This window comes from Nonomuraea deserti (assembly GCF_004348685.1).
Taxonomy (GTDB): Bacteria; Actinomycetota; Actinomycetes; order Streptosporangiales; family Streptosporangiaceae; genus Nonomuraea; species Nonomuraea deserti.
On record NZ_SMKO01000054.1, the window covers coordinates 1 to 50,753 of the forward strand.

General features: G+C 66.9%; 42 protein-coding genes, 1 tRNA gene and 7 pseudogenes. 22 read left to right on the forward strand and 28 right to left on the reverse strand.

The annotated features are described in order from the left end of the window. Window positions 1–127, forward strand: a pseudogene (locus E1292_RS53890) (inositol-3-phosphate synthase); the annotation flags it as partial. Between the two features lie 113 nt (window positions 128–240). On the opposite strand, the gene E1292_RS20890 reads toward E1292_RS53890, so the two are convergent. Further along, the gene (locus tag E1292_RS20890; RefSeq protein ID WP_132596920.1) at window positions 241–534 is read right to left on the reverse strand and encodes a helix-turn-helix domain-containing protein; all 294 of its coding nucleotides are present in this window, start codon (window positions 532–534) and stop codon (window positions 241–243) included. A 329-nt stretch (window positions 535–863) separates the two neighbouring features. Between E1292_RS20890 and E1292_RS20895 the strand changes: the two genes are divergently transcribed. The 4 genes from E1292_RS20895 (at window position 864) to E1292_RS20910 (ending at window position 3,692) form a co-directional block, all read left to right on the forward strand. Continuing rightward, window positions 864–1,415: an RNA polymerase sigma factor gene (locus E1292_RS20895; RefSeq protein ID WP_132596921.1), complete on the forward strand. Its 552-nt coding sequence runs from the start codon at window positions 864–866 to the stop codon at window positions 1,413–1,415. Between the two features lie 31 nt (window positions 1,416–1,446). Further along, window positions 1,447–2,667, forward strand: coding sequence for a hypothetical protein (locus E1292_RS20900; RefSeq protein WP_132596922.1), 1,221 nt, complete (start codon window positions 1,447–1,449; stop codon window positions 2,665–2,667). A gap of 185 nt (window positions 2,668–2,852) precedes the next feature. Continuing rightward, window positions 2,853–3,254, forward strand: coding sequence for a Rossmann-fold NAD(P)-binding domain-containing protein (locus E1292_RS52740; protein ID WP_220446968.1), 402 nt, complete (start codon window positions 2,853–2,855; stop codon window positions 3,252–3,254). Between the two features lie 9 nt (window positions 3,255–3,263). Continuing rightward, window positions 3,264–3,692, forward strand: coding sequence for a hypothetical protein (locus E1292_RS20910; protein ID WP_132596923.1), 429 nt, complete (start codon window positions 3,264–3,266; stop codon window positions 3,690–3,692). Window positions 3,693–4,107: 415 nt separating this feature from the next. Here E1292_RS20910 and E1292_RS20915 read toward each other — a convergent pair. The 3 genes and pseudogenes from E1292_RS20915 to E1292_RS51230 form a co-directional block, all read right to left on the reverse strand. After that, window positions 4,108–4,686 (reverse strand): annotated as a pseudogene (locus E1292_RS20915) (IS5 family transposase); the annotation flags it as partial. Between the two features lie 54 nt (window positions 4,687–4,740). Then, window positions 4,741–5,133 (reverse strand): spore-associated protein A, encoded by a 393-nt coding sequence (locus E1292_RS20920; protein ID WP_132596924.1) that lies wholly within the window; start codon window positions 5,131–5,133, stop codon window positions 4,741–4,743. A gap of 62 nt (window positions 5,134–5,195) precedes the next feature. Further along, window positions 5,196–5,369, reverse strand: a complete 174-nt coding sequence (locus tag E1292_RS51230; protein WP_165974650.1) for a hypothetical protein — start codon at window positions 5,367–5,369, stop codon at window positions 5,196–5,198. Between the two features lie 226 nt (window positions 5,370–5,595). Between E1292_RS51230 and E1292_RS20925 the strand changes: the two genes are divergently transcribed. After that, window positions 5,596–6,618, forward strand: a complete 1,023-nt coding sequence (locus tag E1292_RS20925; RefSeq protein ID WP_132596925.1) for a helix-turn-helix domain-containing protein — start codon at window positions 5,596–5,598, stop codon at window positions 6,616–6,618. A 193-nt stretch (window positions 6,619–6,811) separates the two neighbouring features. On the opposite strand, the gene E1292_RS20930 is transcribed toward E1292_RS20925, so the two are convergent. The 5 genes from E1292_RS20930 to E1292_RS20950 form a co-directional block, all read right to left on the reverse strand. Then, window positions 6,812–7,597: an HAD-IIA family hydrolase gene (locus E1292_RS20930; RefSeq protein ID WP_220446970.1), complete on the reverse strand. Its 786-nt coding sequence runs from the start codon at window positions 7,595–7,597 to the stop codon at window positions 6,812–6,814. Window positions 7,598–7,724: 127 nt separating this feature from the next. Next, the gene (locus E1292_RS20935; protein ID WP_132596926.1) at window positions 7,725–8,483 is read right to left on the reverse strand and encodes a creatininase family protein; all 759 of its coding nucleotides are present in this window, start codon (window positions 8,481–8,483) and stop codon (window positions 7,725–7,727) included. A 10-nt stretch (window positions 8,484–8,493) separates the two neighbouring features. Then, on the reverse strand, window positions 8,494–9,369 hold the full coding sequence (locus E1292_RS20940) for a RidA family protein (protein ID WP_132596927.1): 876 nt from the start codon (window positions 9,367–9,369) through the stop codon (window positions 8,494–8,496). Beyond that, complete coding sequence (locus tag E1292_RS20945) at window positions 9,366–10,502, reverse strand: mandelate racemase/muconate lactonizing enzyme family protein (RefSeq protein ID WP_220446971.1); 1,137 nt, start codon at window positions 10,500–10,502, stop codon at window positions 9,366–9,368. Before E1292_RS20945 ends, E1292_RS20940 begins: the two co-directional genes overlap by 4 nt. Window positions 10,503–10,507: 5 nt before the next feature. Beyond that, on the reverse strand, window positions 10,508–11,422 hold the full coding sequence (locus tag E1292_RS20950; RefSeq protein WP_132596929.1) for an SDR family NAD(P)-dependent oxidoreductase: 915 nt from the start codon (window positions 11,420–11,422) through the stop codon (window positions 10,508–10,510). 247 nt (window positions 11,423–11,669) lie between these two features. Here E1292_RS20950 and E1292_RS20955 point away from each other — a divergent pair, with 247 nt between their 5' ends. From E1292_RS20955 to E1292_RS20970, 4 genes are all read left to right on the forward strand, one after another. After that, complete coding sequence (locus E1292_RS20955) at window positions 11,670–12,983, forward strand: ABC transporter substrate-binding protein (RefSeq protein WP_132596930.1); 1,314 nt, start codon at window positions 11,670–11,672, stop codon at window positions 12,981–12,983. Beyond that, entirely contained in the window at window positions 12,980–13,933 is a 954-nt protein-coding gene (locus E1292_RS20960; RefSeq protein ID WP_132596931.1) for a carbohydrate ABC transporter permease, read from the forward strand. Before E1292_RS20955 ends, E1292_RS20960 begins: the two co-directional genes overlap by 4 nt. Then, entirely contained in the window at window positions 13,923–14,873 is a 951-nt protein-coding gene (locus E1292_RS20965) for a carbohydrate ABC transporter permease (RefSeq protein WP_165974652.1), read from the forward strand. The genes E1292_RS20960 and E1292_RS20965 overlap by 11 nt, the downstream gene beginning before the upstream one ends. A gap of 145 nt (window positions 14,874–15,018) precedes the next feature. After that, window positions 15,019–15,795: an IclR family transcriptional regulator gene (locus tag E1292_RS20970; RefSeq protein ID WP_132596933.1), complete on the forward strand. Its 777-nt coding sequence runs from the start codon at window positions 15,019–15,021 to the stop codon at window positions 15,793–15,795. 327 nt (window positions 15,796–16,122) lie between these two features. Here E1292_RS20970 and E1292_RS20975 read toward each other — a convergent pair whose 3' ends face one another. Then, window positions 16,123–16,521, reverse strand: a complete 399-nt coding sequence (locus E1292_RS20975; protein ID WP_132596934.1) for a spore-associated protein A — start codon at window positions 16,519–16,521, stop codon at window positions 16,123–16,125. 796 nt (window positions 16,522–17,317) lie between these two features. Between E1292_RS20975 and E1292_RS20985 the strand changes: the two genes are divergently transcribed. Beyond that, window positions 17,318–18,055 carry a hypothetical protein gene (locus E1292_RS20985; RefSeq protein WP_132596935.1) on the forward strand — a complete coding sequence of 246 codons (738 nt, stop codon included), beginning with the start codon at window positions 17,318–17,320 and terminating at the stop codon, window positions 18,053–18,055. 749 nt (window positions 18,056–18,804) lie between these two features. On the opposite strand, the gene istB is transcribed toward E1292_RS20985, so the two are convergent. The 3 genes and pseudogenes from istB to E1292_RS21005 all read right to left on the reverse strand — a co-directional run bounded on the left by istB (window position 18,805) and on the right by E1292_RS21005 (window position 22,063). Beyond that, the gene (gene istB / locus E1292_RS20995; RefSeq protein WP_181958267.1) at window positions 18,805–19,680 is read right to left on the reverse strand and encodes an IS21-like element helper ATPase IstB; all 876 of its coding nucleotides are present in this window, start codon (window positions 19,678–19,680) and stop codon (window positions 18,805–18,807) included. A 97-nt stretch (window positions 19,681–19,777) separates the two neighbouring features. Beyond that, window positions 19,778–21,359: pseudogene (gene istA, locus E1292_RS55440) on the reverse strand (IS21 family transposase). A gap of 119 nt (window positions 21,360–21,478) precedes the next feature. Beyond that, complete coding sequence (locus E1292_RS21005; protein ID WP_181958268.1) at window positions 21,479–22,063, reverse strand: DUF5753 domain-containing protein; 585 nt, start codon at window positions 22,061–22,063, stop codon at window positions 21,479–21,481. 526 nt (window positions 22,064–22,589) lie between these two features. Between E1292_RS21005 and E1292_RS21010 the strand changes: the two genes are divergently transcribed. Continuing rightward, the gene (locus E1292_RS21010; protein ID WP_132596936.1) at window positions 22,590–23,609 is read left to right on the forward strand and encodes a hypothetical protein; all 1,020 of its coding nucleotides are present in this window, start codon (window positions 22,590–22,592) and stop codon (window positions 23,607–23,609) included. 127 nt (window positions 23,610–23,736) lie between these two features. On the opposite strand, the pseudogene E1292_RS55805 reads toward E1292_RS21010, so the two are convergent. The 12 genes and pseudogenes from E1292_RS55805 to E1292_RS21065 form a co-directional block, all read right to left on the reverse strand. Then, a pseudogene (locus E1292_RS55805) lies at window positions 23,737–23,982 on the reverse strand (C40 family peptidase); the annotation flags it as partial. 363 nt (window positions 23,983–24,345) lie between these two features. Further along, window positions 24,346–25,253, reverse strand: a pseudogene (locus E1292_RS51235) (replication-relaxation family protein). Next, window positions 25,250–25,693 (reverse strand): hypothetical protein, encoded by a 444-nt coding sequence (locus tag E1292_RS55810; RefSeq protein WP_132596938.1) that lies wholly within the window; start codon window positions 25,691–25,693, stop codon window positions 25,250–25,252. The pseudogene E1292_RS51235 and the gene E1292_RS55810 overlap by 4 nt, the downstream one beginning before the upstream one ends. Window positions 25,694–26,628: 935 nt before the next feature. Continuing rightward, window positions 26,629–27,414: pseudogene (locus tag E1292_RS56315) on the reverse strand (DUF8128 domain-containing protein); the annotation flags it as partial. Window positions 27,415–27,603: 189 nt separating this feature from the next. Further along, entirely contained in the window at window positions 27,604–29,346 is a 1,743-nt protein-coding gene (locus tag E1292_RS21035; RefSeq protein WP_132596940.1) for a VirB4 family type IV secretion system protein, read from the reverse strand. Next, window positions 29,346–30,320, reverse strand: coding sequence for a PrgI family protein (locus E1292_RS21040; RefSeq protein ID WP_132596941.1), 975 nt, complete (start codon window positions 30,318–30,320; stop codon window positions 29,346–29,348). Before E1292_RS21040 ends, E1292_RS21035 begins: the two co-directional genes overlap by 1 nt. A 230-nt stretch (window positions 30,321–30,550) precedes the next feature. Continuing rightward, window positions 30,551–31,903 carry a TrbL/VirB6 family protein gene (locus E1292_RS51240; RefSeq protein ID WP_165974654.1) on the reverse strand — a complete coding sequence of 451 codons (1,353 nt, stop codon included), beginning with the start codon at window positions 31,901–31,903 and terminating at the stop codon, window positions 30,551–30,553. 1 nt (window position 31,904) lies between these two features. Then, window positions 31,905–32,234 (reverse strand): pilin, encoded by a 330-nt coding sequence (locus E1292_RS21045; protein WP_246090236.1) that lies wholly within the window; start codon window positions 32,232–32,234, stop codon window positions 31,905–31,907. A 244-nt stretch (window positions 32,235–32,478) separates the two neighbouring features. After that, window positions 32,479–33,258 carry a sigma-70 RNA polymerase sigma factor region 4 domain-containing protein gene (locus tag E1292_RS21050; protein WP_132596942.1) on the reverse strand — a complete coding sequence of 260 codons (780 nt, stop codon included), beginning with the start codon at window positions 33,256–33,258 and terminating at the stop codon, window positions 32,479–32,481. 465 nt (window positions 33,259–33,723) lie between these two features. Continuing rightward, on the reverse strand, window positions 33,724–34,380 hold the full coding sequence (locus tag E1292_RS52745; RefSeq protein ID WP_220446972.1) for a hypothetical protein: 657 nt from the start codon (window positions 34,378–34,380) through the stop codon (window positions 33,724–33,726). A 438-nt stretch (window positions 34,381–34,818) separates the two neighbouring features. After that, the gene (locus E1292_RS21060) at window positions 34,819–35,415 is read right to left on the reverse strand and encodes a hypothetical protein (RefSeq protein ID WP_132596943.1); all 597 of its coding nucleotides are present in this window, start codon (window positions 35,413–35,415) and stop codon (window positions 34,819–34,821) included. A gap of 89 nt (window positions 35,416–35,504) precedes the next feature. After that, the gene (locus tag E1292_RS21065) at window positions 35,505–36,884 is read right to left on the reverse strand and encodes a NucA/NucB deoxyribonuclease domain-containing protein (RefSeq protein WP_132596944.1); all 1,380 of its coding nucleotides are present in this window, start codon (window positions 36,882–36,884) and stop codon (window positions 35,505–35,507) included. Between the two features lie 189 nt (window positions 36,885–37,073). Between E1292_RS21065 and E1292_RS21070 the strand changes: the two genes are divergently transcribed. From E1292_RS21070 to E1292_RS55825, 3 genes and pseudogenes are all read left to right on the forward strand, one after another. Beyond that, on the forward strand, window positions 37,074–37,928 hold the full coding sequence (locus tag E1292_RS21070; protein ID WP_132596945.1) for a TRM11 family SAM-dependent methyltransferase: 855 nt from the start codon (window positions 37,074–37,076) through the stop codon (window positions 37,926–37,928). Window positions 37,929–38,157: 229 nt separating this feature from the next. Beyond that, a complete protein-coding gene (locus E1292_RS51245) occupies window positions 38,158–38,307 on the forward strand; it encodes a hypothetical protein (RefSeq protein ID WP_165974656.1) in 150 nt (49 codons plus the stop codon). Further along, a pseudogene (locus E1292_RS55825) lies at window positions 38,304–39,413 on the forward strand (recombinase family protein); the annotation flags it as partial. The gene E1292_RS51245 and the pseudogene E1292_RS55825, both read left to right, overlap by 4 nt. A 528-nt stretch (window positions 39,414–39,941) precedes the next feature. Here the strand turns inward: E1292_RS55825 and E1292_RS21085 are convergent. Next, window positions 39,942–40,027, reverse strand: a tRNA-Leu gene (locus tag E1292_RS21085). 398 nt (window positions 40,028–40,425) lie between these two features. Between E1292_RS21085 and E1292_RS21090 the strand changes: the two genes are divergently transcribed. Next, window positions 40,426–41,082 (forward strand): hypothetical protein, encoded by a 657-nt coding sequence (locus E1292_RS21090; protein WP_246090237.1) that lies wholly within the window; start codon window positions 40,426–40,428, stop codon window positions 41,080–41,082. 241 nt (window positions 41,083–41,323) lie between these two features. Continuing rightward, window positions 41,324–43,210, forward strand: coding sequence for a chaplin family protein (locus E1292_RS21095; RefSeq protein WP_132596946.1), 1,887 nt, complete (start codon window positions 41,324–41,326; stop codon window positions 43,208–43,210). On the opposite strand, the gene E1292_RS55830 is transcribed toward E1292_RS21095, so the two are convergent. Next, complete coding sequence (locus E1292_RS55830; protein WP_369334343.1) at window positions 43,131–43,475, reverse strand: pentapeptide repeat-containing protein; 345 nt, start codon at window positions 43,473–43,475, stop codon at window positions 43,131–43,133. The two genes, E1292_RS21095 and E1292_RS55830, sit on opposite strands and share 80 nt — an antisense overlap. On the opposite strand from E1292_RS55830, the gene E1292_RS53910 reads away from it, so the two are divergent. Next, window positions 43,414–43,554 carry a hypothetical protein gene (locus tag E1292_RS53910; RefSeq protein WP_246090238.1) on the forward strand — a complete coding sequence of 47 codons (141 nt, stop codon included), beginning with the start codon at window positions 43,414–43,416 and terminating at the stop codon, window positions 43,552–43,554. The two genes, E1292_RS55830 and E1292_RS53910, sit on opposite strands and share 62 nt — an antisense overlap. On the opposite strand, the gene E1292_RS21105 is transcribed toward E1292_RS53910, so the two are convergent. Next, entirely contained in the window at window positions 43,529–43,696 is a 168-nt protein-coding gene (locus E1292_RS21105) for a DUF5703 family protein (protein WP_439331898.1), read from the reverse strand. The two genes, E1292_RS53910 and E1292_RS21105, sit on opposite strands and share 26 nt — an antisense overlap. 209 nt (window positions 43,697–43,905) lie before the next feature. On the opposite strand from E1292_RS21105, the gene topA reads away from it, so the two are divergent. The 4 genes from topA (at window position 43,906) to tmk (ending at window position 50,644) form a co-directional block, all read left to right on the forward strand. Next, a complete protein-coding gene (gene topA, locus E1292_RS21110; RefSeq protein WP_132596949.1) occupies window positions 43,906–46,584 on the forward strand; it encodes a type I DNA topoisomerase in 2,679 nt (892 codons plus the stop codon). A 13-nt stretch (window positions 46,585–46,597) separates the two neighbouring features. Then, window positions 46,598–47,827: a metallophosphoesterase gene (locus E1292_RS21115; RefSeq protein WP_132596950.1), complete on the forward strand. Its 1,230-nt coding sequence runs from the start codon at window positions 46,598–46,600 to the stop codon at window positions 47,825–47,827. Window positions 47,828–47,902: 75 nt separating this feature from the next. Beyond that, a complete protein-coding gene (locus E1292_RS21120; RefSeq protein ID WP_132596951.1) occupies window positions 47,903–48,460 on the forward strand; it encodes a helix-turn-helix transcriptional regulator in 558 nt (185 codons plus the stop codon). Window positions 48,461–48,601: 141 nt separating this feature from the next. Continuing rightward, window positions 48,602–50,644, forward strand: a complete 2,043-nt coding sequence (tmk, locus tag E1292_RS21125) for a dTMP kinase (protein WP_132596952.1) — start codon at window positions 48,602–48,604, stop codon at window positions 50,642–50,644. Window positions 50,645–50,753: the final 109 nt, after the last annotated feature.

Consider the following 50,753-nt stretch of genomic DNA (forward strand, 5'->3'; position numbering starts at 1 on the left):
CCGCGGCATCGCCGGCCCCATCCTGTCGGCCTCCTCCTACTTCATGAAGTCACCCCCCGAGCAGTACTCCGACGACCAGGCCCGCGACTACGTCGAGAAATTCATCCGCGGAGAGGTCGAACGCTGACCACCGGCTGTCCGGCGTCGCGATGCGCGCGGACGTGCCCGTCGAGGTGGCGGAACGGCGCATCGCGGTCCGTTCGCCCGGCCCCCTCCATGCGTCTCGGCGTCGGCCTGCCCTCAGCCGGTCGCCGGTTCCAGGGCGAAACACTGCCGGTTCGACCGGGCCCTGCGCATCACCCATGACTGCGCGCGGCTGGACAGCAGAATGCCGAGCTCGAGGCGGCTTCGCGCGCCCACGAGAGTCATGGTGCGGGACACGTGCCGCTGGACGGTGCGCGAGGAGATGTCCAGCTTGTTGCCGACGGCCTCGTCGGTCCATCCGGCGGCGAGCAGCAGAATGACCTCCTGCTGCGTCCTGCTGATCAGACCACCACGCATGCAGGCGTTGAGCCATTCAATCAATACGTACATGTGTCTTCCCTCGAATGCGAGCCTTTGAATTCCGCATCGATTCCACTCCTTGAGCAAGGAACGGTATGGAGTAAATGCTTTCTAGCAGTGCTCGGTATAACGCCGGTATCTTTCTAGCAGCACCCGGTATAACGCGGGTATGCTGAAACGTCACTACTCGGGCGGTGCAGTTCCGGACACACGGTCGCCGAGGTCCCCGGACCAGGGCCACCGTGTATGACGGAGGTTGTTCTGCCCGGGCCGTGCCGTCGGCGGCACGACCCCTCCCGACGGGCGAGAAGAGTTCGGGTGTGGTGGTAATCGAGGGGCGGCCGGCGGGACTACTGGGTGTGGACGATCCCCAAGAGCGATTCACCATGCTGTACGACCGGTACTACCGGAACGTGCTGGGCTACGTGCTGCTGCGGGTCGAGCAGGGCGTGGCCGAGGACGTGTGCAGCGAGACGTTCCTCGTGGCCTGGCGCCGGCTCGACGAGTTGCCGGAGCAGGTGCTGCCGTGGCTGCTCGGTGTGGCCCGCAACAAGCTCGCCAAGCATCGTGAGGTGCGGTTCCGGCGCAAGGACCTGGTTGAGCGGATCGCCGTGCTGACCAGCGAGCAGGAGCACGTCGCCTGGGACGTCGCCGAGCACGTGGTGGACCGGGAACAGGCCGTCTCCGCCTTGCGCGCCCTTCCCGAGAAGGACGTGGAGGCGATGATCCTGGCCACCTGGTACGGCCTGACGCCCGAACAGGCCGCGACGGTCCTGGGCTGCTCGGTGCGAGCGTTCAACGTCCGGCTGCACCGGGCGCGCAAGCGGCTCAACGGCAGGCTGCGCCAGGAAGCGGGAACCGCGCGACGACCGGTGCGAGGGGCGCGCGGCCGGTTCGCCGAGGAGAGCTGACGTCCGCAGGATCCACCCGTAGGGGGAAGACATGACCGATCGTACGTTCGCTCAGCTCAGGCCCGATGAGCTGGACGAACTCGCCGAGGCGAGCTACCGGCGACGCCGCCGCGAGGATCTCGCCCGAACGTTTCGCAGCACCCGGCACCCGACACCCCCATGGAGGGCTTTCCTGGCTCGCCGTCCCATGGTCCTCCTGGCCACCGGCGCGGTCGCCGCCGGGGCGGTCGTCGTCTCCACAGGCGTGCTGTCCGGCGCGCCCGATGGTGACACCCCGCCGGTCGCGGCGGACCCTTCGAGCGCCCCGCGGAGTACGACCGGCGGCACAGGGGCGTCGCCGGCCACGCGGGTCGACGCCCGATCGTTCCTGCTCGCCGCCGCGGACACCGCGCTGCGCGGGACGGCCACGTCCGGCGACTACTGGTACGTCCGCCGGCGTACGACGCATCCCACCTTCCACTGGCCCGAGAGGTTCTGGACCGGGGTGCGCAAGCTCCAGCGCCAGGAGCAGGCGGAGGTCGACAGGACCGGCGCGGAGGACGACGAGCTGGTGGCGATCAACGAGAAGTACAACGAGAAGCTGGAGCAGCTGCGGAAGAGCATCTATCCCGACGGGCCGCCGTACAAGGCGTACATCGTCGAGTCCGAGGAGCGGTGGCGGCCGAAGCGGACGGGCGGCACCCACCGTGTGAAGAGTGCGGACCGCGAGGTCGGTTTCCCCTCGCCGCAGGACGAGGCCAAGTGGAAGGAGCAGGGCTCGCCGAAGTTGTTGGAGGACAGGCCCAGGAGCGTCGACGACAACCTTCCGCGGCCGCTGTCGATCTCCAACATGGACATCACCATGCAGAACGTCGGCGAACTGCCCAGGTCGAAGAAGGCGCTGGCCGGCCGCCTGCGCGCCCAGTTCGCGAAGCTGCCGGACCCCCACAAGGAGTTCGACCTCTACCTGTGGCAGACCACCGTCGATCTGATGACCGCGCCGACCACTCCCGGCACCCGGGCGGCACTCTTCCGGATCCTCGCCGACCAGCCCGACATCATCTCCAGCGGCGAGGTCGAGGACGCCGCCGGGCGTAAGGGGGTCAGCCTGGCGGTCAAGAGCGACGACGGGCACGAGTTCCAGCTGATCGTCGACAAGGACACGGCCGAGCTGCTGGAGTACGCGGTGGCCGAGAAGGGCGAGGACACGGCGCGGGTGACCTTCGAGGAGTTCGGCTGGACCGACAAGCTGGGCCGGCGCCCGCAACGCTAGCCGGCTTCGCGCGGGGGCTATGGAGACGACGTGACGACCGGAACGGCGGGCGTGGTCAGCGCGCGACATCGGCGACAAGTGGCCGCTATGGACATTCTCCCTGCTGAGGGCGAGTGGTTCGACGAGACCCTCGCCACGGCGTGGCCCGATGTGCTGCGGGAGATAGTCGTGCGGATGGCGCAGACGTGGCGATGCGAGACATGGAGAACCCGTCCGGCGCGACGGCCTACATCACCGGGGGCGCGCAAGGCATCGGGCTCGGCATCGCACGGGCTCCGGCTCGCCAGGGAGTGCGAGTGGCGCGCAAGGGCGCGGTGTGGCGGATGCTCGAGGCGGGCTGGGTCGCAGAGGATTTCCAGGCTCAGACGGCCGTCACCGTATCCCGGCGCCACACCTGTGACCGGGCCAATTCGCACACCAGTCCCTCGCAGGATGTTGCCGGAGCACCATCCTGCCAGTCGCAAGTGCTGACTGGCGCCGGTCGGGTGATCAAGACTGCAACCGGCAGTTTTCTACAACTCCGGCTCCGGAAGGATCTGCGCCTCGCCTACGGCTCGGGCGCGATGACGGCACCACAGCAAGAATAAGGAAAGCATATGCGTTTTCGTAATGGGCTCGCTGCCGTGGCGAGTGTGGCCATGGTCTCCGCCTGGCTGGTGGGGACCGCTGCTCCGGCGAGCGCGGCGAGCCCGTGCGGCGGCGGCTACAAACTCGTGGGCACGTACAACATCAAGTTGGGTGGTTCAAAGTACGGAATCCTTGAGATCCGCTGGAACTCCGGTAAGGGGCGGAACTGCGCGGTGGCCTACGGCCGGGGCAGCACCTATGGTTCCAAGGCCTACAAGTCGGTGCGGATCAAGACTTCCGGCGCCTCCTCATGGGCCGACTCCGACAGCGGCCAGTTCAAGTTCTACGCGGGTCCCGTCTACGTCTCGGCCCGGGACAAGTGCATCACCGTGCTGGCGACCGTCAAGGGCAGCGGTGGATACGGCGACGTGAGGAAGGACGGAGTCCACTGCGGCTGACCGCCGCCATGACTCGCCGCAGGGCCGGTGAGAGCGCCCGGGTTCCTTCCGGCCGTACCAAGCTGACGGCACGGATGGCCGGCCGGGCGCCAACCGGCCGCGCCGTCCTTCCAAATGAACCGCGTGCCCCGACTCGCCGATGCGGGCCGGCCGCCAGGGATGGTCGGTGCCGGAGCGGTCCGCGACCAGGTCGCGGACCGCGCGCACCAGGCAGATCGGTCGCCGCGAATGCGCCGATGAAGGTATCAATCTCGTCGCGGACGGCCGGGCTCCACCCAGCGCGATCGCGCCTCAGGTTTCGACGAGCTGAACTCTGGGGTGAACGGCATCCAATCGGCGTTTCAGGCTTGGACCGTGTTTCATAAGGCGTTGAGCCACTCGTTGATCGCTGCGATGGTGACAACGGCTTCGTAGCGGACGGGCGCCCTCCCTTCGACCCCTTCGCGCGCCGGTGGGCGTCCTGGTCGGCTTTGCTCGGAATGCACGCCTTGATCCATCGTCTGCGCAGGTAGCCTCGGTTGCCCTTGATGGTGTAGGCCTTGTCGGACAGCACCCGGTCCGGGCGGGTCCGTGGACGACCGCCGCCCAGGCGGGCCACCCCTGATCGGCCGGCTCGCTGTGCACCCCACCGGGCGGCTCCTTCTGCGCCTGACTTCCCGGCGCGCGCCGGCCGCATGCTGATGCGCCCGCACGGTGGTGGAGTCCACGGCGATGTCCCAGTCCAAGCGGCCCTCGGCGTCTTGCTCGGCCTGGATCGCGGTCAGCAACCGCTGCCAGGTGCCATCGGCTGACCAGCGGCGGTGCCGCTTGTGAACCGTGACCCAGGAACCGAACCGTTCGGGCAGGTCCCGCCACGACAGCCCCGTCCGAGCCCGGTACAACACGCCATTGATCGTCTGCCGGTGGTCATTCCAACGCCCACCTCGCAGTCCGCGCTCGGGCAGCAGCAGCCTCAGCCGCTCCACTCGGCGTTCGTTAAGTCACCACGACCCATACACTCATCGTGACAGGATCACCACAACTAGTCAGCCGATCCGAGAAGCAGCCCCTAGCCGCAGTAGACGTCGGTGACGCCCTCAGCCGGGTTGTTCCTGCCGACTTGGCCCTGGAAGCTGATGCACTTGCCCTTGGCGTACACGCTGACCGGACCGGCGTAGGTGGTGTAGGTGTCGGCGTCCCTGTCGGAGGCGCCCGAGGTGGAGATGAAAGCCATGATGTACTGTGCTTTGCCGGGTTTGTTCGTGTAGGTCATCGCGCAGTTCCTCCCGGTGGAGGAGTTGTAGTAGACGGCGATGTATCCGCCGGTGATAGACCAGTTGTCCAGGTGGGTGCCGGAACACACGGCCGCCGAGGCCGGAGCCGATGCAGCCGCTACGAGGCCGGAGCCGAGCGCCAGCGCGCCGGCGAAAGAGATCAGTCTCCGGAACAGTTCGACTCTCATGTGCAGCCTGTAGAACCTTTCGCATTCGAGGCGGTATGGCCCTCAACTCACGATGGGGCCCATCATGGCTCGGTCCGGTCCTGCCAGCCGAGGTTGCCGGGGCCGCAGTCGGTGTCCGGTATGCAGCCAACGGGCGGCTGCGCGACCGTGCCCTGGTCGCTCGCGCTCATGGAGACGGCCCCATGCGCCAGGCCGACGAGTGCGGCGGCCGCGAGCGACAGGATGGCTCCCTTCATGGGTCAGGACTCCTCGCAGTATCACGTGTACGGAAAACCGACAGGGAAGAGTTTCGGGCAGCTGTCCCTAGGTGTCATCGTTTCTGGCTGGCACCATGCTGCCCTGGCACCTTGATGCCCCGCGGGAGGTGTTACGGCGGCCCGCCGGCCGGCCTCCATTACGGACGTGTCCGCAACGGGTTTCGTGCGGCCCTCACTGTCGTCGTTCCTTGGCCATAGTGAACCTATGACACGAGGATTTTTCGCCACGCTGGGACTCAGCGTCGACGCCGAGTCCCTTTATCGCGTCATTATGCGCGAGCCAGGGCTGCAGGTGGAGGAGCTCGCCATGCGCATCCAACTGCCACCCGGGCACGTGCACGATGCCCTCGGCGAGCTGACTCGGCTCGGGCTGATCCAGCCGTCCTGGGAACGGCCGGGCCACCTGCACCTGGTGGACCCCGAGATCAGCCTCACCTCGCTGCTCGCCAGCCGCGAGGCCGAGCTGCTTCAGCGTCAGCAGGCGATCGCCGCCGGCCGCGCAGCGGTGAACGACCTGATCGCGGAGTACAACGGGCGTAACGGCGCCCCCGGACGGGCCGAGATCAAATACCTCTCAGGCCTGGACGACGTCAGGACGCACATCGAGGTCATGGGGCGTGAATGCGTGTCCGACGTGATGGCGTTCGTGGACGGCGGACCGCAGACCAGGGAGAACATGGAAGCCAGCAGGCCCCAGGACCAGGCGGTCCTGGCCCGCGGCGTGCGGATGCGCTCGATCTACCTGGAGAGCCTGTCCAACGACCCCGCCACCCTCGCCTACGTCAACTGGCTGACCGAAGAGGGAGCGTCGATCCGCACCACTCCCGTGGTCCCGCTCCGGATGATCATCTTCGATCGGCGGGTCGCGCTGCTTCCGGTGCAGATCAACGACACGTCCATGGGGGCCATGGCGTTGCGCCAGAGCAGTGTGATCACCGCCATGTGCGCGCTTTTCGAAAAACTCTGGGAGGGTGCCACCCCGATCGGCGTCGCCCCCCAACGCGAGCACGACGGCATCAGCCGCCAGGAGCTTTCCCTGCTCAGGCTTATGGCCGATGGCAACACCGACGAGGTGTGCGCCCGCAAGCTCGGTATATCGCTCCGCACCGAACGCCGCCTGGCCGCCGACCTGATGGCCCGCCTCAACGCCAAGAGCCGTTTCCAGGCCGGCGTCCTCGCCACACGGGCCGGCTGGCTCACTGACGACGACGCCGCGGGCCTCCCGTGACGGCGGCGACCAGGACCCGCTCTCCCCTCGCGCCGCTTGACGTCGGTGGCCGTGAGCCGGGCGCGTACCAGAAGGGACAGAGAGACGCTGGCGTTCTCGGTGATCTCGCGCATCTGCGGCGGGCCGACCTGGACGCACCGCAGGCGATCCTTCTGATCTCGCCGCCCGGTCGCGCGGCTCGCGTCGAGGATGCTCAGCCGGCTTCTGGTTCGGCGAGCCCCACTAGGGACGGCAGCGCCGTGAGGTCGTCTAGGACGAGGGTTGGCTGGTCGAGTGCCGTGTGAAGGTCGGTTGGATCGGTCACACCAGTCAGGACGAGCGCTGTGTCCAGGCCGTTGCGCGTGCCCAGACGAACGTCTGTTTCGAGCCGGTCCCCAACGACGAGTACCTCATGGGCGGCGGCTTGTAGCCGATTGAGTGCGGCGTGCGCCATCATGGCCGACGGCTTGCCCACGACGACCTCGACCCGGCGTCCGACGCTGACCTCGAGAGCGGCAATGATTCCCCCGCAATCTGGGACCTCCCCCTCGTCGACGGGACAGGTCGGGTCGGGGTTCGTGGCGACGAACCGGGCTCCGGCCCGCAGCGCGCAGAACGCCTCCATCCACTTGCGATAGTCGAAGGTACGGTCGAACGAAGCCACGACCACATCAGCGTCGCGGCCGCTGTCGACGAGACCGATGCCGTGTCCGGCGAATTCGGCGTGCAGGCTCGGTTCGCCGACCAACAGGACCTGTGCGCCCGCCGCCTCGGCCAAGAGCCAATCAATGACAACGCCACCAGAGGTCAGCACGTCTTCCGGCTCTGCAGCCACGCCCAGTGTCCGCAGTCGTTCGGCATAGGAGGCCGAGGAGCGGGTCGGGTTGTTGGAGACGAAGAGAACTGGCACGTTCGCTGCGCGCATCCGCCCCAAGGCCTCGACGGCCCCTGGTAGCGGCCGACCTGCTCGATACACGGTGCCGTCGAGGTCGCAGATCACGGCCCGGTACGCTCCCCGGCGCGCGCTGGGTTGCACGGTCCGGCCTGGACGCCTGCGCTCGTTGTCGCCTCGCACGAGGTTCCTCTCGTCAGCGGTGGCCGGAAGTCTTCAGGGATGACATCTGCTCTCACCGGGCCGTCATGGATCGGACGAGGTCTACGAGGCGCTGTGTGACGATTTCGCTGATCTGCTGCCCCTTTTCGGCGGAGGCGGCCTGGGGGTCGCCGAACACGCCCGTGGACGAGACGTCGGCAAATCGGCGGTAGATGCTGGCGCTCCCCGAGCGGAGCATGTCGGCGGTGTCCCAACTGAACCAGCTCTCGTTCTCGCGAGGCGGTATGGCGGACACGTCAACAAGTTGGGGGGCGATGGCCAACAGCAGCGAGGTTTCGAGTTCGCATGCATGACCGACACCGCCTGGGCCGCTCGTACTGATCGCCAGCAGGGCCTCGGAAGCGATTTGCCACCACGCCGTCCGGACGATCTTGCATTCGGGCCGACTGTACCCGAGCTGTTCCAGGGCTACCTGGGCGATGCCTTCGTTGCCACCGTGGGCGTTGAGTATCAGCAGGCTGGCCATGCCGTGCCGCAAAGCTGAGTCGGCGGTCTGCACGATCTGGTGCAGCAGTGTTTCGTGCGCCAGGGACAAGGTGCCGGGAAAGTCGTCGTGGTGCTTGGAGTAGCCGACCGAGATGGTGGGCAGGATCAGCACGTCGTCACCGAGGTGTCGGTCAATTTCCTGACAGAAGTGGTCGACAAGGATACGGTCCGTCGCCAGCGGTAGGTGTGGTCCGTGCTGCTCGACCGCACCGAGCGGGAGTATGACGGGCAGGGATCTGTCGACCGTGGCGAGTCGTGCCGAGGTCATCTGTTCCCAATACGTCATGAGGTGGCTCTCATCGCGCGACCGCCCACATTTCCACTTCGACGAGAAGTCCGTCGAGCAGGGCCGCTCCGACCACTGTGCGCACGGGGCAGGGTTCCGGCATGTACGACTGGTAGACCGAGTTGAAACGTTCCCAGGTCGCCATGTCGGTGAGATAGGCGTTCACCTTCACGACGTCAGAGAGCGTGCATCCAGCAGACGCCAGTTGACGTCGACAGTTCTGGAGAGTGAGATGAGTCTGCTCTTCTATGTCATCCCCAACAATCGAGCCGTCCGGCACAATCGCGGCCTGGCCGGACACTACTACCAAGCGGTCCGCGCGCACGGTCAGGACCGGGGAGTAAGGCCCGGCAGTGACATGTTGAGTGGCATTGGCGGGGAGTTCCTTCGCGTGGGACGCGACGGACCTGTCTCCCATCGGGTTCGGCAGATGGCCGATGAACCCCCTGATGCGCCAGCGACCGGCGTCCTGCCGGCAAAGGTAGAGGGTCTGCCAGTTGAGGTGCACCAGTCCACCGTCGCGACGGCAGATCGTCCCGTCGAACTTCTTGTGCGCGACAGCGTCTCCCTCGTGAATTTCGATGTCCCGGAGCGTCGTGGCCTCCCGCAACCCGGCCTCCAACTTGTCAGCCGAAACGGCCGCGCTCAGTTCCGCGCTGCCCGCCAACCATGAGTCACGGTAGGCCGCGAGATTCTGCCCGACTCTCCAAGAATCGGGATTCGACGTCCTCCTGGCATCGATGGACACGAATTCCGACGAGCTGACATAGTCGGCCTCGACCTCGGTCCACTCGTTGCGGACGTACGCGCTGATGTCGCGGTCGACGAGCATCGTCCAGATCGCGGCGCGATCCGGATCTGCTGGGAATGGATTCTCTGGGCTCACTGCGGCAGGTACTCCTTCTCGACTGTCCGGAACTCGACGCGGGCCTGCTCGTCCAACTGGACGCCGAGACCGACTCCGTCTGGAAGAAACGCGTAAGGGGGCTCGATCCGTAGTGGTTGGCGGAGAAGGTCGTGGGACCGGATCAGGCGTCCGAAGATGTCACTGGGCTGCACGCATGTTCGTGCGGCGGCGCAGGAGTGGAGATAGGCGGCTTCCGCGATACCGAGGTCGACCTGCGATCCATGCCATGTCGGCATGTTGAACAGATCCACGGCATGGTCGAGGCGACGGAAATCGCTCAACCCCGCGGTGATGTTGAACATGTCCGCGGTGCCGTGATGGAGTACCGCGACGGCTTCACTGCCGCGGTCGGAAAACTGCGGATAGGCGAGCGATATGTGGCGTGCCAGCGGTATCGGGACGACGGATCGCAACCGTGACCACTCGTCGAGCATCCAATGCGGGATCGGATCCTCAAGGCAGGCGACATTGCCTATCTCGGCGAGGGCCAGCCCGATGGCGCGCGCTTCGGCGAGGTGTTCGAAGCGGCCGTTGGGATCGAGGACGACTGACATGGCGGGTGCCCGTTCGGCGATGGCTCTGCACCACGCCACGACGTCGTCCTCGAGCGAGCATTTGAACTTGACGGTCGTGAAGCCCGCGGACGCAAAGGAGTGGACCAGATCGCCAACGTCCTCCACCGTGCGGTGGCTCGACCACGCGCTCACCGCGACCCGGTCGCGCAGCGGCCCGCCGAGCAGGTCGACAACCCTCAGGCCGAGCGATCGCGCGAAGGCATCCCAGACGGCCATCTCGAAGCCGTCGAACTCGTGGACGCGAGGAAGCGGCACGTCCTGCATGCTCACTGACCGCAGATCCAGACCCACCAGCGCGGTGGCCAGCGCGTCCACGGACTCCCAGTCGTGCGCGCGGTACAGCTCGCCGAGGCCCACAGTCCCGTCTCGCAGCTCGAGTTCGAGGATGACCTTGGGCATCTCGTCGAACTGGACGGACCAGCTCGCGGCACCCTTCCACGGCTTGTTGTGCAGCGGGCGGTGCAGGGATGGTGACTCGATGACTCCTGGATGCGCGGGCACGACGACCTCGGTCGCGCGGATCCGTGAAATCTCCATGGGGTTCATCGCGCGTCCGGGCCTTCCGCACGTAGCGCCGCCTGCCGTTTTCGATCGGCATAGATGCGAGCACTCATCTCGCCGTTGTAGAGCCGGGCGGTGAGCCCGGCATCAATGGTGATCACCTGGCCCGTGATGCACCGGCTCCGCTCCGACAGAAGAAACTGCACTGCCCAGCCACAGTCGATCGGCTCGATCAACCTCTGGAGCACCTGCTCGCTGTTCGTGTGCGCGGCAATCCATGAGGCGTCGTGCGCCGGATAGCCGGGCGGCACCAGCTCCTGGTTGATCGGGACATATCCCGGCGCTATGGCGTTGCAGCGCACGCCGATCGATCCGAACTCGACGGCGCAGGCGCGGGTCAGCCCCTCCACCGCGGCCTTGGCGCTGGCGTAAATGGCGTACTGGCCGATCGTCTTCTCGGCGTGGACCGACGAGATGTTGACGATGGCGCCCGGCCGACCGTGCGCCACCGCTGACCGGGCGAAGGCCTGGCTCATCAGCCAGACACCCCGGAAGTCGATGTCGACGATGCGGTCGAACTCGGCTTGGCTCGCGTCGAGCATCGGTGCGATGAGCCCGACGCCGGCATTGTTGACGAGTCCGGTCAGGGGTCCGGCGCTGTCGATCGCCTCGTCGAATATCCGCGCCACGTCATCCGGTCGCGAGACGTCCCCGACCACACCCACCGCGCCGGGGTAGCGGCGCACCGTTCTCCACACGTGCTCATCGACCAAGTCGTTGATGACGAGTCGCGCCCCTGCTGCATGGAGCGCGTCACACACCCCGGAACCGATTCCGGGGCCGGACGCCCCAGTGACAAGGACTGTGTGGCCGGCGAGGTCGTGAGCGGGCACGGCGCGTTCATGTGCTGTAGCAGGAACGATCCCGGCCGACGATCGTGGTCCAGACTCCACCACTAGACACCCTCGATCCTCATTTGGTTGTCCCGCTTTATGGGACGGTGGACCATTATAGGCGGCACCGAGGTCGAGTCAATCATGCGCCGTGGGCTGCCATCAATGACGGCATTGTGAACAGAAGGTGGCGTTCGACCGGCATCTTGGACGGGCCCGTTGACACGGGCCGCAAGCACCGCCTAGCTTCGACCCCCTCGGGAAACGGTTCGCTGTCCCGCTGAATGGGACGCGTTGAAGGGATGCGCCCATGCAGATGCGATACCGGCGCCGCCGCAAGAGAGCTGCCGCCCTCATACTCACCGTCACACTTGGACTGTTCGGTTCAGCCTGTTCCACCGACGACTCGGGGGACGACTCCGCTCAGGAGTTCACCTATTGGTCGATGTGGCAGGAGAAAGAGCCGCAGGCCAAAGTCCTGGCGAAGGCGCTCGCGGACTTCGAGAAGAAGTCCGGCATCAAGGTGAAGGTCGAGTGGCAGGGGCGCGACAATGTCACGAAGCTCCTGGCGGCGCTGCGCACCGACGACGTCCCCGACCTCATCGATCAGCAGTACTTCACGGTCAGCAACGCGATCGTCAAGAATGATCAGTTCAAGGACCTGAGTGACGTACACAACATGGAAATACCTGGCGAAAACAAGACCGTCCGCCAGGTGATCCCGAAAAAATACGACCAGTTCACGACCACGGCCGACGGCGCCCAGTTCTTGATCCCGTACGAGGTGATCGGATACTCGATCTGGTATAACGCCAAGGCCTTGCCCGACGTCGCGAGCAACCCGCCGAAGACGTGGCAGGAGTTCACAGACGTCCTCGCCAACTCAAAGGCGTCCGGCCGCAACCCGATCGCCCTTGACGGGGACATCGCCGGGTACGCGGAGTTCTGGACGGCGACGGCACTGGCCCGAACGCTCGGCACAGGCGGCTTCCACAAACTTGTGTCGGACAAGCAGGCAAGCGGCTGGGACGACGCCAACGTCCGCAACGCGCTCGCCGCCATCGCCAACCTCGCGAAGCAAGGTTATTTCATACCGGGATACGACAGCAGCAAGTTCCCCGCCATCCAGACGAAGTGGGCGCAGAATCAGGCGGACTTCCTCTACATGGGGAGTTGGGCTCCGACTGAGACCGACACGCTGGCGGCACCCGGGTTCGAGTACCGGTCGTTCAACTTCCCGACGCTCGGAAATGACGACTCATTGCCGGCGAGCGTCATCGGGTTCGCTGTCCCGAAGTCGGCGGGCCACGCCGAGGCGGCGCAGAAGTTCATCGCCCACTTTCTCCACAAGGAACGGCTGTCCAAGATATCCAGTGAGGCGAACAACCTGACCCCCCGACCGGATGTCGAGGTTCCCAAGCAGTTGGCGGACGTCAACGCCCTTCTGCAGGAGAAGAACCTGAGCAAGATCACTGACGGAGTTCTCGGAGACTTCTCGGACTTCGACAAGAAGGTCTTTCAGCCGCTGAATCTCAAGCTCATGACCGGCAAAATCACACCGGACGAGTTCATCGACCAGATCACTACCGGTCAGCGCGACTTCTGGGCGGGACAGGGCTCATGACGCTCGCGACACCTCCCGCAGGTGAGCCGCGCCGTTGGCGTGGCTCACCCCGGAGCACGGGGGCCTTCGATCGGTCGCGCCGACGGTTGTTCCTGCCCTTCGTCGTTCCCGCGCTCGTGTTGTACCTGGCCTTCGTCATCGGGCCGACCCTCGCCGCGCTGTGGATCAGCTTTCACAGGTGGGACGGCATAAGCGAGATGCGGTGGAACGGCCTCGGCAACTATTCCGCGCTTTTCGGCGACCCCACCTTCCTCACTGCGCTGGTCAACACCCTCATCATCCTGGTCGTGGCCGGCGCCGCCATCTTCGCCATCAGCTTCGTGCTGACCATGATCGTTCGCGAGATGCGTGGGCGGTCGTTCATCCGTTCAGTGCTCTTCTTTCCCCACATTGTGTCCGCCATCGTCCTGTCGATCGTGTGGGGGTTCATCTTCGAGCACAACGGTACGGTCAACACCATCCTGTCCAAGATGTTCGGGGCGGAGCCGATCCCCTGGTTGAACTCCGACAATCTCTTCTCGATGATCCTCATCGGCACGGTCTGGATCTCTACCGGCCTCTACGTCACGATCATCCTGGCGGCCGTTGACCGTATTCCGCGGTACTTTTACGAGGACGCGCTGCTGGCCGGGGCAAACGCATATCAGCGGCTACGGTTCGTCACGTTGCCGCTGTCGTGGGACGTGATATCGGTCGCCGCCATCTTCTGGACGATCAGTTCGCTGAAGATCTTCGAATTCATCTACGCCTTCGGCGGAACGACCAATGATCTGCCACCGCCGGCTGTGTGGAACTCGGCGCTCTTCGTCTACGGCGAGTCGTTCGGCGGGAGGAGCCCGTCGTACCTCTTCGGTTACGCATCAGCGTCAGCCATCCTCATGCTGGTGCTGTTCACCGTCCTGATCGTCGTTCTGAGGCGCCTGCTCCGGAGGGATTCCATTGAATTTTGAGAACCCAGGTGCGCAGGCCGGCGTATTGCAGCCGCGTAGCGATCCCGCCGTTGTACGCGAGGGCCATGACCGACCTCCTTCCGGTGGAAAATCCCCGCTCGTCAGCAAGGCGGGGGCCGACCCACTCCGCGCTCTCGGCCGCGTCCTGGTCTGGGCCTTCGTCACCTTCAACCTGCTGGTTTTCGCGTTCTTGATCTTGTCATCGTTCAAGACCACCACTGACATCTTCAGCGCGCCCTGGGGGATTCCAAGCTCGCTTCACCTGGCCAACTGGGAGAACGCGTGGAACGAGAGCGGCTTTGCCCGTGCCACACTCAACACGGCCGGGCTCGCGCTAGGGGCTTCTGTCTGTACTCTGGCGGTCTCCGCCCCCGCCGCATACGTGCTCAGCCGCATCCGTACCCGCTCCGCCGGGCCGCTCAGTGTGTTCTTCGCGCTCGGGCTCGGCATCCCGGCACAGGTGACCGTCATCCCGCTGTTCGAGATGATGTCGAGAGTCGATCTGGTCAACAGCCTCCTGGGTCTCTTCATCATCTACACCGCGACGCACGTGCCTTTCACCGTGTTCCTGCTGACTGGATTCATGCGCACTCTGCCGCGTGAGATCGAGGAGGCAGCCGCGATCGACGGGGCCTCTCCGTTCAGGTCCTTCTGGCAAGTCATGCTTCCCCTGGCTCGCTCGGGCCTGATAACCGTCTTGATTCTGAACATCATCTCGATGTGGAACGAGACACTGCTCGGCATTGTCTTTCTGCAGGCCGTGGACAAGTACACGGTTTCCTTGGCGCTGCTCAACTTCTTGTCGAGCATGCAGTTCTCGGGTGCCGACTACGGTGGGCTGTTCGCCGGCGTGTGCATTCTCGTCCTGCCCATGCTGGCTCTTTACCTGTGGTTGTGGCGCCGAATCATCGAGGGCATCACCCTCGGGGCGGGGAAGTGATCGGGGCGCCGCGAACGACGCCGAGTATACGGCAGTAAGCCTGCGCGAAGCCGACGGTTGCCCCGGTCTGTACCGGTACGACGCCGGTGGCCTCCCGCAAAGCTCGGGGTGCCATAATCACAGCAGCCTGCTGCGAGGGAGTAACATGAACGAATCCGTCCGCAAAGCCGCGGATATCCTATCCGCCCTCGCCGATGTCGGCCGTGACGCTAGCGCCCGCGAAATCGGCGTTCTCCTTGACCTACCGAAGAGCACCGTACAGCGACTGCTGCAGGCGCTGGAGCAAAGCGGTCTCGTCCGGCAAGATTCGGCCTCACGCCGATATGGCCTCGGCCCAATGACCCTGACCCTGGGCATGTCGTACCTCGACCGAATCGACGTCCGCTCCCAGGCCCTACCGCACATGATGCGACTGCGAGACGATCTTGACGAGACCATAGCCCTCGCGGTGCGCGTAGGGCATTCCCGCGTCTACGTGGAGCAGGTCGAGTCGCGGTCCGGGCTCAAGGCGAAGGCCGAGGTCGGCAGACCGTACCCGCTGTGGGCCGGCGCGGCTGGCCGGGTCTTACTGGCAAGCCTGTCACGCGAAGAACTCATTCGCTTCACGCTCGACGTGGGAGACGCGGCATTCACCCACGTAACCCCTCCGACGTTGAACGGGCTTCTCGCTCAAATCGAGGAAACACGCCGACGCGGGTACGCCTGGGCGTTTGAAGAAGCCATGCGAGGGGTCCACACAGTCGCCGCACCCATCCCCATCTCCATGTCGGAGGTAGCAGCACTGAGCGTCTCCGGACCGTCGACCTGGTTCGACGAAAGCCGCATGAAAGACGCAACCGGCCCTCTGATGGACGCGGCCAGAGCAATCTCCTCATCGATGGGATACACCAATCCCCTGCCGAGTCCTGGCAAGATGGCATAGCCATCGTGCTGGTGCGTTTCCCCTCGTACGTAGGCGTCGCGGGCGGTGGTCTCGATCGCGCGGTTAATGCTCTCCGAGCCTGCGTTGGCGATGCCGGTCTGGATGAACATGAGGATTCCCGGCCACCAGGTCTCCACCGCTGGGTACGGGCACTGCTCGACACGCTGAGCCCCGCATGCCCGCCGGCTGTAGGCACTGTCGGTGGCGCGGTGGACCGGGAGAGCCGCTGAACACGAAAGCCCTCCATCAGGTGCGGCATCGGGTCTCCGCGCCTGATGAAGGGCCCTTCGTGAGGTCAGGTCAATGACAACGTTTCACCGTACCGGGTCAGCCGCAGTGGACGCTCCACTTGGAGGTGGAGGCAGTGCCGATGTGTCCCGAAACGTCGATGCACTTGCCCGGTGCGGAAACGTACACCGGACCTGCGTAGTACGTGAAAGTCCCCGAATCGCTGTCGGCCCAGCCGGAAGCGCCCGCCACGGAGATGTGTACGGCCTTGAAGCCGGAGTTGGGGTTGGAGTCCCTGGTGATGGCGCAGTTCTTGCCGGTGGAGGAGCTGTAGTAGACCTCCAGGCGGCCCTGGGATCCGATGGCGTAGTCGCCGACCTTCGTGTAGCTGGCCCCGCACTCTCCCGCTGCGCTGGCCGGGGCGGCGCCCACCACCAGCGCGGTAGAGGCCAAGGCCGCGCCGGCCAGGAACGTCGCCAACTTGCCGTGTGTACGCATAAATAGCCCTTTCATCGAATATTGCGACCGCTATTCGATCATGACAGCTTCCGTCTCGCCACGCTTCGTGATTGAACTCACACATCGCGTTGCCCCGCTCCCCCGCGGGGGAGCCCCGTCGAAGACGGCGTGACACGCACGCGTGGCGTGATCTCCGGTTCGGCGTACGCGAAGGTCTGGCAGGAGGCCCGGAGTTACGCCTTCACACCCGACCAGGTCGCCTCTCCCCTGGCAGACAGGCTGTACGACCACCGACACGCAGCTGTGTCGCTCTGGCTCAACGCGGGCGTGCACGCTCCGGAAGCGGCCGAGAGAGCAGGACACGGTGTGGACGTGATTCGACTGGCTGGACGCGCGAAGGCCAAGCTCTACACGCAGCTTGGGCTGAAGCTCACTCACTACCCGGAAAAGCAGTATGTGGAGGCCCGGATCGATCCGGAACCCCCACATGTCCGTGCGGTGTGTGTCCGAGAGGGGCTTGAACTCTCGGCACCCGGGGGACCTTGGGGGACATCCCGATACCTAAAAACATGTCCTGAGCTGGTCCGGAGGGGTTTTCGATCTTTGGCGTGTGCATCCGAGAACGCCTGGATACATAGGCGGCGGTATCACGCGAAGAATCACGGCAGGCGGTGCTCGTCTCGACTTCGCTGCCTCTCCGACGGCTTGGGCGATAGAGTCCACACGTGCGTTGATCTTCCGGGTGGCGGCCAGGTGCCGCCGCAGACGGTGCGGGCGACCCCGACAGGTGGGTCCGCCCCGACAGCCGTAGCCGTCACCATCCCACGGAGATCACATGGCCGCTCAGCAGCCCCTCACCTATCAGGCGTTCGTTGAACTCGCCGCCGCCGACCCCGCCGTCGTCGGCCTTGTCCTCAAGGGTTCTCGCGCGCACGACGACATGATCACCGAGCACTCGGACCATGACCTGTACGTCGTCCTCGACGACGGCGCGACAACGGATCTCACCCGCTTTACGGGCCACCGAACTCCCGAACTCGACCTCGTCATCATCTCCCTCGCCGACTTTCGCACGGCCGGAATGCCCGGCTTCGAGCGCTACGCCCTCGCTCGCGCCAGGGTCGTGCTCGACCGGCTCGACGGAGGCATCGCCCACATCCTGGCCGCCAAGGCACGGCTCGACGCCGATGAGGCATTCCGGGACTCCGGCGAATGGCTCGACGCCTACGCCAACTCCCTCTATCGCTCCGTCAAGAACGACCGTGACGGACATCCACTCGCGGCCCGCCTCGATGCGGCTGACAGCATCCGGTTTCTGCTGGAGCTGCTTTTCGCAATGGACCATCGCCCCCGGCCCTACAACAAGTATCTGGAATGGGAACTCGCCCGATACCCGCTGCCTGGTTGGGACACCGGCATGCTGCTGGACGCCGCGCACCGCATCTCAACAACGGGCGACGTGCCCCTGCAACGACGCATCTTCGCCCATGTCGAGGCGGCGGCCCGGCGCGCTGGGCACGGCGCGGTGCTGGACGCGTGGGCCGAGGACCTTGACCTGATGCGACCGCGATAGGGGATATCGCGAAAGGCTCCTGCGCAAATGCGGTGCGACCAGAGATTTCGTAACGGGCCCCTTCGTCGTTAGCTATCCACGGCCTCGATCGCGTTGGTGATCAAAGTGTGTCAGCGATCGTCCAATTGAGCCGGGCAATGGTCACGGAATTGAGCCACCTGAAGGCGCTGATCCGCTTGGAGCCGATGCTAAATATCGGCCGTTGTGGCGGTATTCCTGATGGTTCGGCACTGCGCTTGGGGCTTCGGTAGCCTCGGTTTGATCAGGGGGATGAGAAGGTAAACCGTTGCCGTGCGACCGACGAAGGAGGTCGTGCGGCGCCGATCGCCCCCAGCCTTGTCGAGGGCGGTGCCGTCGCGGGCGATCGTCGGGCGGTGCGTGACGTAGCGAACATGGCGATGCGGGGGGATGAATGGTCAATCTCCTCAGCTGGCCCCGTGGGGGACTCGACCGGGTGCTCGACCTCCGTCCACAGCGGCGTGAGGTCGGTGGACTCGAAAATTCCTGTCGGTCACCGTGGCGCCACATGCGGCGCTCACGCCAGAGGAGGAGTGGATCAAGTTGGTGCTGGGCCAGCTCAACGTGGCCCAGACGTCGCTCATCCAGCCTCCTATGGCTGTGTAGGCGTTGGATGATGGGCATGATGCCACTGAGCATCGGACCATACGAACCGCACCAACTCGACGTTGCGGATCGCAGGCGGCTCACCCTTGCGCCAGAACCGAAGCATCTTGCCACGATCGTCCAGATCAGCCTCGATAACGGCGGCGCGTACGGCCTGAATGAACTGCCCGTGACTGAACACATAGACAGGACCAGGGGGAGCAAGAGCGGCAAGGCGGGCGAGTGTTGGCCCGGTTGGCCGTGGGCTTCTGGCCAGGGCGTTTGTTGGGGCGGTAGCTCGGGCCGTCCATGAAGATCCGATAGCTGGTGTTGATCAGCCGGTTTAGGAGGGACTCGCCGACTACCGGGTTGGGAAACAGCTTGTACCACTCCTCCGGGGCCCGGTTGGAGGTGAGGATCATCGACTTACCGGAGCGTTCGGAGACCAGTTCATAGAGGTCATCGGCTTGGGCGGCGGTGAGTTCTCGCATGCCCCAGTCGTCCAGGATGAGCAGGGTGGGTTTGGTCAGCTCGGCCAGGCGCTTGCGCCAGGTCTGGTCGGCATGCCCGCCTGCCAGGTGAGCCAGCGCGCGGGAGGTTTTGATGAAGCGCACGTCCATGCCCTGGCGGATGACGAGTTGGCCCAGGGACTGGGCGATATGCGACTTTCCGACCCCGACCGGGCCATACAAGATCACAAATTCTCCTGCGTGCAACCAGCGCAGCGCCTCCAGATCGCGTAGCTGAGCGGCGGCCAGCTTGGGTGAGGCGGCGAAGTCGAAACCTTCCATGGTGACCGGCTCGTCAAAGCGTGCGCGACGCTCCCGACGCTCCATCGCGGCCGATTCCCGGCGGGAGATCTCGCCCTCACACAACACCTGCAGGAACTCGATATGTCCCAGGTCGCCGGCGCGGGCCTGGCTGAGCCGGGTGTCGAGGGTGTCGAGGGTGTCGAGCATGCCGCCGAGTCGCAGCGTGCGAAGAGCCTTGTCCAGCGCGCCAAGCTCGATGTTCGTGGCCATGATCCGTATCCTTTCGATGGTGATTCTTCGGCGCCCGTGAGCCCGCCGCGATGAAGGTCAGGCTGGGTTCGAGGGCGCCGTGCCCGCTCGTCGCGGGTCAGGAGACCGGAATGTCCCAGGCGTCCAGGGCGACCGCGTCGTGGTCGAACAGCTCTTGCGGGCCGCGCAGGAACGCGCCCGCGCCACCGTCACCGGCATGGCGAGCGTCCTGGCCGCTCTGATCGGTCTCAGCGGCCAAGATCCCCTTGATGGTGCGGTGGGAGGGGTCGCCCACGGCCAGCGCCTTGGCGCAGGCGGCTTCCAGCCGTTCGGGGTTGTGCTTGTCGGCCATCGCCGGCACCCCTTGGGCTGAGCGCAGGTGGTAGAGCGCGTTGTCGGCCAGGAGCTCGTCGATCACCGCCAGGCAGGCCGGGCCGATCTGCTCGGCCTGCCTGCGGCACCAGTCAGGGGTGCGCATGTGGAAGGCGATCTTCTCTGGCGGATAGTCGGCCAGGTCGGTCTGCTTGCCGCGGGGTTTGCGCACATGGGTCTTGACCAGGTCGCCGTCGTAGAAGAACTGCACCAGGTTCACCGTCATCCGGACCGACAGGTGCTTGCCGACGTACTTCCATGGCACCGAATACAGCACCTTGTCCACGCTGCAGTGGATGTCGGGGCCGACTTTCGCCCGAAACCATCGACACAGTTCGAAGGGATGGCGGGGCAGGGGCCGCAGGGCGGGCTGTTCGACCGTGTGAAAGACGGTCAGCGGGGCAGCGCCCTCCAGCGGCCGGCACTGGCGCTGCCCGGCGACCTGTTCGCACCAGTGCAGGGCCGCGGCCTCCATGTCCGCCACCGAGGCGAAGCTGTCTTCTCGTCCGCGCCAGAAGCTGTCACGGATGTAGGGCATGGGCCGTTCGATCCGCGCCTTGTCGCGGGGTTTGCCGCTGCGGGCCGGGTCGATGAGGAGCTGGTAGTGCGCCGCCGAGTTCGCCGTAGGACTTGTTGATTTTCGGGTCGTAGACATCGGGGCGCTCGACCCCGGTCTTCAAGTTGTCCGGGACGATACGCGCGGGCACACCCTTGAAGAATTCGAACGCTTCCACGTGAGCTTGGCACCATGCGTGCTGGTCCACCGTGATGACCGGCTTGACGAACAGGTGACGGCTGGCACACAGCACCAGGGCAAACGCCCACACCTGGTGTTTGCGGCCGGTGGCCGGATCGACCCACGCCCCCAATCGCCCGTAATCCACCTGGGCTTCTTGACCGGGCTGGACCGGTTCCAGCCGCAGCACCACCACCCGCGAGCGGGAGACCTCTTCCGACACATTGGCGTGCACCCACCGTCTCATCGCGGAGATCGAGCAGGTCAGGCCGCGTTCGTCGCGCAGCCGCTGGTGGATGGTGGTGATCGTGACGCCGCGTTCGATCTGCTCGGCGATGTAGTCGCGATGTTGTTCGATCAGCGGCCAGGTCGTCCGACGCACCTTGGTGTCACGCAGGGCGGGAAACCACAGGTGGATCCACTCAGCCCATTCCGCCGAGGTAAGGGGTTCATCGCTTGGCGTGATGCCCTCGGCGATCGCCGGAGCCAGGTACCTGGCCACGGTGTTACGTGCCACGCCCAGGCTGTTGGCGATCTCTCTGACGGAACGGCCGGCATGCCAGTGCATCAGGATCTCTGCGATGTCGACCACGTGGAACGCCTTCCGCGCCATGATCGCCCCCCTTCGGCGAGCCCTTGATGGGCTACCAAAAGGATCATGGGCAGGACTGACCAAGTCCAGACGATACGCACAGTCCTGACCTGGCTCAATTATGCGATCGAGACGCCCGTGCCCGGCTCAAATCGGTGACGCTGATCATGCTCTTCTGGCTCAATAACGTGATCGCCGACAAGTGCGGGCGGCTTTGCCGTAACGGCCAGGGCAGCCAGTTCGGCGAACGCCCCGGCGTACAGGGCGATCTCGTGGGGCTGTGTGACCGTCAGGTGGCCGGAGACGAGTTCGACGGTGACCTCGGCGTCGTCAAACATGAAGAACCCCTCCGCAAGGCCACATGGTGGACCGGTGGGCGTCGAGGGGATGATGCCGAGCGATATCGAGGGCAGGGCGCTCACGGTGAGGAGGTGGCCGAGTTGCCCTGCCATTACGTCGGCCCCTCCGATCGGCGCGCGTAGGACGCTTTCCTCCAGAACCACGGCGAACCGATGGTCGCCCTCGTGAATGACGTGTTGCTTGTCCACGCGCACCTGAACCGCTTCCTCGACATCGTCTCGGAGGCCGCGACGCCGCATGAGTGCCGACAGGATGGCGGTGATGTAGGCGCGGGTTTGCAGTGGCCCGGGGATGATCTTTGAGGAGTAAACGCGGAAGTGGCGTGTCCTCTCCCATCGAGGCACGACCGCCTCCTGAGCCTTCTTCGGCCCAGTACCCGATCCACGTCCGAGCAATTGGGTCGGGGGTATCCTCCGCGGCCGTATCCGTCAGAACCGGCGCGGGCAACCGCTGTGGCGAATGCTGAACGTCAGACGTCAATGGCTGGCCATGCTTCGCGGCCTGTGCCAGGTCTGCGGGAAGACCGGCAGGGACCCACGAACCGGGCGCATGTGGTGGGTGATCACCGAGACTGCGTTCCGCGCGATGAGCCAAGACAGCGGGCTCACCAACGCCCCGCCCACATGTCCCGCATGCCTTCCCGAGTCGCGGGCCCACTGTCCTGGAGCAATTGCCAGCGATCCTGCTCAACCCGGCCGACGAACGCACCTGCCGCCTACGCGGCGGCGACATCTGACAGTGCCCCCACTATCTATCACTACCGAATCTCTTGACACCCTCGGCGAAGCGGCAGATCCTTCGAGCGACCTTCGTCGTGCGAAGGATCGCCACACGCATGGATCACGAACCGCAGAAAGCGCCGGTGACGCAATGGCCGTGAAGGTAAATCACGTCTGGTTCGGCGACAACCCCCTGGGCACGTTGGACAAGTTCAACGTCTACACGTGGAGGGCTCTGGGACACGAGGTGACGATTTACGCGCATCGCTGGAACGGCACCCCTCACGACGAGGCATCGTTGGGGCTGTCGGGCTCCGGCGTCAAGGTCGAAAACCTGAGCACCATCCTCGCCGAGGACGACAACAAGCGGACCGAGACGCTCCCCGAAACGCGGGCGCTCCTGAAGGGGTGGATCGAGGCGACGAACAAGGAGAAGCCTCTCGAGACCGACTTCATCTACAACATGGTCGATCTCACGAAGTCCTACATCGGTGGAACGTGCCAAGGCATCGTCCTGGACTTGAAGGTCGGCCCGAGCCCGCACCTCGCCGCCTACGAGGAAGTTTTCAAACAGAAGTTCGTCAGCTACACCCGCGGCGGAAATACGCCAGGAGATCGGCCGGAGAACCAGTGCATCGGCACGATGGAGGAGGCGGACACGCTTCGCAGCATGTACGCCACGGCGTTCGACGGAAGGATCAAGGACAACCTCGACGGCCAACGCGGGCTGCGTACAAAACCTGCTGAGAAACACTTCAACACGATCACCTCCATCCACGGCAATGGCTTCGAGGCCGCCACGCCCAACATCGACGTGGCCACGAAGACGCCGAAAGGTGACGACGTCGGGAACCAGTACGTGGTGGGGGAGATTCGACAGCAGGGTCACGGCCCCTTCCGCGTCTTCAAGGCGGCGGATGACCAGACCAACAAGAGCGGCGTGAAGACAAAGCCGGTGGAGATCGTGGTTCTGTGCCAGCAGGTCTGGGACGACGAGCTGAAGGACCAGCAAGTTCCCAACCCGCAATTCCTCGCTAAGGTGGCAGAGGCCCTGAAAGCACTCCCTGAATATAAGGCTCCTGCCGTTGCGAGCGCGTGTCCCGATTGCGGGAAGCCTGTCAAGCCCATCGCGCGCGCGGCGCACAAGCTGGAGTGCAAGGGTACGAAGTGAGCCGCCGCTCGTGGTGCTAACCGCTCTGCGGGGAGGCCGTTTACGTCGGCGACATCCGGCTGTGTGGTCAGTTTCGCGCCGATCTCAGTGGTGATGAGCCTGGCGGGAGCTCAACTTCGGACAGGCATTAGCTGCCTGGACGTGCGTAGCCAGTGATGTCCTGGCGGACGGTGTACCGGCTTATGCGGACGCGTAGGCCGGTACGGGGAGCTTCGATCATGCGGTCTGTGTCGAGGACCAGGCCGACGTGTCCAGGGTGGTTGGGGCCTCCGCCGGAGCCTTGGAAGAACACGAGGTCTCCTGGAGCTTGGTAGCCGGGTCCGATGTGGCGAAGGGCGTGCCACTGTTCAGCGGCGGTGCGCGGAAGGGCGACTCCGGCTTGGTGCCAGGCTTAGCGGGTGAGAGCGGAGCAGTCGAAGCCGACCGTGTTCGCCCCTTGGTCGATCCCCCGGCTGGGGCCGTCGAGTCCGCCGCCTCCATGAGTAAGGGGTGCCGAGCCAGCGGGCAGCGGCTGCAAGGGCTGTTGCGCCGTGCCCTGTCCCGGTGATCCGGGGTGGCGCGCATGCGGGCCGTGTGAGCGCGGTGGCATCGGTTCCGGCGGTACGCAGAACCACGGTGGCACACAGGGCGTCGGGAGTCGGCACGCTGTTGTGCGGCAGCACGGTCGCGACGACGCCGACGATGATGATGGCGACCAGGACGAACACGCCGGTCATTGTCGTGGCGATGATCGCCATCAAACGGGCTCGCTGTGGGGGTTGATGGTGCCCCATGCGTCCCGTAGGGCGATCAACGGACGGCGGGGGCCCGTCGATCCGGCCGGTAGCCATACGGGCCCGGCGGGGCCGTCAGGGGCCGTTGCGGGGGTGTGCACGGCGGTGGCCGTGGGGGCGTCGCTGCTGGTCAGGAGCTTACGAAGGTTGGCTTCGCGGGCAGTGCTGGGGAGCCAGAACAGGACAGGGGTGGTGATGCCGGTGGCTTCGGCGAGGGCGGTGTAGCCGTCGAGCTTGGCCAGGACACGGGACAGGGTCTCGGTGCCGGTGTCGTGCTCGAGGAAGAAGTCGATCGTGTCCGGTTGGCCGGTGGGGGACGGTTCGGTCCAGCGGCCGAAGGCGTCGGGGCGGGCGAGATCGCCCCAGAGGGTGGCGCAGCGGCGTTCTGGCCACCATTCGGCGACCGCTGAGCCGTCGGCCCGGTGGCGGGCGGTGGCGTGCAGTTGGGCGAAGAACTCGTTGACGCCGACCTGGTGTTCAGGCGGGACGAGAGCGCGATGGCGCTGGCGGAATCGGGGCGATAGCGGAGCTCGGCCGGGGTGATGCCGCGTTGGGCCGCAAGGTGGTGGGCTCCGGCGGTGCCGAGGATCCGGTGCCAAGGGCGGCTTCCGGTGGGTGCCCAGGGGCGGAAGCGGTCGAGGGCGCGCAGCTCGTGGAGGGCCAGGAGCCGGTGGCGGGCGCGGTGGATGCTGGGGAAGAAGATCGCGGTGAGTTGGTCGGTGGTGAGGACGCGGTGTTCCCACACGGCGTCGAGGATTTCGGCGTCTCGTGGGGTGAGGCGTTCGGCGAGGCCGGCGACAACATTCGGCGTGACGCGGGGGCGTTGGTGCCGGGAGGGAAGCAGACGGCGAGGTGCGTTCGGTCGGGTCATTTGGTGCTCTCCTCGTGGGCTCGGCGCGGGTCGGTCGAAAGACGGAGCTTGGGTCGGCTGGGCGTGGAGGTTTCGGGACGGGAGAAGGCAGCGCGCGAGGCTGCTCGTACCGCTTCCTGGCGGCCGGGGACGAGGTCGGGGAGAGGGCGGGTGCGGAAGGTAAAAGCCGGAGATTGGCCGCCCTTGCCGGTCATGACGCGTCCGGCGGCTTGGTACGCGCCGAGGTGGGACAGGTCGTGCGCACCGAGTACGGGGCCCACGTGGCGGGCGAGCTCGTGAGCGTCCTCCGGAGAGGCGGTGAAGTAGACCTTGTTGCGGGCGTCGGCGGAAACGGCTTCGCGCAGGTCTTTGGGGAGCTGGGACAGGTGTTGGTGGGCGAGGGCGAGGGAGAAGCGGTAGGCACGCGCCTCGGCCAGGAGGTCGCTGACGGCGATGGGCATGTTGAGAAAGTTCTGGGCCTCGTCGATGTAGGCGGCGGCGTCCCGGCGCTCGTGCTCGGGGAGGCGTACACGAGGGGTGATGGCCTGCCAGGTGTGCGCGAGGAGGACGGAGCCGAAGAGGCGGGCGGCGTCTTCACCCAGCACGCCCTTGGGAAGCGGGCCAGGACCAGGCCGCCGGTGTCCAGGGTGTGAGCGAGGTCGAAGGTGGAGGTCCCGCCGGAGAGGGCGTCGCGGACGAACGGGCGGAGCAGGACGGCACGAAGCTTGTTCATGACAGGGCTGATCACGGCGGCGCGGGCAGCAGGAGACAGCTCGTCGTAGGCGGTCCAGAAGCCTTGCAACAGCTCGTCCTGGAGCCAGCCGACGATCCGAGCGCGAAACGGGGTGTCGGTGAGGAGCTTGGGGATCTCGGCGAGGGTGGCGCGGTGGCCGTGGGCGCGTACGAGGGTGAGGCAGGCCGAGCGCATGAGGTCGTCCAGGCGCGGGCCCCAGGACGAGGCGAAGCAGCGGTGGAAGATCGTGACAATCGAGTCGACGGCGAACGCCGGGTCAGGTCCGGCCAGGACGTTGAAGCAGGGTGGGCTGCCGGGTTCGGCCGGGTCGAACAGGACGGTCCGGCCGATGGCGCGTTCCGGGAGGCGGTCGAGGACGTCGTCGATGAGGTCGCCCTTGGGGTCGATGACGAGGGCGCCTCGGCCGGCGTGGGCGTCGGAGAGGATGAGGTTGGCCAGGAAGGTGGACTTGCCGACGCCGGTCTGGCCGAGGACGTGCAGGTGCTGGCGGGAGGAGGCCACGGTGACGCCCACAGGGCGCGGGTGGCCGGTCTCGGCGTCGCCCAGCACCCGGACGTCCGGCCCGTACGCGGGGACGTCGGGGGAGGGCGCGATGGGGCGGGCTCCGGCGCGGGAAATGCCAGGAGCCGCCTGGTCGTAGGGCAGGTGGGCGATCGCGGCGAGCTCGTTGACGGCCAGGAGATACCCGGTGTTCATGCGGCGGCTGGGCATGCGGCCGGGCAGGTCGAGGCCGCGTAGCCGGCGCAGATACTGATGGCCGGAGGCGAACAGCGCGAACGTGGCGGCGATCTCATGAGCTCGTCCACGAAGGCGGCCTCGGGTGTCGGGGCGATCACTGGTGATGGCGTAGGAGATCTGGACGGCGAAGCGCGACTGGCCCGCCTTGGCGAGGATGGCGCGGATCTCTTCGGCTCGTTCGGGGAACATCCTGGCCAGCTCGCCCGGCCTGGCAAGGCCCATGCCGCCGGGTGTGATCAGGTCGAACAGCTCGGAACGGAGACTGCCGGACGTGCCGTTGCGCAACGCGGAGGCGGCTCGGTGAGCGGCTGACAGCCGCCGCCCAGTCACCGGGCGGACCAGCACCTGGACGGCGGCATGCTCGCCTGGGCGCAACCCCGACAGCGCGCCCAGGAGCGCACGCAGCGGGTCACCGCTGTGCGTCGTCGTGAGCGGGTAGTGGTCCGGGCGGGCCAAGGTCATCCGGCCCCGGGACGTCCTAGCTCCGCGCGGTGTGGGCGGTTCGGCCGGACGGGTGGTCACGGTCGCACCGGGCCAGGCCGACCGGATCGCCTTCGCGACCAGCCCGGGCGGGACCAGGCCCGGTACCCAGAGCTGGACCCGGACGCTGGCGGAGTCGGCCACGTACTCCCAGGACAGGTGGGGCTGGCCGAACAGAGCACGCTTCCAGCGCGGTGCGGTCAGCCCCATGACCTGGGACCACCAGGCAGCCGCGCTGCCGGGCTCGACCTGCGGCGGGACGGCGATCTCGACCAGCCGAGCGTTCCGCGCGAAGCGGGCGTTGCGCCACCGCCACAGGACGGCTCGGGCCGCGACCCGCGAAGGCGACCACGCTTCCGATCACGGCTCCACCGAGGACCGGGTCGGGAAGAGACGGGATCACGGCTGGTCGGCCTCCCACTCGGCCGGGTCGGTGGTGGCGAGCGAGTGTTCGTACGTGCTGGAGACGGCAGAGAAGGCCGCACGATCACCAGCGCCGCCACAGACCAGGCCTTCGCCCTGGCCGGCCGAAAGCAGGAAGAGCCGTTCACCTTCGGTGAGGTTGAACGCGTCGGCGATCTCGTCGATGGCCTGCGGGGCCTGACGCAAAAGGATCTGCGTGCCGGCGTTCGCGACGACGGCCTTACCGAGGTCTGAGCCGAGAAGGTCGGCGGCGTCCTGGGTGACGACGGCGAGGCCGGTCCAGTGCTTGCGGGCGGACTTGGCGAGCCGATACAGGAACCTCGCGCCCTCGTTCTCACGCATGAGCGTCCACGCCTCGTCGACCACGACCAGGCGGCGGCGCCGGTCGGCAGGGTTGGACACGCGACGCCAGATCGCGTCGAGCGCCAGAAGCATGCCGACCGGGCGGGTCTCCTCGGGCAGGTCCCGCAGGGAGAACACGATCAGGTGGCCGTCCGGGCGGGTGGTGGTCGGGCCGGAGAACAGACTGCGATACGAACCGGACACGTACGGGGCGAGCCGCGCGGCCAGCTGGGACGCCTCCGGCGCGTCCGTAGCCTCCAGCATCGTCGCCAGGTCGGCGAGCAGCGGCGCGGGACGTTTCCACGTACGTCGGTCGGAGGTGATGCCGTGGGCCGCGTAGGTGGCGATCACGGCCTTGTCCAGTACGGCCTTCGTCGCAGCATTGAGCGGTTCGCCGAGCATGGTCCCGACGAGGGTCTGAAGGAACATCGCGCGCCGGTCCAGCGCGTCGTCGCCTTCGACGGCGTCGGGCAGGTCGAAGGGGTTGAAGCACACGCCGGGCGCGCCGAGGCCGAGGATGGTTCCCCCGACCGCCCCTGACAGACGGCGGTACTCGTCCTCGGGGTCGACGACGCACACCTCGACCTGGTGGAACAGCAGCCGTAGCACCTCAAGCTTGGTGAAGTACGACTTGCCCGCTCCCGACCGAGCGATCGTCACGGAGTTGTAGTTGTCGTGCGCGAACCGGTCCCACAGCACGACGCCGGAGGAGTAGACGTTCAGTCCGTACAACACCGGCGTCTCAGCGAGCCGAGGCCGCAGATCCGGTGACGCGAACGGGAACGCCGCCGCGAGCGCCGAAGTATCGAAGGTCCGGCGCGTTCTCAGCGCGTCGGCACCGAATGGCAGCGTGGTCGTCCACCCCTGCATCGCGCGGAACGTCGCCGGGTGCGCGTCGAGCAGAAGCGAGGCTGCCAGCGCCTTGACGTGCTGGACCTCGGCCTCCAGCTCATCGGAGTCCGCGGCGTGGATGGTGAGATAGAGGCCGACGCGGAAGAGACGGCCGTGGCCTCGGGCGAGGGAGGCGGCCAGCTCCGCGGCGTCGTCAGCTGCCGCTTCGGTCGCGAAGTCCGGCGCAAGGCCGCTCGTGGAGGCCGACTCCAGGCGGGCGAGCTGGCGGCGGAGCCGTTGAGCGGCGACCAGCGGGGGCACGGGCTCGATATGCAGGGACACGTCGAGGTGCCCTGGGTAGCCGGTCAGCGGTTCGAGCCAGCCCGCGCCCACCTCGCGCGGGTATCCGGCGATCGCGAACGATGCGCAGACTCCGTCGGGGAACTCGACCGAACGAGCATTGATCTTCAACGATGCGGGGCCGGGCAAGGCGGCGGCGGTCTTGGCGAGTTCCGCGGCGTGGTCGGAGAGTCGGGTGAACTTCATCAGGCGTCTTCTCCACGTGAGATCGGCTCATCAGGGCGGGCGATCCCGACCGGTTCCGTGCGGCGCGGCGACAACGACCGCACCAGCAGCTCGCGAGCGTCGTCGGTGCCCATGACGGAGGCGTGGACGCCAAGCGCGAGCAGGGAGCGGACGGTCTCCTCTGCGCGACGAGCCACGATCGCCGCCGAGCTGTTCCGGTGTGCGGCTCGCCGAGGCCCGCGCTTCCACGTTGGCGGCTGCTCGCTGTCCTGATGACGGACCACGATGAGGACGTCGCGGGTCAGCAGATCCCGGGTGGCGCTGAGTTCGGTGAGGAAGTCGGCGTGCTGGTGTGCCGCCTGCTCGAGTGCTGGATCGGCCAGGTGCTCGGCGGTGTGGCTGATCCGGTCGGCGAGGTCGGACAGGTCGACCGGGCGAGCTTGCAGGAGGATCTGTACGGGTGCGTCGAGGGAGTTCAGCCACCCGGCGAACACCCCCACCAAGGCCGCTTGCTCTTCGCCGGTCCGCAGTCCGAACGCCACGGTCCCGGCTCGGACGACTGCCGCGGTTCCGCCTTCGGCCAGCTCCATGACGCCGTCCTCACGGATCGCCCGGACCGGAAGCCGCAGGCGCCCGGGGAGCCGCCCTCGTACTAGGCACCAGGCCGGCGGCTCAGGCACTCCCTCCTCAGCCGTGACGAGCCTGCGATCCCGGCGCAGCCACGCGAGGGCGTGAAGGGCGAGCCGGTCGAGACCGAGCCCGTCGCGTCTGCCGAGTGCCAGCGCGCATCCGCAGGCGATCACCGGTACGACGATCGCGGCGAGCACCGGGATCGGCAGCCGGTCACCGGCCATGAGGTAGACCCACGTGGCCAGCAGCCCTGTCCCCGCCAGGATCGCGACTTGCCGGATGGTCAGCTTCGCGAGGATCTTGTCCGGCATCGCCACGTCGGCCGGGATCGTCGCGACCAGCCGTTCGTTACTTGCGTGTCGCACGGCGATCTGCCTTTCTGCGAGGACGAGGCATGTCGAGCCGCACCGTGACCTGCGACTGACCGCGTTGCGCGCGGCGTGCAGCGGACGCTTGCGGCAGGCGTGTGGCGTTCGGTTGCTGGTCGCTGCGGACAGGCGGTCGGCCACGACGGCCCGGCTGCGGGCGGGGATGGGTTACCGGGCCTGGCTGCTTTCTGACGGGGCTGTCCGGCGTGTCAGGACGCGTTGGGTGGTCATGACGGGACAGGCGATTCGTACGTCCCACACGGGCGTTTCCGTTGCCGCCGCAGCCCGTGGTGGGCCGCCGGGACGGACGGGGACGGCGCTGGATCCCGCCGCTCGGCCCGCCCGAGCCCGGATTCCGCCCACCAGGGCCACCACCGCCAGGACCACCGCCGTAGGGCGGACCACCGCCGGGAGGACCGCCACTGGGCGGACCATTGGGCCCGTTGCCGGCGGGCGGGTTCGGAGGCCCGGAACGCGGGTACCGCGCGTGACGCACCGGCGCGCTTTCCGAGCAGGAAGTTCAGCCCGCGATAGATGATCAGGGACTGCACCAGGCGCGAAAGCGTCCGGGGCCGGTTGGCCTGCCAGATCGTCCTTGCGACCCATCCAGGGATCTTGAACAGTACGAACAGCAGGCACACGGCCATGAGCAGGTCGGCCAGGTCCGCCGTGGTGGGCACCCAGAACGCGGCGGCGTCCTCGGCCGGGTTGTCGGAGAAGATGAGCTTCAGCGCCGTGACGAGCACGAGCGACTGGCATATCTGGATCGTCAGCAGCCCGATGAACGACCGCCACCACAGCCGGGCCAGCCCGTCCGTCATCGGCAGCGCGTGAAAGATCAACGCCAGAGGCGCTGCCGCGATCACGACCATGGTGAGCGCGATCCGTACGAGATAGGTGAATACGACCCCGACCGCCAGGACGACCGCGACCAGTGCCACCAGCGCGAAGAACACGCCGTGAGTGGCGATCCCCGCCAGGATCGTCGTCTTGATGGCGTTGAACACCGACTCCGGATCGATCCGGTCAGCACCATCAGCCAGGAACGCGTGGCTCAGCCCGTTCACCAGGGTGATCGCGTACCCGATCGCGACCAGGCTCAGGTTCGCGGCGAGAAACGCCCACACCAGCCGGGGCAGCAGTTCGCGCGCCGAACTCTCACCCGGGAGCGCCTGCCCGACCATGAGCATCACTCCCGCGGCTGTCACCAGCAGCACGAAGCAGGTGTTCGCGATGGTCCGGGAGACCTCCCACAGCTGCTTGGCCCGGGCCATCGCCGGGGAGTCCAGCTCTGGCGTCGCCAGCACGGTCGACCCGAGCATCTCGAACACCGGCTTGGAGGCCGTCTCCACGAGATGCGTGAACCACTCGTTGACCGCCTGGCGGGCCTCGCAGGCCACGCTGATGAACCCGCAGTCCTGCGCCGGCGCCACAGCCGAAGTCGAGGGCGTCGCGGTCGGCGTCGGCGTGGCTGTCGGAGAGGCGGCGAGCGCGCGTCCGCTGATCAGCGCCAGGGCGAGCGCGGCACCGAGCACCAGGAGGACGAGCAGCCCGACCGCCCTTCGGCGAGTACCGGTCACGTCAGGCCCCCACGATCCGCTGCAGGATCTCCACCAGGACCGGCGCGAGCACCGCCACCCCGTAGCCGAGCGCTCCGTACCGCAGCGTCTTCTTGGCGGCCTCGACTTCTCCGGGGTCGCCGCCGGCCAGGATGTAGCGGACTCCGCCGATGGTGAAGAACAGCGTGGCCAGCCCGACGAGCAGCCCGACCACCACGTTGCGCAGGTTGGTGATGACCTGGTCGAGCGAGTCGGAGGCCAGCGCGGTCATGGCCTCGGCGACCCCCGGCACGGTCAGCGCGGCGACAGTGCAGCCGCCGGTCCACACCAGCGACGCGACACCACGCCGCACCAAGCTCACCTTCGCCGGAACCCGGATAACGAACAACGGACAAGGCCGAGACGGCTTCATGACATGGCCCCCAAGGACGAGAGGTCTTGACCTGGCGGCCAGCCGTGATCACAGGCCCGGAACGGTCCGGGATGGGTGTCCTCCTTCGAAGGACGAGGGACGATGGACTCGATGGGAACGGGCAACCGCCCCCCAGAACTCCGCCCCGAGCCTTGATCACGGCTGACGTAGATGAACCACCGATTCAGCAGGCGAGATTGGAGGCCGGCCCGTCACCGCTGACCGAGACTTGACCCTCCTCGATCGCCCGCGCCAGCCGCACCTCCGCCGTTCGCCGGCGCTTGTACAGCCGATCCGCCGGCACCCCGAGCCGCCCCGCGTACGCCCGCAGCGCCTGCCCCTCCAAGCGCGTCGCGTTGATCAGCTTTGCTTCGTCCGGGGTGATGACATGGCATCGGACGGCCTCGGCGAGCACCATGAACGGCTCGCTGTCCAGGGCCGTCTGCTCGGGTATGTCGGCGCAGATCTCGATGGAGGCGAGCTCACGCGCTCGAACCTCAAGCGCGCCCTTCTTCGCCCACAGCAGCAGGCGAGGCAGGATGTTCGGCAGGTCGAGGTCGATCCGGCGGAGCTGCGCGACGAAGCTCGTCACCATCTCCGAGACGATGTCCTCTGCCACGTGTGCCGAGCAGCTCTGCGTGCACCGCGTGGCCAGGTTCTTCAGTCCCGGCATAGCCACCCCCACGCACCCGATCACCCAGGCGGGGCCGTCGCACCGCGAGCGCCGCACGAGATGCGCCCAGACAGTGTCCTTCAGATCGTCGTCCGCCTGCGGCGAGAGCAGCAGCGCCTTGACCTCACAAAGATCGATCGGACGCGGGGGCGCCCCATGCCCGATGGAGCGGCCATCTATCGAGAGCGGGTTTGGACCGAGGATCAAGAGTTGAAAGGCCCTGTCCGCTGCGTTCAGAGCATTCCGGTGGAAGGTCTTCGATTCTGTGCTGTCTTGTAGGTCGATGGCCATGGTGTCCCCCGTAGGTCGGGTCGGATCGGTCGATCCAGGTCTCGACCACCAGGTGGGAAGAACTTCGAGCACCAAGGGCGGCAGCGCGGACACCATCAACCGCCGCGGAGGCTCCCATTGGGCCTTTGAACAGGGGGCAATGAGCGGGCCCCGAAGCCATGCCCAAGATCCCGACAAGCTGGCCAAACCGTACCCTGACCTGCTGCTGTACGTCTCACTGCGTAGGCTGGCAAAGCTCCCCAAGCAGCCGCGCGCGGTGCGACGTGATCCAGACGGGGTTGCGTCCAACCGGCAGGCGTACTACCTGTGCAGCCCGCCCCAGTACGCCATCCTTAACGAGCGCGACCATCCCAAGGTCGTTCGCCTTCGGGAGGCGGGGACTTGGATGAGGTCGATGGCTGGCTGGGGACCGCGTTCGGGCCGGACAGGCTGGGGCACACGATTGCGGCGATTGACTGACCGACGTTACGAACTGGAGGGTTGATTCCGGACGAAGTAGCGTCGGTGAATGGTGGTGTTGAACCAGTTGACGTCCAGCCGGTGCTCCGCCAACGTGAACGCGAGTTCCAGGAAGGCCCCCTGCCGTTCGTCATAAGGATGCGGCGGGAACAGCGGCAGGTCCCCCAGGCGGTCGTCGAGACCGTGAGGATCCTCACCTCCGGCGAATCGAAGGCCGCCGCTGTCGACCACGGTCAGGACCCGACCGTCGACCGCCCGCCGGAGGCTGAGCCGCGTGTTCAGGTCGGCGAACAGGTTGAGGACCTCGACCCCATCGGCTGAAATCTGCTCGATCTTCACCTTGCCATGCCAGCCCAGAGGCTCCATCACGACGACGCGGTCACCCGCGCGTCCGCATACGATCACGTGCGGCGCGTTGTGGCCAGGGTATGACGGCAGCTCGCCTCTCGCCTCGGCAATGGTGCACTCACGGACGTCGTCCAGGGTCGCGCCGAACCGCCGCGCGACCTCGTCCGGATCGGCGAGTTCGACCCAGGTGAGGCAGCAGTACTCGGCCAGACCTTCCCCTGCGAACAGGCGGTAGTTCTCGCCGAATCGCCCGCCGCCCGAAATCCCTGGCCGCATGTGCTTCCTTCCCAGCTGCAGATCGTCCTGTTCGCCCACCACCGGGGCCGTAGGCGAACAGGACGTTACCAGCGTCTATTGCGCGGGTGGACTGCCCGACTAATTCGGACCCAGAACGGGTCATTGTGTAGGATCCGGCAGTACGCCAGGAGAGCGAAAGGAGCTTACCTGCCGTTTCGTTCTCCGTGTCGTTGACGTAGACGGCGGAGTAATCCCACCTAGTTGACGCGGTCCCTTCCAGCGTGGCGTTGAAAGGGAATTCGTCACAATGCTTCTTGGCCGCGGTCTTGGTGGGCTGCACGGCCGGAGTGGCGCACGTAAGGTCTTTCAGCGTGACGTTATCCTCCCAGAAGGAGTCAGTCTTCACATAGCGATGCAGCGCCTGAGCTTGCGGCAGCGGCCATCCCTACGCTGACATCGCGGCCATCGTGAAACTCGATCGAAGCGAACTTATGCTCTTTGATCCGGGAGACGAGCCTAGTCGAAGTTGGGAGATGGGAGGGGCAGAGCTGAGTATGGGGTATGCAGCAACTCTGGTTCCAGCCGTATGCCGCTCTCCAGTTCGGTCACAGCAAGGCATGCTGCGACGAAGTTCACTGTCGCCTCTACTTGTTCGCTGTCATAGGCACGTGCGAGAAATTCAGCGTAAGGACGCAAGGGACCGAGGAGTTCTGTCCAAGGGGTGAAGGGAAGATCGATCGGCTCCGGATACTCGAGCTTGCCTTGCCCTCTCCCATAGTCGGCGTACATGCTTGCGTTGCCGTTGATGTCGAATGCTACGTACCAGTGCCGGAAACCGGCGCCGCACAGTTGATCGGTTATCTGCTTGCGTTCCGGCATGGGGTAGACCCCGTCCAGCGTGACGACGCCGACGCCAACCTGGTAGAGGCGGATGCTGTGGCCGCTGTGCGGTACGGTTCCAGGACCTTCTATCTCTATGGGGTCGAACCCCATGCGACGCACAGCCTCTTCGATGGTGAGTTCGCCTGAGTTCGGCAGCGTGACCGTGTATGCCATGTCCTCGCCGAGATAATCCAGAATATCCGTGTAACGGGTGACGGCCTCATCCAACACGTCGATCGACCTTTCTCTGAACAGGAGGGTCCCTCAGGATCCAAGCGTACCTATGGTTCCTGAGGGACCTCTATCTGGCGCTTAGATGGCTAGTGCGGATTTTGTCCGGGAGCGTACGCCTCTACCCAGAAGTGATCATAGGTGGTCTTCCGTCGAGTGCCGTCTTCGCCTAGGATGCGCTGGCTTCCATAGAAGGCACCAAGACGTATCCCATCTTCGGTGTTGCGCTTCCACCACACAGGTCTGATTGAGTAGGCGTAAGCATCCGGGCTGTTCACGCGCTCGACGCTGACCCATGTGCCCTGCATGGTGGACTGGAAGGGAAACTCATCGCACTCATATACCTTGTGCTTCTCCCCCTTGCCGAGTTCGGCATCTCTGCGATCGTAGTCCTTGAATAGGAGGCGGCACATATTACGGCTTTTCGTATTATTCTTTCTCTTCCAGTCCGCGTTGACGTTTCGACTGAGTGGTCCACTGGCACTCAGCCAATGCCCCGGAATGCTTTTATCGATCCTCTTGGGGAGCGTGATATCTTTCTTGTGTTGGGCCGTCCAGATATGAGATGCGACGCTCCGATATGCCATGTTCACGTTATCTGGGTCGCCCATATCGCTCCAGGGGAGACCTGGTCGGGTCTCAGTTGTCTCGTAGACTGCTGCGACCTTGTCGAAGATACAACCGCTCCCGTAGTGCCTGGTGAGGTAAAATGCGGAATCGCACCGCGCTTCGGGTTTGGCGTCGGACCAGTAAGTCTTCGGAGGGGTGGTGGAAATTCCGTCGAGCCATATTTTGGCGTAAAACTTCGGGAAGCAGCGCTGGATTTTGTCGATTCCCCTGCCGTTCGCCTCATCGGAAACTACGGTGAACTCAACGACCTTTCCGTCTCGCCATTGTTGCCATGGTCCCTGTACGTATGAATCGCCGGCTATCTTGCAGGCGGTGTTATAGGTGCTGGCCCCGAAGCCGATCATCGCCTGCCTGTTATAGACACCGCCGATCGCGGTTACGTTCTTTAGGGAGATCCTGTAACGGCTGAAGCGGTCTTTCGTAGGAGTGCCCTCGCCGTTGCCGCCTGCAGTTCCGATGATGGTGGCGTCGGCGGTGATCCCGTTGACGAAAACTCCGGGACGGGAACCTATCTGGGCATCGCCGCGGGCGACCTCTTGAATGGCGCACCAGGTGTTGCGGTTCATGTAGTAGCCGTCGGTACCGTCCGTTGCGCCGGTTCTGGCTTGCTGCTCGTGCCTCCAGCACTCCTGTACACGCGAATCGTCATCCGCGATAGCAACGGCAGGCGCGGGAGCAATGTCGCGAGGGTCGTTCGATGTCTTGTCGCCGGTGGCGCCTTGTTCAAGGTCGACAACTAGGCCAGCCCAAGGCGACCACGCACCCTTATCGCCTGCCCTCGCCCTCCATCTCACTTTCTCGCCGTCTCGCAACAGTCCCTTGGAGACCTGCAGTGTCACCTGGGAATCGTTGGGCTTGGCGGTGGCCTGCCCGGACCAGATCAGCCGTCGGTCCCTGATCACCTTTCCGGCCTTGAAGGATCCGGCGGAGTTGGGACAGCTTCGCCGTGCCCAGTCGGCGGAGTTGCCGCCGGTCGTGTCGGTGCACGCGGACGTCTGCCTGTTCGCTCGTACCGCAGGAGGTGCTCGATGAACGAGAGCGTTCTGCCGTCGGTCCTGGCTACGGGCCAGCTGCAGTCGAGGGTGCAGCGGCGTGGCCGGTATGTCGCGGAGTCGATGAGGCATCCGGGCAAGATGCTCCCGTCGATCGCCGCTCAGGTGATCTCGGTGTTCACTGAGCCGGGTGAGCTGGTGGTGGATCCGATGTGTGGGATCGGGACGACGCTGGTGGAGGCGACGCATCTGGGGCGGCACGCGGCGGGGATGGAGTACGAGGCGGACTTCGCCGGTCTCACCGCCGCGAATGTTCAGCACGCTCGTTCGCAAGGGGCGACGGGATTCGCTCGGGTGGCCTGTGGGGACGCGCGGAACATCGCGACTGTCTTCGCGGATCTGCGGGGTACGGCTGGGCTGGTGCTGACCTCTCCGCCCTATGGGGTGCGGACGCATGGGCATGTCCGCTGCGGGAGTCGGGAGGGTGGCGGGCCGGTGGAGAAGTCGAACCATCGGTATTCCAAGGACAAGGGGAACCTCGCTCATCGGCCGTTGCCTCAGTTGATGGAGGGCTTCGGGCAGATCCTCGGCGGATGTGGGGAACTGCTGCGGCCTGGCGGAGTTGTCGCCGTCACCGTTCGGCCGATCCGGGTCAGCGGGCGGCTCGTTGACCTTCCTGGCCAGGTCATCGAGACCGCGGAGGCGGCTGGTCTGGTGCTCACTCACCGTTTGGCAGCGTTGCTGTGCGGGCTGCGTGATGGCCGGTTGGTGCCTCGGGCGTCGTTCTTTCAGATGCTGGAGGCCTGGAGGGGTCAGGAGAAGGGGCAGCCGGTGTGCGCTGCGGCGCATGAGGATCTTCTCATTCTGCGCAAGCGGGGTGATGAGGATTGAGAGCGGCTCCCTCTCGTAGTTCGGCGGCCCTCACGGGGAGTGTGCCTTCGTCATCCACAGGCTGTGCACGACCGTCGGGGTCTCGCCGGGTGAGAAGTCGTGTCCAGGTGGTCGTTGACATCGGCTGTCGAGGCGAGCGGTCATGGAGGGCCGCCGGGGGTGGGCGGGCCCGTAGGGCCCGATCCGGTCGCCGGTGGACGCGGGTACCCGTTCCGAACCGGGACGGGTCGTGAGCGGCGCGGACCACGGGCTGCAGTTGGTGGTGCCGGGGGAGGAGCTCAGGCTCACCCCCGGCGCAGCCGGCGTGCTGCTGCGAATCCTGCTCAAAGCCGCCGCCCGCGTGAAGCAACCGCAGACCGCGAGGGAGCAGCACAGATGACGATCAGGTTCGGCTTCTACGGCCGAGTGTCGACCGAGGACAACCAGGACCCGGAGGCATCGAGGGCCTGGCAGTTGCATCGGGCACGAGCGCTGATCGAGTCGCGAGGCGGGGAGATCGTCGCTGAGTTCTTCGACGTCGACAAGTCCCGTTCGATCCCCTGGCAGCTTCGACCGCACGCGGCAGCGCTGATCGAGGAGTTGAAGGACACGCGGCGGGGCTTCGATGCGGTGGTGATCGGGGAGCCGCAGCGGGCGTTCTACGGCAACCAGTACAGCTTGACGTTCCCGTTGTTCGAGCACTTCGGTGTGCCGCTGTGGGTGCCCGAGGTCGGCGGGCCGATCGACCCGGCCAACGAGGCCCACGACATGATCATGGGAGTCTTCGGTGGGCTGTCGAAGGGCGAGCGGAACCGGACCAAGATCCGTGTGCGGGCCGCCATGGCGGCGATCACGGCGACTGAGGGAAGGTTTCTCGGCGGGCGTCCGCCGTACGGGTACAGCCTCCAAGACGCAGGCCCGCACCCGAATCCCGGTAAGGCGGCCGACGGTCGGAGACTGCGGCGGCTGGTGGCTGATCCGGTCACCTCGCGCGTGGTGCGGTGGATCTACAGGGAGTTCCTCAAAGGCAGGGGCTACCTGGACATCGCCGAGGACCTGACGGTGCAGGGGATCGTGTCGCCGTCGGCCAGTGATCCTGGGAGGAACAAGCACCGGGATCAGATTGCGTGGTCGAAGTACGCCATCCGAGTGATCCTCACCAACCCGCGCTACACCGGCCACCAGGTGTGGAACAAGCAGCGCAAGGACGAGATCCTTCTGGACGTGGAGAACGTCGCGCTGGGGACGACGACCAAGCAGCGGTGGAACACCAAGGACCAGTGGATCTGGTCGGAGCATCCCGTGCATGACGCGATCGTGAGCGTCGAGGAGTACCAGCGGGTCCAGGAGATCCTCGCCACGCGTGCCAGAGGCACATTCAGCCAGCGTCCTCACCCTACGCGGCGTCCTTACGCCTTCCGGGGTGTGCTGTTCTGCGGGTATTGCGAGCGCCGGATGCAGGGGAACTGGAACAACCGGCAGGCCTACTACCGGTGCCGGTTCCCTGCCCAGTACGCCATCACCAACGACCTCGACCATCCCAAGGTCGTCTACCTGCGGGAGTCGGAGATCTTGGGTGAGGTCGATGGCTGGCTGGGGACCGCGTTCGGCCCGGACAGGTGGGAGCACACGATCGCAGCGATGGCCGAGCAGGCGATCGACCCGAACGAGGCGGCTCTGATCGACCTGCGTAAGCGGCTGTCGAAGTGTGATCGCAAGCTAAACCAATATCGCTCCGCGCTCGACGCGGGGGGCGACCCGATCGAGATCTCCGCGTGGATCAACGAGACGAAGAGTGAACGCGCCCGCCTGGAAGGGGAGCTGAAGGCGGTTCCGGCTGCCCAGCGCATCAGCGTCGAGGAGATCAGATCGATGATCGGAGGTCGGCGACTTGGTTCGCCTGGTCTCGGAAGCGGACCCGGACGACAAGGCCGAGCTCTACACGCAGCTCGGGCTGAAGCTCACGTACTACCCCGAAAAGCAGTATGTGGAGGCCCGGATCGATCCGGAACCCCCACATGTGCGAGCGGTGTGTGTCCGAGGGGGGACTTGAACCCCCATGCCCATCACTGGGCACTAGCACCTCAAGCTAGCGCGTCTGCCTATTCCGCCACCCGGACTTGGTGCCTGCACGCGGGACCGTCATCCCGCGTCGGCTCAGTAAGGCTAGCAAACTCTGAGGAGTGCGTCATACCGAGAATCCGGCCTCCTGCCGAAAGGCGGCTCCGGAGGCGCGGGAATGCCGGGTGATGGCCCGTCGCGGGGTCGCTGATGGGCCGCTCATGACGTACGCCGGAGCGCATTGGCCCAGTTGGGGGTGGTTTGAGGGGTGTGGCGTTGGTGAATTTCTGGGGTCACGGTGAAAAGGCCTTGCGACAACCTTGGGTACTGCTACGGTTACGGACCGTTGAGGGGTGAGTCCAAGGACCGGCTCCGTCAACGCTGAGGCCGGTTCTGGATATCGGGAGGTCACGTGGCGCGCGCGGCGATGCATCAGCCGAGGGAGAAGTCCCTCGCTGTGCGTCGCCTGCCCGTGCCCTCCCGCGGGCAGGACACGGCCACCGATCGGGTCGACCGGATGGCGCGGTTCGCGGCCGGTGCCCGTCGGCTCGTCATGCGGGCAACCGCGGTCGGCTCCCTGGTGGCCGCTGGATGGTTGCTCGCTGTTCTGTTCGGCATGCTCACCGCCGCTCCGGCGGCCGCGGATTCCACCGCGGCGACAGGAACGCCCTCAACATCGGCCGCGGGGCTTCCCGCGACCGAAACGTCGGCCGCGGATCCTTCCGCGTCCGCGACAACGGCTGCGGGGCTTCCCGCGACCGAAACGGCCGCGGTCCCCTCCGCGGTCACAGAAGTCGGCGCGTCGGCCGCCTCCCTCGACCCTGACCACGTCTCGGCGTCCGACAACGCCGAAGCCATGGCGGGGCGCACGGTCGACGGGCTCAACAGCCAGCAGGATCCTGGCCTGCCGACACCGTCCACCGCCGGCCAGATCCTGGACACCAACGGCTTGGTGCCCAACGGCGGTGGCAGCGGCCCCTTCGGGTCCGCCACCGGGGATGTCGCGAGGTCAGTGTTCGACCCGCGGCTCGAGGCGCGGCGCGCACCTCCGGCGTACGTGCTTCCCCCCGTCGTCCGCACAGCGGCGGACGACCCTTCTTTCTCACCTGACTGATCCCCGCCCGGGCACCGGCCGGTCACGCGCGACGGAAGACGTCGCGGGCAATGCGACCCCCGGGCCCTTTCTCCGAGTATCGCGGCGGAGCGCGGCTTTGATCCCCTCCGCCGGCGGGTGAACACGTCAGTTCAGCTGGTTCGCGAATCCGAGGTCTCCGCTGTGCGCGAAACCTCGCACGGCCTCGGGTTGCCCGCGAGCCGTTCAGGTAATCCCCCCAAGAACCACAAGGAGCATCGATATGCGTACGTGGGCGAAGGCATCGACCCCTGCGGCCCTTCTCGCGGTGGCCGTCATGTCGTTCGGCGGCAGCGGCACCGCGCTGGCCGACACCTCGGGCGACGCGTCCATCGGCGGCGGCAACCAGGTCGACCTGCCGATCTCGCTGCCCATCGACATCAGCGGCAACTCCGTCGCGGCGGTCGGCTCGTCGCAGGCCTCTTCGCAGGGCGGCGCCGAGGTCGTGAACAACCGCGGCGGTGGTGGCATCCCCAACCGCACGTCGGGCGACGCGAGCATCCTCGGCGGCAACCAGGTCGACGCGCCGATCAGCGCGCCGGTCAACGCCTGCGGCAACGCCGTCTCCCTGATCGGCAGGTCCGACGCGGGCTGCAAGGGCGGCGCGGAGGTGCGCAACCAGGGCAGGGGCGGTACGGGCGGCAACCGCACGTCGGGCGACGCGAGCATCCTCGGCGGCAACCAGGTCACCGCGCCGATCAGCGCCCCGATCAACGCCTGCGGCAACGCGGTCGCGATCTTCGGCGATGCGACGGCGGGCTGCAAGGGCGGCGCCACGGTGAAGAACACCGGCAAGGGCGGCCCGGGCGGCAACCGCACCTCGGGCAACGCGAGCATCCTCGGCGGCAACCAGGTCGTCGCCCCGATCAGCGCCCCGATCAACATCTGCGGCAACTCGGTCGCGGTCGTCGGGCGGGCGTTCTCGGGCTGCAAGGGCGGGTCGTCGGTCACCAACGGCGGTCCCGGGCGCGGCTACCACCACGGCCGTCACGTGGGCTCGCGGGGCAACGACACCGACGGCCGGTTCGGGGTCGGCAGCGGCAACCAGGTCGTGGCGCCGATCAGCCTGCCCGTCAACGTCTGCGGCAACGCCGTGGGCAACGCCACGGCCGGGTGCGCGGGCGGCGCCACCGTGCACAACTCCGGCAAGGGCACGGGCGGCAACCGCACCTCGGGGCGGGCGGGCATCCTGGCGGGCAACCAGGTGGTCGCTCCGATCACCGCGCCGGTCAACGTCTGCGGCAACGCCGTGGCGCTGGTCGGCCGCGCGTTCGCCGGCTGCAAGGGCGGCGCCCACGTGAAGGAGCCCGGCAGGGGCACGGGCGGCAACCGCACCTCGGGCAACGCGAGCATCCTAGGCGGCAACCAGGTCATCGCCCCGATCACCGCGCCGATCAACGTCTGCGGCAACGCCGTGGCCGTCCTGGGAGATGCCGCGGCCGGATGCCTCGGCGGGGCGCACGTCGGCAAGCCGGGCCACGGAGGCCTCAGCGGGCACCAGCACTTCGCCCGCGCCACCACCAAGACCGCGGCGGCCAAGGGCGGCGTGCTGCCCGTGATCCCGGCCGTGCCGGTCCTGGGCGGGACGCCGGACTTCGGCGGCGTCGGCGACGTCGCCAAGCTGCAGGGCGGCGGCCTGACCTCGCTGCCCCTCGTCGAGGACGCCTCCCGCACGCTCGGCCTGCCGAGTGTGCCAGGCTTGCCCGGGCTGCCCGCCCAGGCGAAGACCCCGGCCGCGCCCAAGCGGACGGTCGTGACGCCTGCCAAGCCGAAGCGGACCGCGGTGACCCCGGCCAAGCCGAAGCGGACCGCCACGTCCGCTGCGGCGCCGGCCGACAGGTCCGGTCGCGCCCGGCCCTCCGGCGCCGCCGCGTCCCCGCTCGCTCCGGCGACGTCGCTGGTCGCCTCGACCCCGGTCGGCGGCGTGGTGACCTCCACCACCCGCAACCTGCCCGTCGGAAACCTGGGCCTGATGAGCGCCGAGCAGCCGGCCGGCGTGACCGGGATGAACTCCAGCTCGCTGCTCGCCCTCATGCTCGGCGGGCTGTTCGCCGCCTCGGCGACCCTGTTCGCGACCGCCCGCCGGTTCCGTCCGGGCCGCAAGCACTGAGCAGGACGCCGCAGGCACTGAGCAGGACGCCGCAGGCACTGAGCAGGACGCCGCAGGCACTGAGCAGGACGCCGCAGGCACTGAGCAGGACATCGCAGGCGCGTAACAGCGCCTGACCAGATCGGCTGACGCTCGCGTCCGGCGAGCGGTCAGCGAGAGATGCTTTGCCCGTTCCGGGGGCGCGGCCCGGGGCGGGCAAAGCCATGTCCGCGTTCGACATGTCCGCGTTCGACATGTCCGCGTTCGACATGTCCGCGTTCGACATGTCCGCGTTCGACATGCCCGCGTTCGACATGCCCGCGTTCGACGTGTCCGCGTTCACAACGTGCGCCGGACTCGCATGACCTTCCGGCGCAGGCGTACGTGCCGGCTCCCGTCGGGGTGCAGGCGTACGCGCGCGAGCTCCCACTGACCGTACTCTGCGTGTTCGGTCAGCAGTTGACGTGCTGCTTCGCGAGTGAGGTCGCGCGGAATGAAGATATCCATGTAGGAGTAGTCGAGCACAACGATTAGTCTCCAGAGTGAGTCAGGGCGCCATGCCGCTCGATGAGCCTTATTCTGCGTGCTTGTGGGTGGACCCGGAAGCCAGTGGGTAGCCCGGGGGGAAGGAAATTTCCGCGAGTCGGGTTACCTTTTCAGTCTGTGCCGACTCCCGGCAGGGGGATTAGCTAGCGAACAGCGAGGTAGAGAGCAGCGTGCCAGCCAAGAACGGCAGCGCCGGCGGAACACGCCTGGTGATAGTCGAGTCGCCCGCCAAGGCGAAGACCATCGCGGGCTACCTCGGGCGCGGCTACATCGTCGAATCGAGCATCGGCCACATCCGCGATCTGCCGGAGAAGGCCGACGACATCCCCGAGAAGTTCAAGGGGGCGCCTTGGGCGCGGCTCGGGGTGAATGTCGAGCACGAGTTCGAGCCGCTGTACGTCGTCAACCCCGACAAGCGATCGCAGGTCAACAAGCTGCGGCAGCTGCTGAAGGACGCCGACGAGCTCTATCTGGCCACTGACGAGGACCGCGAGGGCGAGGCGATCGCCTGGCACCTGCGCGAGGTGCTCAAGCCCAAGGTCCCTGTGCACCGCATGGTCTTCCACGAGATTACCCAGCAGGCGATCCAGGACGCCGTGGCCAACCCGCGCGACCTCAACCTGCGTCTCGTCGACGCCCAGGAGACCCGGCGCATCCTCGACCGGCTCTACGGCTACGAGGTCAGCCCCGTCCTGTGGAAGAAGGTCAAGCCGCGCCTGTCGGCGGGCCGCGTGCAGTCGGTGGCGACCCGGCTGGTGGTGGAGCGCGAGCGCGACCGTATGGCGTTCACGTCTGCCCACTACTGGGATCTGCAGGCCCTGTTCGACACCGGCAAGGCGGAGGAGCGGCCGCGCGACTTCACCGCGGCGCTGACCGTGGTCGACGGCAAGCGGGTGGCGCAGGGGCGCGACTTCGCCAGCACAGGTCAGCTGAAGAACGCCGACGTGCTCCACCTGTCCGAGGCCGCTGCCGGCGAGCTGGCGGGGCGGCTGCGGGGTTCGTCGTTCGCGGTCAAGTCGGTCGAGCGCAAGCCGTACACCCGTAAGCCCTATGCGCCGTTCAGGACGACCACGCTGCAGCAGGAGGCCAGCAGGAAGCTGGGGTTCTCCGCGAAATACACCATGCAGGTGGCGCAGCGGCTCTACGAGAACGGCTTCATCACCTACATGCGTACCGACAGCATCACGCTGTCGGAGACGGCGGTGGCGGCCGCGCGGTCACAGGCGATCAAGTTGTACGGCGCCGCGTACGTCCCTGACAAGCCCCGCGTCTACGCCAGCAAGGTGAAGAGCGCGCAGGAGGCGCACGAGGCGATCAGGCCGTCTGGTGAGGAGTTCCGCACGCCGGGCGAGACCGGGCTGTCGGGCGACATGTTCCGGCTGTACGAGCTGATCTGGCAGCGCACGGTGTCCTCGCAGATGAAGGACGCGGTCGGCGAGTCGATCACGGTGAAGGTGGCCGGCCGGTCGTCGGGGGGCGAGGACGTCGAGTTCAGCGCCTCGGGGCGGACGATCACGTTCTACGGGTTCCTCAAGGCGTACGTCGAGGGGTCGGATGATCCGTCGACCGACCGCGACGACTCGGAGAAGCGGCTGCCCGCCCTGGCCGAGGGCGACGCGCTCACCGCCACCCGGCTCGACGTGGCCGGCCACTCGACCAAGCCGCCCGCCCGCTACACGGAGGCGTCGCTGGTCAAGGAGCTGGAGGATCGCGAGATCGGGCGGCCGTCGACGTACGCCTCGATCATCGGCACGATCCTCGACCGCGGCTACGTGTTCAAGAAGGGCACGGCCCTGGTGCCGTCGTTCCTGGCGTTCGCGGTGGTCAACCTGCTCGAGCAGCATTTCGGCAACCTGGTCGACTACGACTTCACGGCCGAGATGGAGAAGGTGCTCGACGACATCGCCAACGACCGGGCGGAGCGGGTGCCGGAGCTGCAGCGCTTCTATTACGGCGTCGACGGCGACGAGGGCCTGAAGGAGATGGTCACCGACCTCGGTGACATCGACGCCAAGGAGATCAGCTCGTTCCCGGTGAAGGGCACCGACATCGTGCTGCGGGTGGGGCGCTACGGCCCCTATCTCGACCGTGACGGCTCGCGGGTCAACGTGCCCGAGGACATGACGCCAGACGAGCTGACGGCGGAGAAGGCGGAGGAGCTGTTCTCGCGGCCGACGGGTGACAGGGAGCTGGGGAAGGACCCGGTGACCGGCCACACGGTCGTGGCGAAGGACGGCCGCTACGGGCCTTACGTGACGGAGATCCTGCCCGAGCCGGCGGAGGACGAAGCTCCCAAGCGGCGCAAGAAGGCCGACGCGCCCAAGCCGCGTACGAGTTCGCTGTTCAAGTCGATGTCGCTCGACACCATCACCCTCGAAGACGCGCTCAAGCTGCTGTCCATCCCGAGGCCGGTGGGCGAGCTCGACGGCGAGGAGGTCGTGGCCTACAACGGCAAGTTCGGCCCGTACCTGAAGAAGGGCACCGACTCCCGTTCGCTGGCCTCCGAGGAAGACCTGCTGACGGTCACCATCGAGCAGGCCAAGGAGCTGTTCGCGCAGCCGAAGCAGCGCGGCCGGCGGGCCGCGGCCGCGGCGCCGCTGCGCGAGCTGGGCGACGACCCCAACTCCAAGAAGCCGGTCGTGGTGAAGGAGGGCAGGTTCGGCCCTTACGTCACCGACGGTGAGACGAACGCGTCGCTGCGCAAGGGCGACACGGTCGAGGACATCACGATCGAGCGGGCGGCGGAGCTGCTGGCCGAGCGTCGCGAGCGGGCTCCCGCGCCGAAGAAGTCGTCCAGGAAGGCGCCCGCGAAAAAGGCACCCGCGAAGAAGCCGGCCACCAAATCGTAAGTAGCATCAGGATGTGTTCGTCCTGATGTTTCTGAGCCTCGTCGGGCTCGCGCATCTCTATCTGTGGCATCGGATGGTGCGCTCGACGACCGGCCCCGGGCGGTTGCGCAAGGCGCTGACCTGGGGCCTGGTGGGCTTGGTGCTGCTCGTCGTGGCCGCGTTCGCGGGCTCGCGGGTGGAGTGGGGGCATTGGCTGGCCTGGCCGGGCTACCTCTGGGTGGCGGTGATGTTCTACCTGGTGGTCATCCTGGTGGTGCTGGAGGTCCCGCGGGCCGTGGCGGCGCTGCTGCTGCGCAGGGCCGCGCCGCGGAGCGCGACTCCGGAGCCTGAGCCGGTGCCGGTCCTGGCCGGGGCCGGCGGGCCCGCCGAGGGCGAGCCGGTCGCCCCTCCCGCGGCGGAGGCGGCCCCGATGAGCAGGCGGCTCTTCCTGGGGCGGGCCACCGCCGCGGTCGCCGGCGTGGGTGCGCTGAGCACGGTCGGGTACGGCATGGCGACCGCTCTGGGCGACCCCGTTACCGAGCGGGTCAGGGTCACGCTGCCGAAGCTGGATCCCCGGCTCAGCGGCCTGCGGTTCGCCGTGGTGAGCGACATCCACCTGGGGCCGCTGACGGGCCTGGGGCACACCGAGCGCATCGTCCGTATGATCAACGGTCTTGAGGCCGACGTGGTCGCGATCGTGGGCGACCTGGTGGACGGGTCGGTCGCCGACCTGGGGCCGCTGGCCAGGCCGCTGAGAAACCTGGAGTCCCGTTACGGGGCCTATTTCGTGACCGGTAACCACGAATACTTCTCGCCCGGAGGTCCCGGCGAGTGGATCGAGGAGCTCGCGGAGCTCGGCGTCCGCTCGTTGCGGAACGAGCGCGTGGAGATCAGGCATCAGGGCGCGGTGCTCGACCTGGCCGGCGTGAACGACGTCGGCGGCGCGGCCGTGGGCGAGCCTCCCGACTTCGACAAGGCGCTCGGCGGGCGCGAGGCGGGCCGGTCGGCTGTCCTGCTCGCGCACCAGCCCATCCAGGTCGCCGAGGCCGCCCGTCACGGCGTCGACCTGCAGCTGTCCGGGCACACCCACGGCGGTCAGCTCGCGCCGTTCAACCTGGTGGTGGGGCTGCAGCAGCCGGTCGTGTCGGGGCTGGCCACGGTCGAGGGCGTGCCGCTCTATGTGACCAGGGGCGCCGGGTTCTGGGGGCCGCCGGTGCGCGTGGGAGCCCCGCCCGAGATCACGATGCTCGAGTTGCGCGCCTGACTTTCCGCGTTCCGCTGGTCACGTAGGGCCATCATGGCGTACAGTATCCGACCGGATACTAGTCGGAGGTGCGGCATGGGCTCTTCGCCGGTGGAGCGGGCGCTGCGGCAGGAGGTCGCGCTCTGGGCCGAGCGGGGCGGCCTGCTGTTCAAGCAGGCCAGGCATGCCGCGAGTCTCAACCAGAAGGCCCTGGCCAGCGTGAGCGGCACGTCGCGCACGACGCTGTCGGCCTACGAGCACGGCAGGAAGTCGCCGACGCTGGAGACGGCCGGGCGCATTCTCGACGCCGCGGGGTTCCGGCTGGTGCTGGAGGCGAAGGTCGAGTTCGCCGCGCGCGTGACCGGCGACGGGCGCACGTTCCACCTGCCGAGCCGGTTGCGGCGGCTGCCGGTCGCGGCGGCGCTGGGCGTCGTGCGGTTGCGCGGTCACGTCCACGACCTGGCCGACCGCGACCAGCGGCGGGCCGCCTACACCACGCTGTTGTGCGAGGGCGGGCCGCAGGAGCTGCTCGACCACGTCGACGGCGTGCTGCTCGTCGAGCTGTTCGACGAGCTGGAGCTGCCTCCCGACATCCGCGCCGAATGGCGGCCACTGGTGGAGGCGGCGCGACATGAGGCCGGAGTTATCAATTGATGATGGATTTGGGGCCCTTTTCGAGGTGCGAAACCTGCGCACCAGCCCACGGACGTAATACCCTCAGCCACGAGCAGCCGGGCATTTCCGGCTTCTCTCCTGACTGCCCCCTTCCGGTCAACACCTGGATACGCTGAAATCATGACTGCCCCTGGCCGACGCCGCCCGGCTCACGTGCTGGCCAATGCGCCTTTCCGGCGGCTGTGGACCGCCATGTCGGTGTGCAGTCTCGGTGACTGGCTCAACATCCTGGCGCTCACCGCGCTGGCCGGAAACCTGATGCAGGACGACTACCGCGTGCAGTCGCTGGCCATCGGCGGCGTGTTCGTGGCCAAGATGTTGCCCGCCATCCTGCTCGGGCCGCTCGCGGGCGTGTTCGCCGACAGGTTCGACCGGCGGCTGACGATGTTCGCGGCCGATCTCGCCCGGTTCGCCATCGTGCTGTCGATCCCGTTCGTGCACAGCTACCAGTGGGTGATCATCGCGACTCTCCTGGTCGAGTGCATCAACCTGTTCTGGGTCCCGGCCAAGGACGCCACCGTCCCCAACCTGGTGCCCAAGGAGCAGCTCGAGTCGGCCAACCAGCTCAACCTGCTGGTCACCTACGGCACCGCGCCCATCGCCGCCATGCTCTTCGCCGCGCTGTCCGTGGTGGGCGACGTGGTCACGAGCACGGTGCCGTTCCTGTCCGGCAGGGACGCCACGGGGCTGGCGCTCATCGTCAACGCCTGCGCCTACCTCGTGTCGGCCTTCCTGATCTTCACGCTGCGCGGCATCCCCAAGCGTGACGGCGCCATCTCCACGCCGTCCGTGCTCAAGCAGGTCATCGAGGGCTGGCGCTTCGTCGGCGGCCACCGGATGGTGCGCGGCCTCATCATCGGCATGCTGGGCGCGTTCGCCGCGGGCGGGGCCGTGGTCGGCGTCGCCAAGATCTACGTCGGCGCGCTCGGCGGCGGCGACGCGGCCTACGGCGTCGTGTTCGGCGCGGTCTTCGTCGGCATGGCGCTGGGCATGTTCTTCGGGCCCAGGCTGCTGCGCCAGCTGTCGCGGCGGCGGCTGTTCGGCCTGGCCATCACCGTGGCAGGGCTGGTGCTCGTCACGATCGCGCTGGTGCACAACCTGCCGATCGTGGTCATGCTGACCGTCGTGCTCGGCGCGTGCGCGGGCATCGCCTGGATCATCGGCTACACGCTGATCGGGCTCGAGGTCGAAGACGGGCTGCGCGGCCGTACGTTCTCGTTCCTGCAGTCCACCGCGCGCGTGACGCTCCTGCTCGTGGTCGCCGTGGCCAACCCGGTGGCGGCGATCTTCGGTGTGCACGTGCTCGACCTGGGCGAGTTCGCCTACCAGTTCGACGGGTCCAACCTGGTGCTGGTGATCGGCGGCGTGCTCGCGACCGCCGTCGGCATCCTCGCGCTGCGCCACATGGACGACAAGAAGGGCGTGCCGCTCACCGCCGACGTGATCGCCGCGGTGCGTGGCGAGCGGCTGGGCGCCGAGCCGGCCGAGCACGTGCCGGGCCTGTTCGTGGCGTTCGAGGGCGGTGAAGGGTCGGGCAAGACCACCCAGTCGCGGCTGATCGCCATCTGGCTGCGCGACCAGGGCTACGACGTCGTGCAGACGCGCGAGCCCGGCTCCACCAAGGTCGGCATGCGGCTGCGCGCCATCCTGCTCGACGCGGCCGAGCGCGGCCTCTCGGCCCGGGCCGAGGCCCTGCTCTACGCCGCCGACCGGGCCGAGCACGTGGAGAAGGTGATCAGGCCCGCCCTCTACCGCGGCTCGCTCGTGGTCACCGACCGCTACGTCGACTCGTCGCTGGCCTACCAGGGCGCCGGGCGGGCGCTCGACCCCGAAGACGTGTCCAAGATCAACGCTTGGGCGACCGGCGGGCTGGTGCCGCACCTGACCGTGCTCATCGACACGCCGCCCCAGGTGGGGCTCACCCGGCTGGGCGGCGCGGCCGACCGCATCGAGGCCGAGCCGCTGGAGTTCCACGAGCGGGTGCGCAAGGAGTTCCGCAAGCTGGCCGCGGCGGCGCCCCAGCGCTACCTCGTGGTCGACGGCACCCTGCCGCCCGAGGTGATCACCCGCCAGATCCAGGACCGCATCCACGAGATCCTGCCCGACCCGGTGCCGAGGGAGTCAGAAGACGCCACCGGCACGATGCCCGCCATCCGCGACTAGCCTTGCCTCGTGACGGTTTTCGATGACCTGGTCGGGCAGGACCAAGCCACTGCCGTGCTGTCGCGGGCCGCGGCGGCGGCCGGCGACGTCATCGGGGGCGGGCGCGGGG

Excerpts from the sequence above, each read along its gene's own strand:
- E1292_RS20890 (WP_132596920.1), bottom strand. The coding sequence starts at position 534 with ATGTACGTATTGATTGAATGGCTCAACGCCTGCATGCGTGGTGGTCTG.
- E1292_RS20900 (WP_132596922.1), top strand. The coding sequence starts at position 1,447 with ATGACCGATCGTACGTTCGCTCAGCTCAGGCCCGATGAGCTGGACGAA.
- E1292_RS20910 (WP_132596923.1), top strand. The coding sequence starts at position 3,264 with ATGCGTTTTCGTAATGGGCTCGCTGCCGTGGCGAGTGTGGCCATGGTC.
- E1292_RS20920 (WP_132596924.1), bottom strand. The coding sequence starts at position 5,133 with ATGAGAGTCGAACTGTTCCGGAGACTGATCTCTTTCGCCGGCGCGCTG.
- E1292_RS51230 (WP_165974650.1), bottom strand. The coding sequence starts at position 5,369 with ATGAAGGGAGCCATCCTGTCGCTCGCGGCCGCCGCACTCGTCGGCCTG.
- E1292_RS20925 (WP_132596925.1), top strand. The coding sequence starts at position 5,596 with ATGACACGAGGATTTTTCGCCACGCTGGGACTCAGCGTCGACGCCGAG.
- E1292_RS20935 (WP_132596926.1), bottom strand. The coding sequence starts at position 8,483 with ATGACGTATTGGGAACAGATGACCTCGGCACGACTCGCCACGGTCGAC.
- E1292_RS20945 (WP_220446971.1), bottom strand. The coding sequence starts at position 10,502 with ATGGAGATTTCACGGATCCGCGCGACCGAGGTCGTCGTGCCCGCGCAT.
- E1292_RS20955 (WP_132596930.1), top strand. The coding sequence starts at position 11,670 with ATGCAGATGCGATACCGGCGCCGCCGCAAGAGAGCTGCCGCCCTCATA.
- E1292_RS20960 (WP_132596931.1), top strand. The coding sequence starts at position 12,980 with ATGACGCTCGCGACACCTCCCGCAGGTGAGCCGCGCCGTTGGCGTGGC.
- E1292_RS20970 (WP_132596933.1), top strand. The coding sequence starts at position 15,019 with ATGAACGAATCCGTCCGCAAAGCCGCGGATATCCTATCCGCCCTCGCC.
- E1292_RS20975 (WP_132596934.1), bottom strand. The coding sequence starts at position 16,521 with ATGCGTACACACGGCAAGTTGGCGACGTTCCTGGCCGGCGCGGCCTTG.
- E1292_RS20985 (WP_132596935.1), top strand. The coding sequence starts at position 17,318 with ATGGCCGCTCAGCAGCCCCTCACCTATCAGGCGTTCGTTGAACTCGCC.
- istB (WP_181958267.1), bottom strand. The coding sequence starts at position 19,680 with ATGGCCACGAACATCGAGCTTGGCGCGCTGGACAAGGCTCTTCGCACG.
- E1292_RS21010 (WP_132596936.1), top strand. The coding sequence starts at position 22,590 with ATGGCCGTGAAGGTAAATCACGTCTGGTTCGGCGACAACCCCCTGGGC.
- E1292_RS55810 (WP_132596938.1), bottom strand. The coding sequence starts at position 25,693 with ATGCCCATCGCCGTCAGCGACCTCCTGGCCGAGGCGCGTGCCTACCGC.
- E1292_RS21035 (WP_132596940.1), bottom strand. The coding sequence starts at position 29,346 with ATGAAGTTCACCCGACTCTCCGACCACGCCGCGGAACTCGCCAAGACC.
- E1292_RS21050 (WP_132596942.1), bottom strand. The coding sequence starts at position 33,258 with ATGGCCATCGACCTACAAGACAGCACAGAATCGAAGACCTTCCACCGG.
- E1292_RS21070 (WP_132596945.1), top strand. The coding sequence starts at position 37,074 with ATGAACGAGAGCGTTCTGCCGTCGGTCCTGGCTACGGGCCAGCTGCAG.
- E1292_RS21095 (WP_132596946.1), top strand. The coding sequence starts at position 41,324 with ATGCGTACGTGGGCGAAGGCATCGACCCCTGCGGCCCTTCTCGCGGTG.
- E1292_RS53910 (WP_246090238.1), top strand. The coding sequence starts at position 43,414 with ATGTCCGCGTTCGACATGTCCGCGTTCGACATGTCCGCGTTCGACATG.
- E1292_RS55830 (WP_369334343.1), bottom strand. The coding sequence starts at position 43,475 with ATGTCGAACGCGGACATGTCGAACGCGGACATGTCGAACGCGGACATG.
- E1292_RS21105 (WP_439331898.1), bottom strand. The coding sequence starts at position 43,696 with ATGGATATCTTCATTCCGCGCGACCTCACTCGCGAAGCAGCACGTCAA.
- E1292_RS21120 (WP_132596951.1), top strand. The coding sequence starts at position 47,903 with ATGGGCTCTTCGCCGGTGGAGCGGGCGCTGCGGCAGGAGGTCGCGCTC.
- tmk (WP_132596952.1), top strand. The coding sequence starts at position 48,602 with ATGACTGCCCCTGGCCGACGCCGCCCGGCTCACGTGCTGGCCAATGCG.